Source organism: Pantoea sp. F_5 (genome assembly GCF_008631595.1).
GTDB classification, from domain to species: Bacteria; Pseudomonadota; Gammaproteobacteria; order Enterobacterales; family Enterobacteriaceae; genus Pantoea; species Pantoea gossypiicola.
Genome location: NZ_VWUO01000018.1, coordinates 1 through 53,386, shown reverse-complemented (window position 1 = coordinate 53,386; position 53,386 = coordinate 1). Strand labels below are relative to the sequence as shown.

The window sequence follows — 53,386 nt, the reverse complement described above, 5'->3', positions numbered from 1 at the left end:
CGGGCCGCTGGATGATCGATCAGCTGTGCGCCCAGCCGCGCGTTTAATCGTGGCGGGCGATATCCGCAAACGGCGCGTCCAGCAGGCGTGAAAGATCCTGAGGTGCCAGTTCAATATCCAGGCCCCGTTTGCCGCCAGAGATAAACATGGCGTCAAATGCGCTGGCAGAGTCATCAATTACCGTGGGCAGCCGTTTTTTCTGCCCCAGCGGACTGATACCGCCCACCAGATAGCCGGTAACACGCTGTGCCAGCTGCGGATCGGCCATATCCGCTTTCTTCGCGCCCAGCGCTTTTGCCACCTTTTTCAGATCGAGCTGTGTCGATACTGGCGTAATCGCTACCGCCAGCTGTTTCGCCTCACCATTCAGCGCCACCAGCAGCGTTTTATAGACCTGGCGTGCATCAAGATTAAGCTTGCGAACCGCTTCGTCACCAAAATGGGTTTCGTTACTGTCATGCTCATAAGGATGCAGCGTAAAGCTGACCTTTTGTTTTTCCAGCAATTTTACGGCGGGCGTCATACAGATTCCTTACTAAGAAAAATCTTATTGCGCAGAATTATGGAAAAAGGTGGCGAAATTTTGTTCTTTGCGTAAAATTGGGCGCGCCAGCAATCTGATTGCTGAGCGATAACCAAAATCATAAACAAATTCCTCTTTGACGGGCCGATAAACTTATCGGCTCTCTTTTTTTCAGGGCTTCTTCAGCATCTCAGGCAGATTATCTTCGCCGTAAAGATGCAAAGCGCCCACCGCGACCACATAGTTGCCCGCCGCTAACCCCTGCAGCTTGTCACACCACTGCGCATTACGCTGACCGATCAATGTATCATTCAGCGCCTGACTAAAGGTGGCGGGCAGGGTGATTTCCGGCTGGCGTGGCGGCGTATCAAGCCACCAGCTCACCATCATCTGCAGCAGTCGCGCATTTGTGTGCCAGTGCAGCAGCGTATCCTGTAACAGCGCCATGCCATCATCCGGCAGCGCGGTGAGTAAGGCGATCTGTGCATCTGCGCCTTCCAGTTCAATCACGGGTTTGTTCAGGTCTTTCGCTGCCTGCAACAGCTGATAATCGATGCCGTAGTCTGGTCGTAATCCCAGCCTCTGTGCCTGTTGTGCCTGTAACATCAGCGCCACCTGCCAGGCGGGCAGATTATCCAGCAGGCTAAGCGTGAGACTCATCTCCTGACACAGTGCGGTGAGCGTTTGCATCGCGCTGCCCTTCAGCCGTACTGAGAGCGGAGGACGATCGCCGTAATGGTCAAAGGGTGAGCCACCCTGCGTAATATCCGCCTCCACAATCAGCGCGTCCGCCTGCTGCAACTGACGCAGCAGACGGCCTGGCAACGGCTGCATGTCGCGTGTTCCCATGTGGATGCTGCCCACCAGATGCAGCTGGCGATTGCCAAGCCGGATATCTATCGCAGGCCAGCGGTAACTGGCGGGAAAAAGCTGGCTGATAAAGCCGCGCAGTGAGCGCCAGATGTTGCCTGTCATTCCCGATCCTTTGCGATTCAAAACCCCATGTTAGCGACTTCAGAGAGCGAAAAACAGCGCTGAGAGGACGATTACTGGCGCGGCGGTCGGTAACGCAGCAGGCGGTTCGCATTGCTGACCACGGTAATGGAGGAGAGCGCCATCGCCGCACCTGCCACAATCGGGCTGAGCAGGGTGCCGGTCAGCGGATAAAGCACGCCCGCGGCTACCGGAATACCGATACTGTTATAGATAAATGCGCCAAACAGGTTCTGCCGGATATTGCGCAGCGTCGCGGAAGAGAGCGCTAACGCGTCTGCCACGCTGTTGAGGTCGGCGCGCATCAGCGTGATTCCCGCAGTTTCTACCGCCACATCGCTGCCGCCACCCATGGCAATGCCCACATCCGCCTGCGCCAGCGCGGGTGCGTCATTGATGCCATCACCGACCATCGCGACGCGACGCCCCTGCTGCTGTAACTGTTCAATGGCTGCTGCTTTGCCTTCAGGCAATACGCCTGCAATCACTTCATCAATGCCGGTTTCGGCGGCGATGGCGCGTGCGGTATTTTCATGGTCGCCGGTCAGCATAATCAGGCGATAACCCTGCTGATGCAGCCGGTCAAGGGCGTCGATACTTTCTGGTCTCAGCCGATCGCGCAGCGCGATAAGCCCGGTGAGCTGACCCTGTTCTGCCAGTAGCACCGGCGTGGCCCCCTGTTGCGTCAGGCGCATAATCTCTGCTTCTGCCGCCCGGTAGTCGACGCCGTTATCCTGCAACAGCGCCGCGTTACCCAGCAGCAGCGCTCTGCCATCCAGACTACCGCTGACCCCTTTGCCGCGTATTGTACGAAATTGCGCTAACGACGCTGGCTGCGTCAGTTCCGCTTCGGCGACAATCGCTTTCGCCAGCGGATGACCCGAGGCGAACTCCAGCGCCGCCGCAGTCGCTAAAACCGATTCACGGCTGGCGTTACCCCAGACCAGCACCTCACTGATTTGCGGCTTTCCGGCCGTCAGGGTGCCGGTTTTATCAAACACCAGCGTGTCGATCTGGCTGGCGCGCTGCAGGGCATCGGCGTCGCGGACCAGTACGCCCAGCTCGGCGGCGCGGCCAACACCGGCAATAATCGACATCGGCGTCGCCAGGCCCAGCGCACAGGGGCAGGCGATAATCAGTACGGTTGTCGCGATCACCAGCATGTAGGCAATCTGCGGCTGCGGCCCGAACAGATACCACACCGCGCCGCTGATCAGCGCAATCAACACCACTACCGGGACAAATACGGCGGAGATGCGATCGGCCAGGCGTCCCACATCGGGTTTGCTGCTTTGCGCCTGACGCACCAGCCGGATAATGCGCGACAGGGTGGTGTGATTGCCGGTCGCCCGGGCGATAAATTCTACCGCGCCATCCTTCACCAGGGTGCCGGCGAAGATCGCCGCACCCGGACTTTTGCTTTGCGGCACCGCTTCGCCGGTGAGCATCGCTTCATCAAACCAGGCTTCACCCGTGGCGATTTCGCCATCGACCGGCACCCGATCGCCGGTGACCAGCCGCAGCGTCATACCGGGCTGGACGTCGCTGACCGCGATCAGCCGGTCGCCATGGGGGTTGACCAGCTTCGCCTGAGCTGGCGTCAGATCAAGCAGTCGTTCCAGTGCCTTAGACGATCGCTGACGCGCCCGCTGTTCCAGGGCATGCCCCAGATTGATCAGGCCCAGGATCATCACGCTGGCTTCGAAATAGAGATGGCGCGCCTGCGGCGGGAAAAAGTCGGGCCACAGCACCACGCTAAAGGAGTAAATCCAGGCTGTGCCGGTGCCGAGTGCCACCAGCGTATCCATGGTGGCGCTGCCATTACGTAAACTGCGCCAGGCGCTGCGATAAAAGTGACTGCCGGTCACGACCATGATCAGCAGGGTCACGACGCCCAGCGTCAGCCAGATGCCGTGGTTATGGTCGGTGAGCATCATGTTATCGCCCGCCATGCCCCAGATCATCAGCGGCACGCCAAAGGCTAACGCGACAGCCGCCTGCCAGCTGAAACGCCGCATCGCACTGCGGGCGCTGTCTTGCTGCTTTTCGCGACGCTCCTGCTCGTCATCCACCACCTGCGCGCCATAACCCGCGGCATCAACGGCAGCCACCAGCTGCTGCGGGTCAGCATCGCCCAGCACCAGCGCACTGCGCTCGCCGAGATTGACCCGCGCCTGGCTGACGCCTGCGACCTGCTGCAGCGCTTTTTCCACCCGACTTACACAGCTGGCGCAGGTCATGCCTTCAATCAGCAGCATATGGGCAGGTAATGTTTTTTCTGCCGGATGAGAAGGGGTCTCCGTTGTCAGCGCCTCCGGCGGCGGCTCCGATGCTGTCAACGGTTCAGACTTTGGGAACGCGTCCGCCGTTTTCAGCGTCGCGTGATAGCCCGCCTGCTCAACAGTGGCGATCAGTGCAGCCGCATCCGCGTGACCTGAGACCTGCGCCTCCTGTTGGGACACCTCGGCCTGGTCAACATCGTCGCGCTGTTCCAGTGCCTCTTTGACGCGTTTGACACAGTGGCCGCAGGACAAGCCGTCCAGTGCCAGAGAAATGGTGTGTGACATTATCAACTCCTCGTGTAATCCCATTTGACCGATTGGCCAGTTTCGATTCATGCTTAAGCATAAACCTTCCATCAAGGGGAAGGTCAACCCCTTATCATGCTGATGGAAAAGGATTTTCTTAATCAGTGTCCACATAGTGTCCACACTTCGTCCTGAAGCCCCGCACTGCGGGGCTTTGATCTACATCACTCATGCATCTTATATGACCTAACTTCTTTGTCTCTCCATGTAAAATCAGTCAGTTTTCTCTTAATGATGGAGCGTTGCAATGGGACTGAGGTATCGTAAACGTATAAAAATTGCACCTGGATTAAGTTTAAATATTAGTAAGAGTGGCATTAGCACCTCAATTGGGGGGCGCGGAGCTACAATAAATGTGAGTAAAAAAGGGGTCCGCACCACCGTGGGTATCCCCGGAACAGGACTTTCATATTCTAAACTTCATTCAACACCGAAGATTAGCTACGAAAACGAGCCAGAAATTATATCTAGCTTTTCAAAGGAAGTTTGTGGAAATGATAGTTTAAATATTTGTACATCGTGTATTTGTCTTTACCCTAGTTCTGTTAAGCAATGTCCTTCATGCGGAAATTTTTCAACCACTACTTCTTATAGAAAACACAGGCGATGGGCCAATTTCACATTGTTTTTTGTATCTTTAATTTTTTGCTTTGTGTCATTTCCATTGGCTATTATTCTACTGATAATTTTTCTCGCTGGATTAATTCAATCTAAACTTGATTATCGCGCTGCTATAAAAAATGGGGGGTATTTCTTCTCAAGAAAATCCTTAAAGGTAATGAGTAAAAATGGTAGGGTTTGGAAAGATACTTTAGATGATAAAAATGTTAAGGCTGAAGATGGTTTTGAGATAAAAAAGGCTAACAATCAGATCGATAATTTCTCTGATAGCCTTTCAACTGTGTGGGCGGAACAAGACATTACAATTGAATTTAGCTACAGAAAACCTAATGGAGAAACAATAAGAAGGGAGTCAGACTTAGTGGAGGTTTTGGTAAATGACAGCATGGAGCCTTATTTGAAGTGTTTTTGCCATCTCGCTAAAGGCTACAGGTTATTTAAATATAAAAGAATAACCTCAAAAATATTAGTGGGCGGAGTTAAGTACCACAAAGATGATTTTTTGGAAAAGGTGCTGAATCTCTCTAGGGATGATTTCCTCTTTTAATATTAAGCCCCGTAAATGGGGCTTTTATTTTTTAAATTGCCAACTCAATCTGATTATCCCCGTAATGATTTTTGGGGAAACTTTTCGTCGGGATCGGGATGCTGAAATCGGGCTTTGACTCGGTAATGATGGCATCGACTTCTGTCAGCGTGCGGAAGGTGATCCCGCAGTAAAGGTTGTTGCACTGGTGGTAGGCGCGCTGGATGCAGACCTTTTTATCAAGATATTCACTGTTGCGCGTTCGCGCTGACGCGCCGCATTTTGGACAACGATACATGGCATAATCCCCCCTTCCGGTTCCCGGGGATTATAGCGTTATGCCGCGCTGTTGCTCAATTATTCCTCTGTGGCTGTGACCGTCCAGTCTGTCAGCCTGACCTCGAATTCCAGCGCTGTATAAAATCCCTGGCGCGTCACGGTGTGTGTGGCCTTTGTAATCGTCCAGTCACCCTCATCAATATCTGTCTTAAAACCGTACATGATGGCATGCAGCTCCGGGTAAAGTTCTGCGCGGCCCCGCGCCAGCTCCATGCTGAATTCTGCTGCCCCGCGCTTCAGTGACTGCCATTTGGCGACCGCTGCACGCTTTGCGGCCAGCTCTGTTTTAAAAGTCTGGCGCATCACATACACATTGCCTTCGGCACCGTTCAGATAATGGCCCTCACGACTGCTGGACTTCGGCGCGGTGTTTTTATGCTGGCCCCGTACGCGAGTTTTTCGTTTTTTACCGAAATTGAGATCCAGCCAGTACGCCTCAACGCCGGTATAGGCGTCACGGTCGGCAACGCGGAAGCTGTGGCTGTCGCCGCTGGCGCGGGTAATCATGACGGAAGGAAGAACGCGCCCGCTTACCGTTCTGCCGGTACCGGGCGTGAAAAACAGTAGCATGCCGTTTTTTATCGTGGTGGCGGCCCCGAGCATTTCGGCCATACGGGTTAAAAAGCTGATGTCTGATTCCTGAGTCTGATCGGCGTGGTCAATTTCCAGATTTGCCAGCTCGGTGCTGATGGCCGGTGTCAGGTTGTACCGGCCAGCAATGGCGGACACGACATAGCTTACCGTGCAGTTATGCCAGCTGTACTCGCGCTTGACGTTGAAGTCATCGCGAAAGTCTGCGCTTCTGGCCGTGATGGTGAATCGGTCAGGCGGGCCGCTGTGAGCGACTTCATCCACAACAAACCTACCTTTTTCGACCAGCCCGCCATTCTGCCAGCCTATGGCGACCCGGATCTCTGTTCCCCTGCGCGGCAGCTGGAGCAGGCCATCTGTATCATCCAGCTCAATCTCTACCGTATCTGCCGTAAAGCCTCTGTTCTCAGTGACGGTCAGGCTCAGCAGGCGATCATTTACCTGTGTGACCGTCTTCCCGCCCACCTGGATATCAAATGCCGGTCGCGGACTGTAGGAGGCGAGCACATCACCCACCTCATCGGCGAGCGTACCCGCTGCACCCAGAATGTCGCTCACTGTGTTCTCTCCGCTGTATCGGTCCTTTGTCTGGTTCACATGCTCAACGCGCGCGCGGGCAGCATCAATGCCCGGTCAGTGTCAGCGGGGGGCGACACTTCGCAGTGCGTGAACCCGTTTCAAGGGCAGGGCAGCATGATGGCAGTACACATGACGGAGAACCCACAGTGGCAAAATTTCACCACGGCACCCGGGTGACGGAAACGACCGATCTCGGCGATGCCATTAACGATATTGACTCATCGGTCATCGGCGTAATCTGCACGGCGGATGATGCGGACGACGAAACCTTTCCGCTTGATACACCCGTATTGCTGACCCGCGTAGCATCGGTGCTGGGTAAAGCAGGCACAACCGGCACGCTGCTGACCACGCTGACTGCTATCAGCAACCAGTGCAGCCCGAAAGTGGTTGTTGTACGCGTCGCGGATGCGGATAACGCAACGCCGGATTCCAGCAATGAAGATGCACCAACGCAGGATAAGCTGGTCATCGGTGGCCAGACAAAGGACGGGCGTTATACCGGCATGTATGCGCTGCTAACCGCAGTGCAGAAGGTGGGTGTCTCACCGCGCATTCTGGCCGTACCCGGGCTGGATACAGAGAGCGTCGCTACGGAGCTACAGGTGTTTGCCGAAAAGCTGAAGGCGTTTGCGTACGTGTCGGCTTATGGCTGCAAGAGCGTCAGCGAAGCCAAAAAGTATGCCGCCAACCTGACCGGGCGTGAGCTGATGGTTATCTGGCCTGACTTTGAAGCCTACGACAGTGCCACAGGTAAAACCGGCGTTATACCGGCTCCGGCCGTGGCTGTGGGGCTGCGTGCCAAAATCGATGACGAAACCGGCTGGCATAAGTCCATTTCCAATGTGGCGATCAGTGGCGTAACCGGCATGACGCATGACGTCTATTTTTCGCTGGAGGACACCGACAGCGACACGGACGATCTTAACCAGGCCTGCGTCACGACCATTATCAAACGGGACGGCTATCGACTGTGGGGCAACCGCACGCGGGACGAGGACACCTATATCTTTGAGGTGTACACGCGCACGGCGCAGATGCTCCGCGTCATGGTTGCTGAAGCACATGCAAAATATGTCGATGGCCCCCTGACACCTTCATTTGCGAAAGCCGTGGTTGATGGCGTTAACCAGAAGCTCAGCTCACTGACCACGGCTGACAGGCTTCTGGGTGGGACAGCCTGGTATGACACCACAGAGAACTCAAAAGATACGTTGCGACAGGGAAAGATCACCGTCAAATATAATTACACCCCCGTGCCGCCCGCTGAAGATATTGAGTTTATTCAGGACTTCACCGACACCTGGTTTGATGTGTTCGACACGGCAGCCACATCGTCGGGCAGCTGAGGGAGATTAGAAAATGGCATTACCCGGAAAACTGAAGCAGTTCAATATTTTTGTGGATGGAAAATCCATGATTGGCGTGGCCTCAGAAGTCACGCTGCCAAAGCTGACACATAAGCTCGTGGCCTATCGCGGCGGCGGCATGCTGGCCCCGGTTAATGTGGATCTGGGCTTTGATGATAGCGCCCTGGATATGGACATCACCATGGGCGGGCTTACCGTCGCGCTGCTCAGCCGCATGTATGAGGATACAGCCGATGCGATGCAGCTGCGCTTTACAGGTGCGTACCAGGATGAAACCACGGCGGGCTACACCACCTGTGAGATCCAGACGCGCGGCCGGTTCACTGAGATGGATCTGGGTAACGCGAAAGTGGGCGAGGACACAAGCCACAAATACACGCTTAAAAATACCTACGTCAAAATCACCGTGGGCACAACCGTCGTACTCGAGGTGGACGCCCTCAATATGGTGCTTGTCGTGGGTGGCGTCGATAAAGCGGCCGCGCTGCGTAAGGCACTCGGTATCTGATTTTAATCCCCCGGCCGGGTAACGGCATTGCCCGGCCAGCATCTGAGGTATCACCTATGACAAAGCAGTCAGAAAACACCGTCACGCTCACCCGTCCGATTAAGCGTGACAAAGAATCCATCGATAAGGTCTGTATTACCGAAGCCATGGCGCACCCCGGTTCGCTGCGCGGTCTTAAGCTCTATGAAGTCATGCAGAGTGACGTTGACAGCATGTTTAAGCTGCTGCCGCGCGTCACTGAACCCATGCTGACAGAGACTGAACTGATGACCATGGACACGCGTGACTTTACCGCGCTGGTTACTGCGGCCGTCACTTTTTTGGCACCACTGCCGGACGCATAACCGGCGACGTTACAGAACTCTCCTTTAACTGCATTGAGGACGTGATGGCGGATATCGCCGCCGTTTTTCACTGGCCGCGTTCCGAACTGTGGGCAACGCCCGTACCTGAGTTGCTGGACTGGCGGGAACGCGCCGTCGAGCGATTCAGGGCAATGTATGCAACAAAATCTCAGCATTAAGGTGGCGCTCGCCGCCATCGACAAAATGACCCAGCCCCTGACCGCTGCCCGCAAGGCCAGTCAGGGGCTGGCTGGCGCCGTAAAATCCACGCAGGACCAGATTAAAACCCTCGAACGGACAGCGAAAAAATTCGAAGGGGCACGCGCCTCTGTCGCAAAAGTAACGCAGTCTCTGGCGGATGCAAAAGCCAGGGCTGAAGCGATGCGAAAGGAGTTTGGCGAGGGTGCAGAGCGAACCGAAGAGCAGAAGGCCGCCCTTGAAGGACTGAGAAGCGAAATCGCACGCTACAGCAGCCAGCTTAAGAAAGAAACGATAAATCTTGATAAAACGCGGGAGGCTATGGAAAAGCTGGGCATTGTCACTAAAGGCAATGTGAGTGCTCAGATGGTCCGCACGACAAGAGAACTAAACCAGCAATTATCCATTGAGGAAGCGCAGCTTAAGCGGGTGACCGCAGCACAGGCAAGCTATGACAGGGCCAAATCAGTACAAAAACGTCTGACCTCCGCGGGCCTGAAGGCCAGCGCCGCAGGTGGCGGGCTGCTGTGGGGCACCATGCGTAGTCTGCGTCCGGGTATGGAGTTCGATAAAGCCTATTCGCAGACGCTGGCTGACGCCCAGCTGGATCGAAACAGTGAGCAGGGGCAGGCGCTGCGGGCGCAGGCCAAGATGCTTGCCAGGACAACGCACTTCAGCGCGGTGCAGGCTGCACAGGGGCAGGATCAGCTGATCTCCGGCGGCATGACGCCGCAGAATGCACAAAAGGCGATGCCCGGCATGATTAACCTGGCGCTGGCTGCGCATACGGAGCTGGGCGCGGCGGCAGATGTCGGATCTAACATGCTGGATCATTTCCAGCTTCAGGCGTCACAGATGGATCACGTCAGTGACGTTCTGGTCGGGACGTTCACCCATTCCAAAACCAGCCTGGAATCCCTAAATGAGACAATGGAATATGTAGGCACGGTTGCCAACAATGCCGGGATTGGGCTGGAGACTACGGCCGCTGCCGCCGCAATGCTGGCAAAAAACGGTCTGACTGGCTCCATTGCTGGCACAGGGCTAAAAGAGGCGCTTTCTGGTCTGTATTCGCCATCAAAGACGGGAAAAGAGGCTTTAGAGTCATTACGTATAAAAACAATATCAGCGACCGGCGCTGTTCGCCCACTCGCTGACGTGCTGAAAGAGCTGTGGAACCGGACGCGAAAGTTTGATCAGGGTTCTCAATTCGACATCTTTAAAGGTCTGTTTGGTGAACAGGGCATGCAGGCCGGGCAGGTTCTGGCAAGGGCTGCTGCCGAAGGCAACCTACAGGCATTTAATGACTATCTGCTGAAGCTGAAAGGGGTTGCCTCTCAGACGTCACGCACGATGACCGACAATTTCGACGGTGATATGCAGATGCTGCATTCTGCGTGGGATGGCCTCTGGACCGAAATGGAAGAGCGAGCTGATTCCCCGCTTCGCGGTATTGTGCAGAAGCTGACACGGGTTATTCAGAACATGACGCAGTGGGCGCAGGCACATCCTCAGCTGACAGGAGCCATCATTGATACTGCGCTGGCGCTTGGTGCTTTACTGCTGGTCGGTGGAACAGTGATAACCCTGTTTGCTGTAATGCTCGGGCCGCTGGCGGCCCTGCGGCTTTCAATGTCTTTGTTAGCAGGTAGTGAAGGGGTAGGTCTGCTGAGCGGTGCAATGTCCACCCTGGCAGAAGTGGCTGGCGTTGTTTTTGGTCCGATCATTGCGCTTATTACGGGCCTCACATGGCCGATATGGGCGGTAGTCGCGGCGCTGGCAGCCTTGGCAGCGGCGGCCGTTATTATTATCCGTAATTGGGAGCCGATTAAGACATTTTTCAGTGAGCTTTTCGCAGGCATGCTGGAAAAAATGCAGCCAGTTATCGATAGCCTGAAAACGGAGTGGCGTGATATTGGCGCGCTTTTTTCCTGGCTATGGGGAAAGGTTACGAGCTTTCTTTCGCCGGTTCACAAGTCCCAGCAAAGCCTAGAAAGGTGTGCAAACGCGGGTCATAAGTTTGGTCAGGTGCTGGGTGCTGCCATCAATAAAGTACTCACTCCCATTAAATGGCTAAATAAAGAATTCGACAGACTGCTGCATAAGGCGGGAATCGTTACTGCTGAACCCAAGGCACCCCAAGTGGCTGTCTGGGACCCGGTGGCAAAGAAAATGGTTATGCATCCCTGGGACTGGAGTCCGCCTGGTTCCTCTGACGGTGCGCAGCTTAAACTTCCGAACCCAACGGGTGCTTCAGGCAACGAGCCATCCTTTGGCAACGTGAAATGGACGCCGCCCGGGAAGAGCAAAACAGGCGGGAGCGGAACGCCGGTAAACAACAGCATCAATCGTCTGGGCGATATTGTGTTTAAAAAACTTCCTTCCTGGGTGCCGCTCAGCAATGGTTTTGTCCAGCCTAAACTGCTGGCCGGCACTGGCGTTTCCGGCAGCGCACTGTCTGCATCACATGCCCAGACCGCACCGGCCATCGGTACTAACGTCTCCGGCGACGTCAACCTACACATTCATATCCCGGGAGCTGAGCATATGGATCGCCAGCAGCTGGTCGCAGAGATTGGCCGCCAGTTAACGGAAGCGCTGAAAAAACTCAACCGCCAGAAACTCGCCAGCCTGAAAGACAGGGAGTAAAAACCATGATGATGATCCTGGGCATGTATGTCTTTGCCCTGAAAACTGCACCTTACCAGCAGCTCGAACGGGAGAACTCATTCAGGCACGTTAAGGCTGAGCGGGTGGGAGCTGCCCCCCGCTATCAGTACACAGGGCCAGATGAAGAACCGATCACGCTTAGTGGCACGCTCTATCCTGAAGTCAGCGGCGGCGATATCTCACTGGCTGCACTGCGTGCCATGGCATACACAGGTAAAGCCTGGCCGCTCATTGAGGGAACCGGCACCGTTTACGGAATGTTTGTTATTACGGGGCTGAAGCAGACGCGCGCAGAGTTTTTCAGTGATGGTAAGGCTCGCAAGATTGACTTCACGCTGACGCTAAAAAAGGTCAGTGACGATTTGCTGGAGAACCTAAGCGACTACGCTGATCAGGCTGAGAGCTATCTGTCAGATGCGTTCAGCAAGATATTTTAGGGAGTGATAACAAATAATGAAAGTAAAGCCACACCTGCAGAGGGTATGGCTTTTTGTTTATGGCTGTTCCGGCCAGACAATCGCGGTGTATCCCGCCTCATCGCTGACGCTGCTGAGATCCAGCTTACGCAGCGCTTTGGCGTATTTCGTCCACTCGATAAGGCTGGCTTTGTCGTCATCATCGAGAATGCCTGCGCTTTCTTCTCTTTCCCATACGAGCATGGTGGCGTTCGCTGCGGTGAGAAGGTTCTGGCGTTGTGATTCAGCCTTAGCCTGCCAGTCGATTACCGGGTCGGTCAGAACAGGCTTACCAGTGCCGTCCGGGGTAATGACCTTACCGTTTGCCTGACCATTGAGCAGAGTCTGGTATTGCTCATCCAAGACAGCGACGGCATCGTCAGGCCAGCCGTCAGGAGAGGACTTATAATCATCTTCCAGCTCAGAGTGATAAAAGCCGTTATTTTTCGCACTGTAATAGATTGTCATGTTAATACCCCATAGCTATCCATCGATAGCCTATATTCGTCCCTGAAGTTTTAGATGTGAACTGGATATTATTCGCAGGTTCCAGATAAAGAGTGCTGCCGTTATTAATACCAGTCCCAATCGTTCCCACAATTGCGAGACAAGCGTTAGGGAACGAAATGTTAAAGGTTTTTACTTCGGTAGCGACTGAGCTATTCGCACCTCCGCCAGTCTGAAAAATCAAACCAGTCGCCTTATCCTTCCACCAACCCGCGCCGAGACTTGCCTCCGCTGTTGTAACTGCTCCAGTGGTGCCATTCACGCTGGTTACGGGGTACGGCGGCGGATTGTTAGGACTGTAAACTCGCCGCCCATTCTCGTAAATCTCTCCGTTACCACTGATAGACACTTCACCGCTCTGTTTCGTATTGTCACTGTTTACAATGCGAAAATTGAACCCGCCCGATCCCGAACCTTTATTGTTGATAAACGCGGATTCACCCTGGCTATTAGTTTCATTCCACTCAATCCAGGTGCCTTGCTGATTCAGAGGAGCGCCGCGCCCGTTGGCGAACAAAAACGGGGTGGTAACGCCTTTGCCACCAACAGTGCCACCCTCTGCCGGAAAAGCGTTACAGTCAGCGGCCGTGGGCGGAAAAAGTTCGCAGAAGATTTTTCCGAGTTTCGTTGCGTCAATCTGCCCGATGAAATGCACACCGTCCCAGCCCAAATAGACCTTATTGTCTTTCATGCCGGTGCCGCCGCCCTGCTGTACGGCAACCCAGTTACCGACCTTATCAAGCGCAAGGGCTTCCCGGGCTTTGGCGGAGTCGGTCAGATCGGCGAGGTTTTCAGATGCTTTAAGACGTGTATCAGCATTATCATTTGCGGCTTTAACGGCTTTTGGTGTGGCCGCCCGGGTTTCATCGTCGCTGTCAGTGGCGCTGCTCAGTTGTACAAAGCCTTTGTCCTTCAGCGTTCCGTCTGGATGGTTGCGGCTCTTTTCATGTTCTTTAAGCCTGCTGTTAACAAAATCTTCTGTCGCAATAACGAGGCTGTCATCAACGGTAATATTGACTGCGCTTGCATTCGATATCGCCATCATCATGCGTACTATCTGGCTGCTGCTGGCACCTTCAGATGCGGCCGGTTTGTATGTCACCGGCATCTGACTCACGGCGATGAGCACACCATCAGAAGTAAAAATGCCTGCCTCACGGATCCAGAATCCGCCCTTATCCGCTGGGATAATGGCCTCTGCGGCCACAACCTGTCCTGCGGCATCGGTTTCTTTAATTGAGTTAATTTCAATGCGCGCAACCTCATTCACCAGCGCGGTCTGACTGCTCGATGGTGTAACCTCCGAGCCATTACCATCACCTACTGCAAAATACTTCAGGCTGATGGCCTTGCCGCCTGCAATGGCGTCTGCAATCAGGGTTTTGCCCTTTTCAGTCATCAGTGAGGCGAATTTCTTTGCCACTTTTTATTCTCCTGCTTCGATGGTTATCACACTGCCGCCAATAAGTGCAGCGGCGCACCATGTCGTTACCGTGGCTTCTTCAATGAAGACCATGTCGGTGATATGGCGGCTGAGAGGTTTTGACAGATAGACCATGCGCTTAATGCCGCTGATGGTTTTGTCATCCAGCCCGGTATCAGGAATGCTGATATTGAGGCGGAACGTGCCGGGTATGCCGTCTTCCTGCCACCACTCAATAATTTCAGCACTGGCGCCGTATTGCGTGACCGCCCGTTTTACGGCGGCGACCGTGCCTTTATGCTGATGCAGATAAAAAGCGTTTTTGATGGCCGCCCGTTTCTGGGCTTCCGTCCAGTCACTGTCCCAGCGGTCAACAGAAAACGCCCAGGCCAGATAGGGCAGCAGGGCAACCGGGCATCTGTCCGGGTTCCACAGGTCACGAAGCGGGACTGGCGCGTCGTAAAAGAGTGACATGATAAGCGCCAGATTTTTCTCCCAGCGCGTTGCGTTCGGCGGCAGCAGCTGCCGGATCTCCTGCTCAGTCACTGCTCTGACCTCCGTTCTCAGCGATCACGTTTATCTGATAACGTGTGCAGCTGGCCGCCTGGGTCTTGCTTACCTCAATATCTGAGCTGGGCGCATTAAGAATAATATTCTCCACGCCGTCACATTTGAGTGCACCGATCAAAATGTTGTAGCGGATGCTTTCACCTATACGGCGGCGGGCAGTGATGTAGTCCGTCAGCTGCTTTTCAACGGTCTTTTTTATCACCTCTGACTGCGGCATTTCGGAGAGAACCAGCACGGCGTCAACCTGATAGGGAATGATTTCAGCACTCTGCACCGTCACTCTGTCAGCCACCGGGCGTCTGTCTTCCGGCGACAGAGCACCACTGACCGCCTTCAGCAGATCATCACCTGCGGTGCCGTCGCCCTCTGTTGACAGAATGGTTACTGTGACGCAGGCGGGCGAGGGACTGTCTGCCTTTGCATCGGATACCCGACCGTCTGCCGATCGTGCGAAATACTCATAGGCTTCTGTGGGACCGGCCACACTCAGCGCTTCCATCGCCTGCTGCGTGCGCAGGCGGAGCGCCGTATCTGTTTCCATTACGGCCGGTATGGGTGGTGTAACGGTGTTATCAGCGGGTGTGACGGTCAGGCGCTGGACATTGAAGTCAGCCGCCAGGTTATCCAGATCGCTGCCGGTAGCGAGTGCCAGCATATTTGCCTGTGCGGCCTCGTTGATGCGCTGGCGTAGCAGGTTTTCCAGATAGATCGAAAACTCCAGCAGCTTTTCGCCCGGATCAGACGACAGCGCCAGGGTTCGTGTGACAGCTTCCTGTTCCTCTTCCGGGAAATAGCTAATCAGCTGCTGCCTGCGGGTTTTCAGCGTGGCTTCATAGTCGAGTGACTCTACGACCACCGGGGCGGGCAATTGCGAGAGATCGATAGCGCCGCTCATCATGCCCCTCCTGTCGTCAGGGGGGAGGTCAGCGTGATTGTTGCCTGATTATCCCTGCGTGTGGCCGTCAGGGTCAGCACGATCCGCCCCTGTGTCGTCCCAGCTGTTACTGATTTCAGCGTGATGCGAGGTTCCCAGCGGGAGATCGCTGAGTAAGCCGCCGAAATGACCTTCAGGCGAAGCGTGGGGGTTAGTGTGCCGTCAACGAGTGAGGGCAGATCGCTGCCATAGTCCCGCAGCATCAGCCGGGTGCCTTTGGGGGTTGTCAGAATATCTGTAACTGACTGCTGAATATGTGCCAGATCGCTGACGCTGCCGCCCTGCTGGCGATTGAGGCCGGTATAGTGTGCCGTTGTCATTTCGTTCCTTCCGTCCAGCTGCCGCCATGCTCCACGCCGCCGTGCTCATGGTCATAGGGTTTAACGCCGTTGATCGTCATCGCCCCGGTAAAGTCACCGTTAAGTTCGCCGCCCTGCGTGATACTGAGCGTGCCAGCCGTCAGATTCTGCGTACAGATAACATTGGGTGTGTCAAGGGTGATGCTGTCATCAGCCCTGACTTCGGCTGTCTTGCAGTGAATTTCGACAGGGCCGCCATCTTTTACACTCAGCGCTTTTATTCCGCTCAGGCTCAGGGTGCTGCTTTTCGGGTCATAGCTGAATGCAGCACCATCGGGCCAGGTTATAACACCGCTTTTAATGCCCACTGTCGGTGCGGGGTGATCGTTGCTGTACAGCGAGCCGATAATCATAGCCGTGGTCATCTCACCGCACGGGGCCAGAATAATGACCTGCTCACCTACTGAGGGGGGATGCCAGATAACCGCATCACCCGCCCGGCTGGTTGCCCAGCGCACCCAGTCTGTTACGTTGTCGCCCGTGCTCACACGCGCGGTGCGGGCGTCTTCGTCCAGTGCCGTGACAGTACCGGTGCGGATCAGATTGCACAGCAGGCGGAACAGTTCGGCAGTGGTTGGCATAGTGGCTCCTTTAAATCAGAGCGGTAATCGTGCCTTACGCGCGTGAGAACAGTGGAGGGGTTTGCGGTGTAAGCGGAAGCTGAGACGCTTCAGCGGGCGGGATTGAGGTGGGCATCAATGGTATCGGCGATCCACTGCAAATCCTCTTCAGCCAGACCCAGCAGCTCACGAACGGGATATTTCGCTCTAAAGTGCTCACTGAGATCATCAACGAGGCCAAACTGGTGAATGCGGGCTATTGCTGCGGCTTTACCGTCAAATCCGACTTCTGCCGCGTCTGTGGTTGAGCGTGCATGCAGAAAACGGTATGCCCGGATGCGCTGGAACATCAGCCCCTGCCGCAGATTGCGCCTGATGGCTGTTTTGTTGAGGTCGATATGAAGGAATTCTTCAATGTCTGCGCGCTTAAATGTCCTGAATCCGCCCGCCTGCGCATCATAACCCGTAATGACCGGTTCACCGTTCGCACCCTTGCCGTGCCGCCAGTTGCTGATTTCCCGGACCTGATGACCGCGCGCCCAGATAAAACGCATGTGCCCGATATAGGTTTTAATCTCGCGCGTTTTGCGCGGCGCAAAACGGGAGCCATCCGGGTTAAGCTGGCGGCGGATGCGCCCGGCCTGACGTTCCCGCAGACCTTTAGATAAAGTACGTGTCAGTTTGCGGCGACTGACCGGGGTCAGATGACCCACAACGGCGGACAACAGGCTATCCAGCTCAAGAAACAGCTGCGCGTCACTCATTATCCGCCCTGGCACTCAGGGTGTTCAGGGTGCCCTTGAAATCAACGTCCCATCCGGTCGCGTCCAGCCCCATCATTTCGGCATAGTCAGGTTCGTCTCGTGCCGTAATTACGGGGCGGCCCTGTGCGTCCCGGCTGACCAGCCTGACCTCATCAACTGGCAGACCGAAAAGAACATCGGCGCAGTTATTGCTGAGGATATCGGCTGAGAAGGAGACTTCACGGGCGCGCTTGTCAGGGTTAAAAATCAGGTCGGGCTGATGCACCTTTGCCCAGGCGAGGATGGCAAGACTCAGCTGATCAAAGTCCCCCGGGTAGTCCAGCACAATGATCTCGAGATGATAGCGGTACTCGAAGGATGCTGATTCCTGGCCGGTCGCCACAAGCGCGCCTTTACGGACACCCATCCAGAGATTATCCGGGTTATCCCTGAGCCACGGCACCGCCTGATTGAGTTGCTGTCGCAGCACATCAGCTTTCAGCATTGACATAATGATGCCTCAGAAAAAACGGCCGCAGGTGCGGCCGGTGATTTGTTACTGCTGGCTCTGGCTGTCAGCAGATGTCTGACCATCATCAATACCGTGCTTGTATTGCAGATGATCGGCGTAAGTCTGCACGTCAGCGCGGAACGCTTCTTTATCATCGCTGATCACTTTATCGGTGAGCGCTTTAGCCACGACACCTGATTTGTCAGTAAACGCCGCCGCGATAACGTCAAAATTACTGCCGCAGGTCTGACGAACACTGGCTTCATCGCTCAGTGTCAGATGATCCACAAACTCTGTTACTGCGGTGCTGACCTCTTCCGCTGAGGGTGCGACATAAGCCTGTTCAGCAATACTGCTGATGATGGTATCGCTGCGAAGTGTATCGAGCGCGGTGCGCTGAATGGTGCTTGCCTTGATCATGACTGATTCCTCTTTGACGGTATAAAAATGGCGTCTGAGCCAGCTGAAAATCCACATGGTCATCCCCTGTGGCTATTTCAGGCACTGCTGCCTGATGTAGTCCTGTAATCCGGTTATCTGCTGTCGGGCTGTTTCGATGCGCTGCCGGAGGGTGAAATAATCCCGCCGAGCGGCGTCAGTAAGTCGGGCGCGGGCTGCATCAGCCATGCGGGCGGCGCCGGAGGATTTACCCGCTGGCACGGCGGGGCAGTCTGCGTGGAGCTGCAACCGCTGACGGCCAGCGTCAACATCGCGCTGCAAATCATTAATCTGGTGTTGCGCACTTGCGAGCGCCTCCGTGTGGGTTTTGTCGAGGGCGGCCAGCTGCTGCTGGCGCTGGTTAATATCGGTGATGGTGGCGGCCTGCTGTTTCGCCAGCTGCTGAGACTGCTGTGCGGTGATGCGCCAGGCTACGGCTTTACTGTGGTAGTGATCAGCAGCCCAGCCCAGACCGGTTATGGCAACAACGACCGCAAGCGTCAGGCCGGTTTTAATAACCATCAGCTTTTACCCATCAGAGTTGCTGCGTACTCAATAAGATAGAGCTTTGGCGCTATCCAGATTTTCAGCCAGCTTAAATCGAGCAGTGTGGATACCACCCACATGAACCAAATAACCAGCACAGCGCCCGCTGGCATAATGGTCATCGACAACTCTCCTCTTTTATCCCAGACCAGCGTAGGGATGTAGCGAGGCTTTCCTCTGTTCCATGAGCAATCATCATCGCCCAGCACGCCATCCCCAATACGGCGAAACTGTTTACGCATCAGGAGAACAACTGGCGGGATAGTGGCGACAGCAATCAGCGTTATCACAAGGCTGTGCACAAAATTCCAGACCAGCAGCTGATGTACCACGTCAGGGATTTGTGCCTGGCTGAATGACACTGCCGCATCGATGCCATCACTGGCTTTTTGCAGCAGGTCAAGCAGGATTTTTTGGGCCTGAGCGTTCATGGATCCCCCTTTTTATGAATTAGCCAGATCGAGCGCGCGAACGAATACGCCATATTCGTAGGGCTGACTGCCGTTCTCGTGTCTGATGATGGCCTGCAACAGCGGGAACAGTTTTCGGCTGTCGGTCAGGTCGACTGGCTTATCAGCATCCGTACCCGTTGCCTGCGCCACGCTGCTGATATAGGCCTGTGTGTCGTTTTCGTTCGGCGGTGCCCAGCGCTGGATAATTTCGGTGATGGTTTTCAGTTCATATTTTCGCTGGTAGTTGCGCAGAATGACGATCATCGCGCGAATGCCATATTCAGGTTTGATGAACTGACAGAACGACTTATCTGTGCGCTGCGCCAGCGGAATCAGCCCCTGCCAGTCATCGCCCCAGCGAATATTGCCGGGGTTGTTATTACGGATTCCCCGAGTTTTATCACTGCCCTGCATTTTGATTCCCTCTCAGTAAATGGCCGACATTACCCCGAGCGCGGCAGACTGCCACGCAGAGCAGGAGGTTTATCAGTACCTCGCTCCAGTCGGTATAAAAGTATTCGCCGGTCAGCACCCGGATAGTGACTGAGGCGGCGGAGACCGTCAGCAGCCAGGCCAGCCAGCCCATCAGGCGATTATGCTGTGATTTGCCGCGCCGGAATGTCAGCAATCGCATAGCCGTTATGGCGCAGATGACAGCGTTAGCATTCAGCATCAGCCACTCATAGTGCTGCGCGACCCATCCGATCGGATCGCTGAGGAAAATAATGAAACCATTCGCCATCAGCCACCTCCCCGAAAGCGTGACAGGAGCGACGGACCATCTTTGCTGCTGAGCGCCATCAGAATGCGAACCACTGCCGCCGAAGCCACCAGAGCACCGATGGGCATATCGACGGCGGTATTATGTGGCGTCACAGCCTCAATCAGGCTTGCGGTGAAGGGGGCGGCCACCAATCCGATGGCGAACGACAGCGCTCCGAGAAAAAGCCGCCACCATATGCAGAAGTCACTGGCTGACGCCACGAAGATTGCCGCGCCAGCAAACGCTCCGATTACGGTCGGTCCGTCAAGCGGGCCGAACAGACTAACGAGGGTGACACCGGTTACAGCTGCCGTAGCTACACCGGTGCCAGTTAAAGGCTCTGTCACTGTGTGCTCCTTAAAGCCAGCTGCTGCGATAGCGCTGCCGCGTATTCCAGCGCGCTGTTTTTGTCAGTCCCATAGCTGTACGGTCTCCCTTGTGTTGCTTTTCCTGATTTCCGGCAGGTAAACCGCCGTACCTGCTGGCAACAGCGGCCCCAGCTCACATAAGCCCGGGTTGGCTTCATAAACCTGCCCGGTCACGCCAGCGCATTTTCCATATGCGCGCCAGCATATAAGGTCTACCGTGTCGCCCTGTTGAGCTATTACGTTCATCTACACAATCTCTGCCAAACCGCGCGGCAGGCCCATGATGTCGCGGAGCGCCCACTGACTGTCCCGCCAGACCCCGTCTATCTGCGTGGTAAGTGCTTCGGCGTGTTTCTCGCCATCCCGCGTGGTATCAATATCCCGATACCCCTCCAGGAGCAGCGCTTTGGCGGTAAACCACACGGCACGCTTGTAGCGCAGGATAAGCACGGATTCACCGCCGATTCTGTCCGCTGGCATGCCAGCCAGATCGTCGTAACCTGCGGCCTGCTGCACGGCGCGCCACTCTGCCAGTTCACTGTTGACCCGGGCCATGCCTTCACGGCAGGCATGCAGCAATCTGTTATCCGTAACCTGACCGTCGAGCCGTACAGCCAGGCGCATTTCTGCGGCGTCCATGTCCGGCCAGAAATCGCTGTTAGCGATTTTCATGTCGCTGGTCGGATTGACTGAAACCAGGCTCATGCTTTATCTCCCAAAAGGTCGGGCGGTGGACGGCGGGGAAACAGTGGATCTCAGACCGCTGCTACACCGCCGTGCCGCCCGGTGCGCGGGGGCACGTTCGTTTAACAGGCTGACTTACTCAGCCTGTTTATTGTTCTCACCTTCAGCTGCGGGCGGTGCCGGTGGCGCATTGTCCGGCGAGCTGTCAGCCTGGGCAGAAGCCTGCTCGCTTCGGGCGATGGCCCGGCGCAGGGTATCGATCTCTTTCTTAACCCCCGCACCGTCATTCAGCGTCATAGCCTGAAGGAGGTATTCCAGTGCTTTTTGCTGCATATCGGCGTCACCGTGGCGAAGGGTCAACCCCAGCAACTTGAACAGCTTGGCGCGGACGGCATCGGGCATATCCTCTTCCGCCATAACCTCATCAAGCCGCAGCAGCATGGATGCGGGCAGCGGGCGCGCTGCGGTATCAAGCTTGACCGCCGACAGCGCCGGGTTGCAGATCTCTTCCACAAAGAACGCGGCCGGCGTGCGGTTCCAGTCATCCGGCAGCGGCAGCTTGTGACGCACAATGTACTCAATCAGCGGCATGGCTTCTTCTGCACAACCAGCGTCAATCATCCAGGTGGCGCACATCACGACAACCTTGTCGGGGCGGCCACTGTCAGCCGCCAGCGTGCCGTCAATCCAGCCCTGGTAATCCGGCAGCAATTCGCGCTTAAGCTCCGCTTTACGCTTGTTGCTCTGGATACCCTTCAGGCGTTTCTCATCCTGATATAACCGGTGCAGGATCCGTTCTTCGTCAGAAAGCGCTGGCAACTGTGGCGACCTTCCAGACGCCTTGATTGCTGCGTGCATCTGGCGATGAAGAAAAGCGGGTGTCGGCATGATCTTTTCCTCTTACTGCTGACTTGTGTTTTCGCCCGCCCAGGTGATGCCTTCCACCAGGCAGCCGAAGCCGTAATCTTCAATCACGTAAGCGTCATTACTTGAGCTGTACGTCGCGATACGGTTGTACTCCGGCTCTTCACGGATGGCCTTGCGGTGCGCCGAAATCTGCCAGTAAATCGACAGGTTAGCGAATGACGTAATCAGCATGGCGCCAGCCGGGAAGTACGGTGCGATATAGGTCGGCATATTGCCGATGCGCTGTTGCGCAATCAGCAGCTGGCCTGCGAGCGCTTCACTGTTAGGGTTGGTCTGACTGAGCGCATTCACGATCGGGAATTCGCGCTCGTTCATCAGGTCGCGGCCGGTAATGACAACCAGATCGGGATGGTCGATATACCAGGGATCGAGCAGCTGGCGCGCCGCATCGCGGGCCATCGAGTCCAGATTGCCGTAATCACCCTTTTTAACGATGGTGTTATTGTCGTCTCGGCTGGTAATGGTTTTCCCGGTCAGAACGCGCTCAGGTGCGCGTTCACGATACTTCTGTAGCCAGCCGATATTGACGTCCTGCAACAGCGGATTGCTGGCAAAATCAGACTTCTTAGCCCGTGATGTGCCGTTGAAACCGATCATCAGGCGGTCCAGCGCGGTGCGCTGAACAATCTGATTGCTCAGGCGCACCTGAAAATCAGGAAATTTCGCCCAGGCATCCAGCTTGCTATAGGCAATATAGGTGTCGGTGTTGGTCTGCTCGCAGCGGTATCGATCCTCGTCCAGCGTATCGACAGCGCGAGGCTCGCGACGGTCAGTATTGGACGTGTTAGTGCTTGCCAGTGGGCCGCTGACGCCCAGGCCAATTTTTTCGCCTTCCTGCTCATCAACGCCGATAATGTTAATACGCTTGAGCATTTCGCTGGAGTTCTGGATCTTGTCTTCGAGGCGCTGTTCAACGCTCGGATCCACGCTGAATTCAATCCCGCGCTGCACGTCCTGGAGCGTGGCGCCATTAAGCTGCGCCTGCTTTGCCAGGTAAGCGTTAAACTTGACGCGGGTGTCGTTCTTCATTGCTGCCATGTTGTTTTTCTCCGTTCGCCCGATCAGTAATCCACTTCGGTTTCTGTTTTCTCTTTACCCGTGGCAGGCGGTCGCTGCGCGTACTGCTGCGGCTCACTCTCCAGCTGCGCTCTGAGGGCGTTATGATCCTGCTCCAGCTGGCTGAATCGCTGTTCCAGCGCGGTTAATGCATCCTTTTTCACGGTATTGCCAAAGCTGTTAAGCAATTCAGCCTGGCTTTGTGCGATCAGCTCAACGGCGTTCTGTAGCTCAGTGGTGTTCTGCTCCTGCTTTTTGGCATTACCAAACAGCAGGGAGCTGATACGGGTGAAAAATTGCGTGCCGCCCTCTGGCTGCTCTGGTTCTTCTTCAGCAAACGCCAGCGTAATTTCTTCTGCCGCCGTAAACAGCGCACCGGGTACCGAGTGACGGGCCGCCAGCGGGCTGGCTGTCGGATTCTGGGCGCAGAACTGAAGATAGGAGGTGCCCAGACTGGCCGGGTTATCGGTTACTGCCATGCCCATCAGGTAGGGCGTACCGGTATCGGCAAAATCCGGGGCGATTTCCACGCTGGAATAGACCTTCTGGGCCTTGCGGTTCAGCGCAACCAGTTCATCGGTAGGATTAAGCTGTGCATAAAGCCCAAGTTTGCCTTTAAGCGGGCCATCCGGGATCGCTTCCGCTTTTAACGCGACGACATCGCCATATGCGCCAAAGGGCGCAGTGTCCGCGCTGACCATGGGTGCGTAGCCTCTGATGTGCTCGCAGTTAATGCGCGCACCGTACACTTCCGGGTTGTATGACGCTGCTGCACCCTCAATCCATTCACGCTGAATAACGCGGCCGTCAGTGGTTGCGCCCTCTACAGCGATCCGCTGCCAGTCGGTTACTTTTTTCTTTGCAGCCATTTTTATGCTCCGGTTCGATTCGGTTCTGGTGCCTATGTTGAGCACCCCACGGACGGGCGGCAACGTGTTCGCCGTGTCAGCGCAAGGCGACACGCCCCGCCGATACTGCATCGCGCGCGGGCGCGATACGCTCTGCGCCATGGAAAACACCGATCTGAAATCACAGGCAAAAAATCTCTACTGGATGGGGCGTGATATGCGTGCCATCTCGCAAAGCCTGGGCATCAACATCAACACGCTCTACAGCTGGCGCCGCCGTGATAAATGGGACGAGATCAGCTTGGCCGGGCGTGCGCATGATCGCGCCCTGGTGCGCTGGCTGGAGCTGAACAACAAGCCCGCTGATGAACTGACCGCCCGTGATTTTAAGGTGATGGACTTTTACAGCCGCCAGATAGCGCGCTTTGAACGTGCGCTTCAGCGGCAGGACGATGGCGAGCGGAAGAAGAAAAAGGGGCCGAAAAACTTTCTCAGTCCCGAACAGATTGACGCCCTGCGACAGAATGCACTCGATACGTTTTATGACTATCAGCTGGGATGGCTGAAACAGCGCGAGCTGGGTCAGCGCATCCGCATGATTCTGAAGTCAAGACAGGTCGGCGCGTCCTGGTACTTTGCGCGTGAAGCCTTACTTGATGCGCTTGATTCCGGCCGCAACCAGATTTTCCTGTCGGCCAGCCGCAATCAGGCACTGAACTTTAAACGGTTTATTCAGCGCTGGGTGAAAGAGGTCTGCGACGTCGAGCTGACGGGCGGAAATGAAATGGTGCTGGCGAACGGGGCAACGCTGTATTTCCTCGGCACGTCTGCCGCAACAGCACAGTCGTACACGGGAAACCTCTATTTTGATGAATTTTTCTGGGTCAATAATTTCCTGAAACTGCGCAAGGTCGCGGCAGGTATGGCGACGCACGACAAGGCCGGCCTGACCCTGACTTACTTTTCCACGCCATCCAGTGAAGAGCATGAAGCCTATAAGTTCTGGACGGGCGATCTGTACAACAGCCATCGCCCGCGCGACAAACGTGTCGATATTCCGCTGACGCACGACGCACTTCAGCACGGCCTGTTATGCGATGACGGTGCCTGGCGACAGATCCTGACGATTAAGGATGCTATTGAGAAAGGACTCGATCAGGTCACGCTCAGCACCATAGAAAATGAAACTCCGCCTGATGATTTCCTGAATCTATATATGTGCCAGTTCGTAGCACGCGGTCAGCGGGCCTTTGACTACAACAGCCTTATTCGCTGCGGTATTGACGGGGTTGATGAGTGGGGCGACTGGCGCCCGGATGCACCCAGCCCCATGGGCGATCGTGAGGTCTGGCTGGGATATGACCCGAACGGCAGCAGTGGCAACGGCGACAGCGCCGGACTGGTTGCCGTGGTTCCGCCGTCCGTGCCGGGCGGCAAGTTCCGCGTTATCGAAATTATGCAGATTCAGGGGCTGCCGTTCGAAGCGCAGGCGGAAGTTATCCGGCAGTTTACCCTGCGCTATAACGTGACGCACATCGGCATAGATGGCACAGGCGTCGGCGAGTCAGTGGGTAACCTTGTCAAAAACTTTTTCCCGGCCGCTGTCGTGCATAACTACAGCGTGAGCCTCAAGCGTGCGCTGGTCATGAAGGCGCAGATGCTGATTCGTGGCGGACGCTTTGAATATGACGCAGGGCTTCTCGATCTGGTCAGCGCCTTTATGACTATTCGCCGGGTAGTCACGCCGGGCGGGGTAATGACTTACGAATCCGATCGCGCGCGCGGCAGTAACCATGGCGATCTTGCCTGGGCGACGATGCACGCGCTGATTAACGAGCCAATTGGCGCAGAAATGGCCGCAGAAGGCGGCGTCTGGGAGTTTTAATTATGTCAGATACCACAGCAGGCAATGCCGCCTGGCTTGATATGGGTAAGGTTGCACAGGCCGCTATGTCGGCTGGTACGCCATCCGCTGCCGTGGAGCAGGGGAGCGCGCCGGTTGAGACGTTCAGCGCGATTACGCTGGATTCACCCGTCCCGCTTCACGGCTGGGGCGATTTTCTGGACTGCATGGAATGTGCTAAAAACGGGCGGTACTACGAAACTCCCATCAGCTTTTATGAGCTGGCCCGTTTGTTTGGCGTGGCACCCTATCACCAGTCTGCCCTCTATTTTAAACGTAACGTTATCGCGGAGTGCTGGAAGCCGCACCCCTGGCTGACACGGCATGATGTTAACGCTGTGGTTCTGGATTACCTGGTCTTTGGTAACGCCTACCTTGCGGTTGAAAAAAATCGTCTGGGCACGCCGGTAAGGCTTCGCCATATCCCGGCTAAATACACACGTCGTGGCGTTGACCTGGAAACCTACTGGTTTGTGCAGAATGATGTGCAGGATTTTTCTTATGCACCGGGTAGTGTCTGTCACATCCTCAACCCGGAAATCCATCAGGAAATTTACGGTCTGCCTGAATATCTGGCGGTCATGATGTCGGTTTATCTGAACAGCGACGCAACAATGTTCCGCCGTAACTATTTCATCAACGGCAGCCACGCCGGGAAACTCATCTACGTTTCTGACGCGCTGGCGAACCCGCGCCAGATTGATGATCTGAAAAAATCCCTGGCGGGCGTCAACGGGCAGAAAGCCTTCAAAAATATCCTGGTGTATGCGGCAGGCGGGAAGAAGGACGGGATCCAGATTATGCCGTTCAGCGAGATCACGGCAAAAGACGATTTCAGCAGCATAAAAAATATTACCCGAAACGACATGCTGGCTGCGCATCGCGTCCCGCCGCAGCTGATGGGTATCATCCCTAACGAGGCTTCTGGGTTTGGTGACGTTGAGAAGGCAGCAAAAGTATTCGCCATAAATGAGCTTTATCCGATTATGTCGAGCCTTAAGCACCTTAACGACTGGATCGGCGCGCCCGTGTTCGACTTTAACCCCTATGCACTGGCAGAGGTATCGCAGGGTGGATAAGGCAATCATATTTGGCAGCGGGCCATCACTTACAGCGAAGGATGCAAACATCGCTGCGTCATCGGGCTGGCCGCTGATTACAGTGAATTCCAGCTGGCAGATGGTACCCGACTGTGACGTCATCTATGCGGGCGATCTGGAGTGGTGGGAACAGAATCACGCGCTGATCACGTCAGATGCAGAGCGCTGGACGTGTCACCCGCTGGCTGCGCAGCGTTACCGGCTGAAACTTCACGTCGCCCGAGGTTCCTATAACTCAGGCATGCGCGCAATACAGTTTGCCGTCAGCCAGGGTGCCCGGCGCATCCTGCTTCTGGGTTTTGACTGCTGCACCCGTTCCGGGACGCACTGGCATGGTGATCACCCTGCCGGGCTGAGAAATCCCGTACCGGATACGCCCGCACGCTGGCTGCGTCACTTTGAATCGATCGCCTTCCTGCGTGACGCTGCCGACATCATCAACTGCTCACGTGCAACCCAGCTTACGCAGTTCCGCCGCATGGCGCTGAATGATGCGCTGGCGCTTCCTTCCGGGGATTGGCTATGACCATACCGCTTTTAATCAATGGCATGCAGGGGCTGGGTGACAACATCTACCAGCGTGCTTTCATCCGTCACCTGCCGGGCTGCTGGCTGGCGACGGCCTGGCCTGAAATCTATGAGGGCCTGGACGTGCATTTCGTGCGCTCCGGGACTCGACTTCGCACCCAGCGAAAAAACGAGATGCTATCGCGCGTGCGGTATGAAGCGCCGCCTGTCGATGCCAGAACTTTACGCATTGGTTATGGCGCATCCGCGCTGGCGCAGGGTTCCATCATTGACGCAATGCGAAAGCAGTTTGGGGTATCAAATCCCGTCTTTGATCTGCCTGACTTTGGCGCACTGCCGGTACGGGCATCACGGCCGGTCGCGCTTATCAGGCCGGTAACGGCCCGCCGGGAATGGCTGAATCAGGCCCGTAACCCCGATCCCGCATACATCGCTCAGGCTGCGCGCATACTCCGTCGCCACTTTTACGTGGTCAGTGTTGCTGACCTTGCTGACGGCGAGGAATGGCTGGTTGGTGAGCCACTCGAAGCCGATCTGTATCTGCACAGTGGTGAACTCAGTGTTACGCAGCTGCTGGCGCTGACCGATAAAGCCGCCGTTGTCGTCGGCGGCGTGGGCTGGATTGTGCCTGCGGCTGTCAGTTACGGTACGCCGCTTTATGTGGTGCAGGGCGGGTGTGGCGGTCATAACGCGCCGCACATTATTACCGATCCCCGAATGAACCTGCGCCGCGTCGGATGGGCGAGGCCGGATAATTACTGCATGTGCGGGCAGATGGCGCACGCATGCAGCAAGCGCATTACGCAATTCGATGAAAAATTTACGAGGTGGCTACATGAAAATGTTCTCTGATCACGTCCGCAATGGTCTGGTGTTCCTGCCTGAGATTGGCGTAGGCCGGTTTCCGGTACCGAAACAGCGCCCGTACGATGCCGGATACTTTGCCCGCTATCAGCGTATGGCAAAAACACCGATGGGTCGTGCCCTGACGCAGGCCCGGATCGCACTGGTTGCGCGGCATTACGCGGGCACCCTGTTGGACGTGGGCGTCGGGTCGGGTCAGTTTGTATTGGAGCGAAATCATACTCTGGGTTATGACGTTAATCCGGCAGGGATTGAATGGCTTAAATCTCACGGCCGCTGGGCTGACCTGTACGGTGACTGCTATCTGGCGTTGAGCTTCTGGGATGCGCTGGAACACATTGACGATCCCGAGGCCGCCGTTGCCCGCGCGAAAAAATGGGTCTTTGTTTCCATTCCGATATTCCGTGATGCCGATCATTTGCTGCGGTCGCGGCACTTCAGGAAGGATGAACACATCTGGTACTTCACCCACGCGGGGCTGCTTCGCTGGTTCGATGAGCAGGGCTTTGACTGCCGGGAATGGAACGAGGCTGAAACGTCTTTGGGGCGTGATGGCATCCATTCCTATGCGTTCGAGCGTCGCCACTCCCCTGCATAACACCTGACATAATCATGCACCTGCTGACCGGCCCATAGCGGCCGGTTTTTTTATGCCCTTCATCCTCTGAATCTTTATCAGATCCCATCTCGCCACAATTCCGATACCTGCCAGCGATAACAACGCACTGTAACGCGTTCTAAGGCCATTAGGCTCTTACAGGGTGCTGCGCCATTCCTGCGAAGAAATACGCCGTACAAGGCACAGCCAGCCTGACAGGACGATCGGGCAGGGTGGTCTCACCATGCCCCGTAGCGGGCGCGTGTCCCCCACCACACCCGCACGCGGTTTATGCATGAAATTGTGCAACTTTCAGATGCACCAATGTCCCGCCAGCACTGACGGGACGGGGTATCAATCATAAAAAATTTACTTTCAGAATTGCGCAGAATTGTGCAGTGCATTATCAGGGCAAAAAAAAGAGCCACTGTGAGTGGCTCTTGAAGAGTTAAAATCTTTTACTCAATAATGCTTATGTCTATAAGCCATAAGGGATACGACGTTTGTTTCTGTATCTTCAGCACTCGCCTCAAAGCTGACTGGATGTCCAATAAGTTTTTCGAATGCAGAAGGCAAAATGTTGAGACTGTGAGCAAGGCATTTTTTGTCCATACCAATGTCATTCATCAAGAAATTCAGTGCGTTGTTAAAGAACTCTGGTTTTTCTTGGGGAATCAGAAAATCTTCTTTTTCATCAATAGCTTCCCCCTTACGTTTGAGACCAAAAAAAGCCGTCTTATATTGGGTATCAGTCAAGAGAGCAAGCTGATGTGCCCTGTAGATTATCGCCGCTTTACTCACTTTCCAGGCAAGTTTGAACTCGCTTAAACCCTGCCAGTTGATACGCCCTCCAACAGGACGTGGGAAATATTTTGCCATTGAAGCCCTCGGGAGCAATAGAGCTGAGGCAAAGCGATTAGCTTGAGATTCCGTGACCCTATCTCCCGTCATCACACCACTATGCAGGATCAGATGACCAACTTCGTGGGCAATATCAAACCGCTGCCGACATGGAGACTTTTTAGCCGTGTTTCTGACTATGAATGGTCTTTCAAGAGGAACGGACAGAGCATCCACCTCATCTGAAACAGAGTCGAAAGAGGTGACAAAGGCACCAAGTTTTTCAGCGAGGCGAGTCATATTATCGATTGGCCCAAGACCTAAGCTCCAATCAGCACGGCATTTTTCTGCAACCTCTTCAATGTCCTCTTGTGTCTGGGCTGTAAAAGCTGGAAAGCGAACCGGGGGCAGATCCAAGTGCATCTCAAATAGGTCTACCAGGCGTCCATAAAGCTCTGCCTTAGCCAGGGTGGAAAGCTTAGTTGAAACGCGCGTACTGCTAAGCTTACGGAAATGCACAATTTCTTCATTAACTCTGGGTAGAACCTGAATGCGGAAAAAATCAGGCTCTACCTCCAGAACGGCGGCTAATTCTCTCGTAAGCTCGGGAGTAGGGACAGCCGTGCCGGATTCCAGCCGCTGTATATACTGACGGGTCTTTCCGACCCGATCAGCAACTTGCTCCAACGACCGCTCGTTGTACAGGCGAGCCAATCGCAAATTAGAACCGTTAAACACTATTCACCTACTAATCATCTTTAGAGTTTTCTTTCTTTTCAGGCTGTGGAGCCTTAATAGGATCGAGTTCAATTGAAACTGAAGATGGTGGAGTATCATCCGTAGAATGAAGCACAGGAGGAGTACGGCCATCACCATATGTCCACTTTGACACAATTTCATCAAGCGCATTAGTACCAATGAAATGAACGCGAGCACCTTCACCTTCAAACTCAGGTTTTTCAACTATAAAACGGTGCAGAGTAGGGGTTGTGAGTTGTGGCTCAAAGAGTTGATCCACTTCATTTCTGCGAAAGAAACCGGGTTTTTTAGGATTCTCGGGATCGTCAGCAAAAAAACGTACAGGAATATTCTCAATATTGAACGTCACATCCATGCCTGGATGGGTGAGCTGCAACCAGTGGTGCTGTCCGCTCAGGCATAAGGCGATCAACATCTGCCGTTGCCTGCCAAATGTGCAAGTTCCACGAGTATAATTGTCGTCATGCGCCGTAGATAATTGTTCATAGGTACGGTCAAGCACCTGCAAAAGCTCTTCAGCAATGAGTGAAAGACGATCTTCGTTTAGCTGTGGGTAAAAGTCCCATGGGGAACGGTAATTAGCCATTTAGACAATCCTTAAGTTGCAAAAAGTTGTTTTTGTCAACCTGCATATTGGTGCGTATTTTTAATTTTGTCAACTGACTTAAAGGACTGATCTCACAATTTTTCAAAATTCCCTTCTGACAGAATTTTTATTATATTTCTATTTGTTATCATCAAAAAATCCACTCGTTTAGCATTGCATCATCAGCACATCTATAGCACCCATTCCCTATTGATGGATTGGTTTTGCTCAGTTCTGAGCCACAACAGCACCAGCGGCGCACGGGCCTGATCACCAGCTCATCACCGTTCCGTAAAATCGCCTCGCGATTATCATCCAGCCGTATACGCGCCCCCCTGCTCAGGGCCGCAGTGAGATCAGGCATGTAGGTCATGCCCTGTGCAGCGCAGAGGGCTATCACCGCAGCGGTTAATTCATCTGAAATCTGAAGCACTGGCGGCGGTGCCGGCGGTAAATTGTGCGATTTTTTCTCATTTCGGCAGCTGTTGCGCATAACCCTGAGTGCCGCATGGCGTTCCTGGCGTGTTAATGACGCTGGGACGCGCAATTTTTCGGCGGGTAACTCTGTCGATAACTCACGGGTTCTGCTGATTTTTTGGTCGCACGTAGAGTTATTGACAGAACTCCAAGGGGCGTCAGGGACGCCCTGAAGGTCAAAAGATCCAGAAGCGGAGGCGGTTTTAACCTCCTGTTTTTTGCGGATAGTCCACGTTTTCAGCCGCGTGCATTGCCGTGAATCCTCACCGATGTGCGGTGACCAGACACCCGTGATTTTGCGCGTTGTCTCGCCGTAGGCATTTGGCTCTTCACTGTCCTCATAGGCAACGCGAACTGCATAGCACTCGCGCGGAATGAGCACGCCGCCTTGTTTCTGTATGTAGGTGGCAAAACAGCCCGCATCAGCTGCGGCCGCTACTGCGTCCATTAAAGGATCCGGCAGCAGCGATGCGCCGCGCCGGTAGGTACCGGCCTTAATCATGATGCTGGTTAACTGGTTACTCAGTTTGCGGAGTTCACGATAGACCGTAACGGGCGGCTGGCCGACCGGCTGAAACTGGCGCAGGCGATGTTGGGATGCCCAGGCCATAGCAAGGCGGGCCGTTTCCCGGAGCGGGCGGCCTGTCTCTTTGTCTGTTTCGCCGTCGAGCGCATAACCATCAATATTTTTACTGATGTACTTCGCAACGTATGCGGTCGCGCTGCCTTTCCGGGGATCCATCTTTTTGGCCTTAAAACGGGCTGCTGTATTTTTCCCCAGCTCCGCGCGATCTTCGCGCGTGAAGTAATCGCGGAGAATCTCTAATGCAGGCTTAACTTCGTCAGGCGGGAGGAAGATCAGCACATGCCAGTGCGGTGTGCTGTCGTGATGCGGCTCAGCAACGCGAAAACCGTATGGCCTTAAATCATGGCGTTTCAGTTTGGCCGTAGCCCGGCCCCAGACCTTACAAAGATATTTTTGCGCATCAGAAGGGGTGGCGCCGTTCCACTTAGGGTTGGCGTGGCCGCTATGGTTATTGCTGTGATACCGGGAGGGGCAGGTAATTGTCAGAAACAGCCCTGTATCACCGCGCGACATGGCTATCTGTTCGACGCCCATCATGCGGGCCATCAATTCATGTCGGCGGATCGCGGGGTTGCTGACGCTTGCCAGTGCCATTGCTTCCAGCGACGCGACATTGCCGTCTTCATCTTCAAGCTCATGCGCGGCGATGAACTGCCGGTTTTTCCGGCGCTGTTCCTGCCATGCAGACAGTGCATCCTGGCTGACGTAAGGATTGCGGCGTCTGTGAATCTGACTAATTGCCCGCAACTGGCATTCCCGCCAGTCGTTACGTAGCCGCCAGACCTGCCGCCCCCACCAATCCGCGCTCATCATTCTGCCCAGCGCAGACAGGCACAGCAGTTTATCAAAGCGTTTATTCAGGGAGCGCCAGAAGGGCGGACGGATACGTAGGGTGCTTACCTCGCGACCAACATGGCGATAAAGCCATAACAGGTCTTCATCGCTCAAATCTTCCAGTTCTGCTTTCAGCGCCCGGCACTCAGTGAAAAACATTTCGCTGATTTGTGATGCCAGCGAACTACCCCAGGTAAGAACCTGGCGTCGCGTCTGTTCAGGCAGATGCGGCCAGCGCCGGAACCAGTACGCGCCCAACTCTGAAGGGGTGGCGCGGGCAGTATGTTTTTCCCGGACGGCATCCAGCCGCATGATGGCCTTCAGAATGGTATTACTGAGATATGCATCACGCTGTTCAGGCGGGCGATTGCGCTGGAGCCAGTCGATCTTATTTAGCAGAGGCTGACGAAGGAAAACGGGAAGTGTATTGATCCGTGACAGAATACCGTCAGCAGATTGTGACCACTGCTGGCGCTCATCCAGCCAGGCGTCACGCTCTTTAAGTGCGACGCACCGTGCTATTGCGCGTGCGGCTGACTGCTGGCGTGCATCAAATTCTTCAGCCGTGATCTGCGGCGTTTCTTCGCGTGGATTCAATGCAGGCCGGGCTGCATTCCATGGGTAAAAACCGGGCGGCTGAGGTGCCGCACCGGTAAAGGGTGGTGGTGGTGAGGGGGAGATGCGTCCGTGAGAATGGTTACTCATTCACATACGCCAGCGTAATGACTAAGGCAGGTCCCCGGCTCAGAACTTTCTGCTAAAAGATCAAACTGTCGGCCGCCACGCGTCGTTAGCGCCCAATCCCGGTAGGTTTCAATGCCGTGTGTATGCAACGTAACAAAATCATTGCGGCGCTCTGATTTGACGGGATCCTGTGTAGACGGGAAAAACGTTGAATTACCCCGGCGCGAGCAGGCGGCAACAATTTTCTCCCATTCGGCGACGCGTCTGATTTCCTCCGGCCACCGCTGAAAAATCTCTGCGAGTTCGGATTTGCGCGCATGGATGCATGGCATACAGCCCACCCGCGAACATCCCTGCTCATATAGTGGGTTAGGTTTGATGCCAAAATGACGAGCCAGCCTGAACACGTCCTCATGCTGCCAATGCAGGATCGGGCGATAAATTGCGAGGCGCGGGCCAATATCAAAACCCTCCTCCCACTCTGCCAGCAGCGCCCGTTCCGGAGACTCCTGCGCGCGAACTCCCTGCCATGAAACAACCTTTTTTCCGTCCCCAATCAGAGGATCGACAATCTGCACCTTAATAGGCTCATGTTTCAGCTCAAACGTGCAAAAACGCACCTTGGTTGATGGGAACCGGCCTTTCCACATGCACAGATCCAGAAACGGCACGCCCGTCGGGTGGAGTACGGACAGCGCCCGTTCGATAGTTTGTCCCGCTTCAGCGTCAGTCATTCCACAGTCGGTGACCAGTGTCTGCGCCCACACTCGCGCAATAAAATCGCGTTTTTTGATAATGCGTTCTGAAAAATCTGCACGGACACGTCTGATAGGACCGAGCCTGTTTTCCAGATAGTCCAGATACTCCATTGTCTGCGGGTGTTCGTGTCCGGTATCCGCAAAAACTCGCACTGTCTCCACGCCATTCAGCAATGCAAACAACCATTGCGCGAGCGAATCCTTGCCGCCTGAAACAGAAACTATATTTACGGCGTTTTTTTGATAAATGCGCTCATCTGTCACTGACCAGCCCAAGGGATGATGCTTGATTGCGAAAGTTGTCATGGTGCCCATCCTGTTTTCATTTTCCGAATTTCAACCGGATAAACCGGAATAGCTTTCAGCTCACCATCATCAAGCGAGGCAAGTTGCTGAGATATGAGGCGACATTCAAACTCACTGAGCTGGCGGATATAACCCTGACCAGTTCTGGCGTCAGTGAATACAAAAGCAGCGGCGGTAATCTCGACTGATTTACTCATGTCCGGCCCCCGGCAATTCCGGCCAGGGTGTCTGCCATCCATAACCAAACGGCATGCAGTCTTTGCAGGCATCAGTGCCGGTACAGGCGCAACTGGTATCCTCAAACACGCCACTTTCTTCCATCGCCGCATATGTGGTATCGCCACAGCACGGGCCACAGTCAGGACACATGCCACCGCCAGCGCATCCGCAGCCTTCACAAACTTTGAGTGTGCCGATCAATTCATCCGCTTTACCGCGTGACTTAGCACTCACCGATCGCTGAACGTTGATTTCATGCAGGCGGAACGGGGCATAAACTTTGCGGGTTTCGGCTGTGTCGCTGCCGGAGAAAGTCGCCAGGGCACCGTGCTTTCTGTTGAGTTCCAGCAGCGTTTTTACCAGGTTCTGATGCTGGACAAGGCCAAATGCAGATGCGTAGTAGCTCGTAAAATTGGCTGTGGCGCTGGCAGGAAGATAGGGGGGATCACAGTAAATGGCGGTATCGGGTGCGGCATACGTCAGCAGCGTGGTACGAAAATCAGCGCAGAGGAAAATGGCTTTTGTGTCCCGCGCTTTCTCAGCAAACAGGCGAATTTCTTTTGCGGGAAAATAAACGCGCTTGTAGTGGCCGAACGGCACATTCAGTTCGCCTTTCTGATTGTAGCGGATCATCCCGTTGTAGCCGTGACGATTCAGGTACAGAAATCGAGCTGCCTGTGCCCATCCTGGCGCTTTACACTGGTTAAACATCTCACGCATTGAATAAAACTTTTCAGCATTATTGCTATCTCTGAACAGCGCTTTGTAGGCTGTCTCAAGGAAACCCTCGGTGTCAGCAACAATCGTCTGATAGAAGTTAATCAGGTGCGGATTGATATCGGCCAGCACGTAACGGCGATAATCTGTGTTCATAAAAACGGATGCACCGCCGATGAAAGGTTCAATCAGGCAGTCTGCTTTTGACAGATACGGTAGCAGCTGCGCCATGACACGAGATTTCCCGCCCGGCCATTTGAGTGGGGAACGGTTCATTTGCTGTCCTCCGATTGATGTACACAGACACCACGCAGAAAAATCTCACCATCATTTACCGCTTTGATAGCCTGAAAAGCGGCTTTACAGGCGGTCTGATCATCAAACTCTACAGTTGCAACTGATGGGTGCCCGCCAATAAGCCAAAAAATCAGAATCCATTTCATCGCTTTACACTCTCGTTGTTGTAGGTTTCATGGGTCATCAATCGCCAGTGCTGGCCGCCGTTTTTACTGAGCAGGCACCAGCGACGTCCCACACGGATCACGAGGTAACCGTAAGGTTTGATGCGGGAAAAATTACGTGCGCCGCGTTCGTACTGACGCAGCATGCTTACCGCGCGGGCGTAAATGGGTGTGATTGCGCATATGCCGCTCATCGTGACTGCCATCAGGCACGCTCCATCATGGTGTTGTTGTGTACCGTCCCCATTGCGGCCAGACCCCGCCAGACGAACGTCACGAGCCGGGCCTGATGTAATGCATCATTCAGCGCCTGATGGGGTGCGCCTTCAAAAGGCACTGCGCGCGCGGAGTCGGCACCAATGAGGGGGAGAGTTTCGAGCAGGGTGCGGACGTCACGCACCTGGTGGTATTTCCATGAAGGAGCAATGCCTGCACGCGCCATGGCACTGTAGAGAATGGGAAAGTCGTAATCGGTGCCCTTTGACCAGACAATGCAGTCACCGAAGCTGCCTTTTCGCAGCACAAACAGATTCAGGTCAGCCAGCGCACGCTCTACCGTTACGGCCTCTTCACAGATCAGCTCGGCGCGTACATCCGCTGACTGACGCAGCCACCATTTCACCGTGCTGGCACCAAGGGTGCCGCCGCTTTGCTCGCTACTTTCAATGTCAACGCGGCAGTAAAGCTTATCGGTAACGTCACCCGTTTCCGGGTTAAATGCCACAGCTCCGATGGCTGCAATCGCGGCTGTTGGACGTACGTCGAGTGCTTCAATATCAATCATGATGTGATTTCGCTGGCTGGTCATGTTGCTGTCCTCTGCTGTTTTCAGGGCGAGCGAAGCCTGGCGGGTTGACGCCATGGTTTTGCTCAGGGTTTAAATCAGGTGTTAATGACTGGTGTCAGGGTTTACCCGTCCGATGTCGCCTGGCCTGTAACGGGCCGGTACTTCCCGTGCAAGGTAGCGGATAGCCTCCATGCCGCGCGCGATAGTGCGGCGCTGCGGTGGTGTCAGATCCTGCCAGGCGATGAAGATGTCTTTGCCCTCAAGTTTGCGCATGGTCTGGTCCGTACATTCTTCAGCGACAGCGTTCCCCATGACGAAAACCGCTTTGCGCTGTGGGGCGGTCAGCTTCTCGTAACGCTCTGCTGTCTCGTTACGACAGGCTGCCGCATCCAGCTGATTGTGGATTCTGTCCAGCCAGCGCTGATGGGTTGCGAGCTGCAAGGGTGTTTTGTTTTCTTCGATACCGTTCATCGTTATTACCTGTAATGACTGATGTATCCGAAGCGACATTGCTCAATGGCGCTTCGGTTAAACCCGTTGATGTAAATCAAGTTGCCGGACGTTTGCCCCCGCCCGGCATGGGGTTTGGTGGTAACTTTTTCGCGCCCGCGCATTCTTGCAGGATTGACGGGTGCGAATCTCCACCTACCAATAAAGGAACGCTTATGAAGTTCATGATCGAAACCCTTAACCATACCTCCCGCTGGGTACTGAAGAGCTACGAAGACGAACCACTTATCTCTGGTAATGAATTTTCCAACTTCAGTTACGCCATTAAGGATCTTCAGGCTTTCGCACTGGATACTGAAAAATCTCCAATTATCTGTAAGGGTCAGGTTTTATCAGGTGCTGCTATTAATTCATCCGTGAGGTATCCGGTTGAATTCGAACTAAGCAAGATGGCTACGGGCTGGCTTTGGCACCTGTATCATGACAACGAAGAAATCTATTCCAGCTCCAGCCTGATCAACCCAAATCGTCGTTATGCGACGGCAAATTCGGCCTTAAGAAGTGCAATGCGTTTTCGTGCTGAAATGGCATTTGCACCCGCTTATGAGTCAGGGGGCATACTGGTTAATGCCACACATTTTTCTAAATCCTTCGCATTAGCTCGCGCCATTGCCGATCCTCACCCGTCTGCTAAAAGTTTATTTCGTTAAACCAGTGGGCTGAATGTGATTGCTCCTTCGGGGCAATCACTAAAATCGACCTCAACAAAGAAACGTGTATAAGGGGCGTTATATTGAGCTGCCAATACATCCCGCATGACTTTTGAAAGGACTTTGAAAGCGACATCTGCTTTAAAGTGTCCGCCATGAAACAACATATTTGTCCAGGGAGTACCATCCCCGGTAGCTCTTCCATAGTCAGTGAGGCATGAAAACTCGTTCAGCGGGAATAGCGCTTTAGCGCGTGCAGTCTTAATGTAAATAATGGAGGCTGATTTTTTGCACGGCTCTGGAAACTCGCCCTCCGGCCACTGTTCAGCCGGTACTTTTGATTTTGATAATGCGCTGGTCTGTTTGTTAATTAAGGTGTTCATTGCTGTAACCTTTATTAATATTCAATATCAGAAATAAATAACATCACGCTGACCACTTATAGGGCGAGGAATAATTCCCTTTCTGCAATCAGCAATCATCTGGCTGATTTCTTTATCAGCAACTGTGTCGCCGGAATACTTCGCGGCAAACTGCAATGCCATAAAAGCCATGCCCAGGCTGAGCGTGTCATTTGTGCCGCTGTGCTCAGCGTCAAAGTGATATTGCTGGAGAATGTCATTTATCAGGACTGCGTAGGCTTTCTTCATTTTCCTGACCTCATATCAATATGGCTGGTGATTACTTAATTACGCCGCAGAACAGCGCCAGTGCGTAAACCATGCAGCCCGCTGCCAGCAGGGACATCATGACCAGAACGAACAGGCAGAGCATAAACAGTGATTCAAGCATTGGGCCACTTCAGCATAAGTATGTGATTAACCCGGCGCAGTAGAATAAAACGCAAAGAAAAAAACATTCCAGATCTCCCATAATTAGCGCTCCGCTCAGGCATAAAGAGCCAAGATAAAAGTAAACAGAAGTGTCGCTCATTTATCGACTTTCCAGTTGTTTGATTGATCTTTGCAATCTAAGTACAGCTGGTCGATAAATCGCATGGCTTCAGCCTCTGCAAACTCACACCCGAAATAGACACCCTCTTTTGAAATGCCGTACTGGTTGCGCGGGCGTACCGGCGTTCGTGGCGATTTAGCAATGGTGAAGCCGCGATAGAGGGTGATGAATTTATTTGCGCGTATCAGCTGATGCATGTTTATGCCCTGACGTCTGAAGGCTGCTGCCCGCGCGTTTTGGCACGGCGGAAGGTTGCCCGGTCGCGCATCAGGCGATCAATGTAGTAATGCTCATCAGCAGTGACCAGGGCGCGGCAGTTGCGCATGGCGTTCAGGTATTCCTGAAGCATGATAAAGCGACGTGGGCGCTTAGAGCCGGGCATCCCTTCGCGGTGAACTGGAACCTGATTACGATCCATCAGGTGACAAACCGATTTGCGAGAGCGGCCGGTGATGTAGGCAAATTCTTCAGCGTTAACGAAGATCTGATTTGCCAGCTCATCGCGGGGCATGTCGCGGATTTTAGCGGCCTGTTTCGCTGTCATTTTGCAAAGGCGGATAGCTCTTGCATCGTCAAGCGGATGGTGCCGGGAGTTCCTAGAGTCAATTTCACTTAGTTTCGTCATTTGTGCTAAATTCCCTGAGTTAGCCCCCGCTGGGGTTAAATGGGTTCAGGAGGTAAAGTTACGTCTCCTGATGCGTCTGTAACCATAAAATACGAGAACTCCCATACCATGTCAAACCTGCATAGCGAAAAGTTAAAGTTAATTCGAGATTCGGAGCGGCTAAAATCAAAAGAAGTAGCTGATTTAACAGGAATAAATTACAGCACTTATAACGGTTATGAATTAGGTAAGGCTAAGATATCTCTTGAGTCTGCAATCAAGCTGTTTAGCCATCCGCGATTCCATAAGTATCAAGACTGGTTTCTTTACGACCGCGTGGATCCAGCGAAGGGGCAGATTGCTCCGGCTCTCGCGCGCAATATGCCCGACGAAATCACGTCTGGCCGTTAAGGGATGAGAATTGGTTAGATGTGTTTTACCCATGGGCTGACGATCTATGGGAACAGGCAATTTTGTACATCGGAGGGCTTTCTTATGTCAGTTAAGAAACTCGAAGATGGACGCTATGAAGTGGATGTAAGACCACGGGGCCGCGATGGAAAGCGTATCCGTAGAAAATTTGACCGCAAAGCAGATGCGCATTCGTACGAACGCGGCATCGTTGCCAGATACCAGACGCATGAATTTCTCAACAAACCCGCAGATAAACGACGCATGAGCCAGTTCATAGAGCAGTGGTGGATGCTTCTGGGGCGAAACCTTCCCTATGCAAACCGGCGCTTAAGCGCAGTCCTGGGCATCTGTAGGGATATGCTCGATCCAATGATGTATCAGATTGATACTCGCGCGCTTGTTGAATATCGCTCATTACGTCTGGCTGCTGGCATTAAGGCTTCAACCATCAACCATGATTTATTCGCGCTGAGCGGCATATTTAAATCAATGGCTGATCTCGACGAGTTCCATTCTGAAAACCCCGTCCCACAACTACCTCCGCTAAGAGAAGTCCGCTCTGAAATGTCCTACCTGTCACAGGATGAGATCGACAAGCTGCTTTCATCCCTGAAAGGTGATTACTACAGAATCGCGGTGCTTTGTCTGGCAACAGGTGCAAGATGGGGTGAGGCATTCGGCCTTAAAGCTGAAAACATCGTTTATAACCGCGTTATGTTTTCCCATACCAAAAATGGCGAAAAGCGGGTTGTTCCTATTTCACCGGAAGTTGCTGAAATTGTTTTAAGCAAAAAATCGGGGCGGCTGTTTATCGTCAGCTATAGCCGGTTTCGAAAAATGCTTAAAGAGGCAAAGCCTAATTTGCCTGATGGTCAGGCGGCACACGCATTGCGCCATACTTTTGCCACGCACTTTATGATGAAGGGAGGGAATATAATCGCCTTACAGCGCATTCTGGGTCATTCCGATATTTCGCAGACGATGACTTATGCGCACTTTTCACCTGACTACCTTATGGACGCTGTCGCCTATAATCCATTGGCAACAATGTCCACAATGTGTCCACACTCGCGGGGAAAATCGGGGGGTGCGGGGGCTTAAAACGGTTGTAAAATGTTGATATTCCGTAGTCACTTAGGTGGCTACGGGGTATAAAATCCCACCATCAAGGGGAAGGTCAAGGGGACGAAAATGAACATCAGTGATGTGGCGAAAAAGACCGGGCTGACCAGCAAGGCGATTCGTTTCTACGAAGAGAAAGGGGTGGTGACACCGCCGTTGCGCAGTGAAAATGGTTACCGCCATTATGACGGTCACCATCTGGATGAACTGAACCTGTTACGTCAGGCGCGGCAGGTGGGCTTCACGCTGGATGAGTGCCGCGAACTGGTGGCACTGTTTAATAATCCGTCGCGACACAGTGCCGATGTAAAAGCGCGCACTCTGCAGAAAGCCGATGAAATTGCGGCGCACATTGAAGAGCTGCATGCCATGCGCGCTCGTCTGCTGGCGCTGGCGGCTGCCTGTCCGGGTGATGAGAGCGCAGAGTGCCCGATTATCAATAATCTGGCCGGGTGCTGCGGTCAGCGTGGCTGAATTCGCAGCGTAATCCCCTCAATGCCGACCACGACGACCGGCGTGCCGGCAGGCAGATCCTCATCCGCCTCGACCCGCCAGCTGCTGTCCCCGATGCGCACGTGTCCGGTGCGGTTATGCAGCGCGGTATCCAGCGTCAGCTGCAACCCGATCATCTGGCTGCCGCGCTGGTTCAGCGCATTGGGCGTCTGACGCGTTTCACGATGTCGCATCCAGCAATACCAGAGAAAGACGCAGACCAGCGTCAGCACGGCAAAGAGTGACCCCTGTGTCGTCCAGCTCACCGGCACCAGCCACTCAAAGAGGCCGACAATAACTGCTGCCAGCCCGCTCCATAGCAGATAACCGCTGGTGCCCAGCATCTCAGCCGCCAGCAGTAATCCACCCAGCGTCAGCCAGAACCAGTGCGGATGCGCGATGATTTCCATCAGCATCAGCGTTTCGACTCGGTACGCGATTCCTTCAGCAATTCGCCGATGCCCGCAATCGACCCCAGCAGACTGCTCGCTTCCAGCGGCATCATTACGACTTTGCTGTTAGTGCCTTCACCGATTTTTTGCAGCGCATCGGTGTACTTTTGCGCCACGAAGTAGTTGATAGCCTGAATATCACCCGCAGCAATCGCTTCCGAGACCATTTTAGTGGCGTTAGCTTCCGCTTCAGCCTGACGTTCACGGGCTTCTGCCTGCAGGAACGCAGAGGTACGTTCACCCTCCGCTTTGAGGATCTGCGACTGCTTCTCCCCTTCAGCGCGCAGGATAGCCGCCTGTCGTACCCCTTCAGCCGTCAGAATATCGGCGCGCTTGGTTCGCTCTGCTTTCATCTGGGCATTCATCGCGCCAACCAGCTCCTGTGGCGGACGCACATCGCGAATCTCGATGCGGGTGATCTTAACGCCCCACGGATTGGTCGCTTCATCCACGATATGCAGCAGGCGGGTGTTGATGCTGTCGCGCTGTGACAGCATTTCGTCCAGCTCCATGCTGCCCAGCACGGTACGCATATTGGTCATCGTGAGGTTCAGAATCGCCTGCTCAAGATTGCTGACTTCATAGGCGGCACGCGCCGGATCCACGACCTGAATAAAGCAGACCGCGTCGATGGTGACGTTGGCGTTGTCTTTGGAGATGATCTCCTGCGAGGGAATATCCAGTACCTGTTCCATCATGTTGATCTTGCGACCAATGCGATCCATGAATGGCACCACCAGGCTTAACCCTGGCTGTAGCGTGCGGGTATAACGGCCGAAGCGCTCAACCGTCCATTGAAAACCTTGTGGCACGATCTTGACGGTCGCCCAGACCGCCACCAGCGCCAGAATAATCAGGGCAGGAATGACAGTTATCATACAACCTCCGCATTGTCAGATTAACGGGCCGAGTCGCTTCGGCCCGTGGGTGTGCTGTTAGTACAGCAGGGAATAGAGCTGGCGACGATAACGCGCAGCCAGTGCATCACCGGTTCCCAGCGCCGCCAGAATCTCCTGCAGCATCTTACGCGCCTGGCCATCAGCGGCATTAAGATCGGATTTCAGGAAGCTGAACAGCAGTTCCAGTGCTTCTTCATTTCGACCCACCTGATGCAGCTGTAACGAGAGTTTAGCAGCCAGTCCGGCGTTAGTCGGGTCCGCTTCCAGCTCGGATTGCAGCTGTTGAATTTCCGGCGTATCCGCAGCCTGTTTCAGCAGATCGATCTGCGCCATCAGGCTCTGATAACGGGTATCCTGATCCTGCAGGGGCACGACTTTCAGTACCGCTTCCGCTTCATCGCTGCGGTTAAGGGTAATCAGCACGTCTGCCAGCAGGAAACCGATCTCACTGGACTGGTTGCTCAGCTGCCACGCATCTTTTAACAGCGGCAGCGCCTCCAGCGGTTTATCTTCCTGCATCAGCGCCATCGCCTGCTGCGCTTTCAGCTCTTCTTCACGCGGCAGGACTTTTTCCAGCAGGGCGCGAATCGCCTCTTCCGGCTGCGGTCCCTGGAAGCCATCAACCGGCTGACCATCCTGAAACAGGTAGACGGTTGGAATGGAACGCAGACCAAACTGCGACGCCACCCTTTGCTCTTTGTCGCAATCGAGTTTTGCGAGAATAAACTGACCTGCGTACTCCTGCGCCAGACGCTCTAGCACAGGTGTCAGCTCCTGACAGTGCTGGCTGCGCTCAGACCAGAAGTAGAACAGCACCGGCAGCTGCATCGACTGCTCAAGGGTCTGCTGCAGGTTAGATTCGTTGATGTCGATGATAGAAGCGTGTGGTGACATGGAGAAGTCTCTTTGCAAAAAGTGTTCTAAGAATATGGGGCCAACCGGCCCGGCTTCAAGCGCTATTGCGCATGGCTGATTAATGGCTGCGCAAAATGCGATCCAGCATCCAGCCTGGCAGTAACCGTTTCAGCAGGCTCATGACGTGTGCGACCAGCGTCACCGGATAGCGCAAACGTGGATGTTTACTCTCGAGTGCGTGACGAAGTTTAGGCAGAATGGCTTCCGCTGGCAGAGTAAAGCGTGCCGCGATACCCGGGTTACGCACCGGGTTATGCTGTTCACCCTGCGTCACATTGTCGGTAAAGCGGGTCTCAATCGGGCCGGGTTCAATCAGGCTGACCCGGATGCCGCTATTACGTACTTCGAGACGCAGCGCATCGCTCCAGGCTTCCAGCGCATATTTACTGGCGGCATAGGCACCCCGGCCAGGCGTGGAGATCAGGCCCAGCACCGAGCTGGTATTAACAATGCGTCCATCGCCGCTGGCCTGCAGCGCCGGTAACAGCCTGAGCGTCAGCTGATGGACGCCGAAAAAGTTGCTGGAAAACTGCTGCTCCAGCTGCTGACGTGAGAGTGTGTGCAGCGGGCCATACAGACCAAAACCGGCATTGTTAAACAGTGCAGCCAGACGGTTATCGCAGAGCGCGAGCACCGCATCCGCTGCCCGATCGACACTCTGCGGATCGTCGAGATCGAGCTGGATGCCCGTATAACCCAGCGTGTTCATGCGGGCGACATCGTCGGCTTTTCGGCAGGCGGCGATTACACGATAACCCCGCGCCAGCAGATCGTGCGCGGCGACCAGGCCAATACCGCTGGAACAACCTGTAATCAGAATGGTTTTTTGCATTTCTTTACCCTTTTTGCGCATCCAGGCGCGCTACGGCTGCTTAACTAAGGGAGCCAGTTCTTTTGCCATTAATCCGGCGATAAACGGCTGAGCATCAGGACTGGGATGAATGCCATCCTGTTGCATCCACTCGGGTTTCAGATAGACCTGCTCCATGAAAAAGGGCACCAGAGGAATATCATGCTGCTGTGCCAGGCCAGGATAGATGCCGCTGAACGCCTCGGTGTAGCGGCGGCCATAGTTGGCGGGCAGGCGGATCTGCATCAGCAGCGGCTTTGCATTGGCGGCTTTGATATCGTCGATCACTTTACTCAGATTCTGCGCGATAGCGTCAGGCGGAAAACCGCGCAGACCATCGTTACCGCCCAGTTCGATTAACACCCATTGCGGCTGATGCTGTTTTAATAGCGCAGGCAGACGCGCCAGTCCCTGTGCGGCAGTATCGCCGCTGATGCTGGCGTTGACCACTTTCGGTTTCTGCTGCCACTGCTTATCGAGCAGGCTGGGCCAGGCGGCGGTGGCAGACATCCGATAACCTGCACTCAGGCTGTCGCCCAGCACCATCAGGGTATCTGCAGCAGCAAGACGCGACACCATCAGAAGAATCAATAACAGGAAGGGATAATGCCAGCGGAAAACATTGTTGAAGTTCATCATCTTACTAAGTCCGTCGGTCAGGGAGAGCATCAGTTAACCATCCTTACCGGAGTTGAGTTGGTTGTCAAACCAGCCGAGACCATTGCGCTGATTGGCGAGTCCGGCTCCGGCAAGTCAACCCTGCTGGGAATCCTGGCCGGGCTGGACGATGGCAGCAGCGGCGAAGTTCATCTGCTGGGGCAGCCGCTGCACCAGATGAACGAAGAGCAGCGTGCGGCCCTGCGTGCCCGGCAGGTCGGCTTTGTGTTTCAGTCATTCATGCTGGTGCCGACCCTGAATGCGCTGGAGAATGTCCAGCTGCCATCACTCCTGCGCGGCGACAGCGACCGCCAGAGCCGCGAACAGGCACGGGAACTTTTGTCGCTGCTCGGGCTGGGTGAACGTCTGCATCATCTGCCCGCTCAGCTGTCAGGCGGCGAACAGCAGCGTGTCGCGCTGGCCCGCGCCTTCAGTGGTCGTCCGGGTCTGCTGTTTGCCGATGAGCCAACCGGCAACCTTGACCGCAAAACCGGTGATCGCATCGCCGATTTGCTCTTTTCCCTTAATCGCGACTTCGCCACCACGCTGATTCTGGTGACGCATGACGAGCAACTGGCGGCGCGCTGCGATCGTCGTCTGCGGCTGCGCGACGGAAAATTGTGGGAGGAGCAATGATCTGGCGCTGGTTCTGGCGCGAGTGGCGTTCGCCCTCGCTGCTGATTGTCTGGCTGGCCCTGACGCTGGCGGTGGCCTGCGTGCTGGCGCTGGGATCAATCAGCGATCGCATGGAAAAAGGGCTGAATCAGCAGAGCCGTGATTTTATGGCCGGTGACCGCACGTTGCGCAGCACTGATGCTGCGCCCGAAGCCTGGCTGGAAAAGGCGCGGGAAACCGGCCTGACGGTCAGCCGTCAGCTCACCTTCATGACCATGACCTTTGCGGATCAGTCACCGCAGCTCGCCTCCGTCAAAGCGGTAGATGACCGCTACCCGATGTTTGGCACGCTGCAGACGCAGCCGCCGGGGCTGAGACCGCAGGCAGGCACCGCGCTGGCGGCACCGCGCCTGATGGCGCTGCTGAACCTGAATGTGGGCGATACGCTGGAAGTCGGCGATACCCAGCTGCGCATCAGCGGGGAGGTCATTCAGGAGCCGGATGGCGGCTTTAACCCCTTTGAGATGGCACCACGTCTGCTGATCAATCTGGCGGATGCTGGCAAAACCGGTGCGATTCAGCCGGGCAGCCGTATTACCTGGCGCTATAAATTCTCCGGTAATTCTGAGCAACTGGCCCGCTATGACCGCTGGATTGAACCGCAACTGAAAGCGGACCAGCGCTGGATCAGCGTGGAGAACTCGGAAGATGCGCTGGGCCGTTCGATGCAGCGCGCGCAGCAGTTCCTGCTGCTCTCGGCCTTACTGACGCTGATGCTGGCAATTGCGGCCGTGGCGGTCGCCATGAGTCATTATTGCCGCAGCCGCTACGATCTGGTTGCGGTGCTGAAAACCCTGGGCGCGACGCAGGGCGCGTTGCAGCGTTTGATCATCGGTCAGTGGCTGGCGGTGTTGCTGCTGGCGGCGATTGCCGGAGGCGTTGTGGGGCAGGGCGTGGAAGCGATCCTGATGGCGATGCTGAAACCCGTATTGCCCGCCAGCTTACCGGCGGCCAGCGTCTGGCCGTGGATCTGGGCAGTGGGATCGCTGTTTGTGATTTCGCTGCTGGTGGGGCTGCGTCCCTATCGTCTGCTGCTGGCAACCCAGCCGCTGCGCGTACTGCGGCGCGATGCAGTGGCAAATCTCTGGCCACTGAAATTTTATATTCCGGTAATGATCGCGGTGGTCGTCACGCTGTTAGCGCTGCTGGTCGGTGGCAGTAAAATGCTCTGGGCGCTGCTGGCGGGTGTGGTGGTGCTGGCAGCATTACTGGCGTTACTCGGCTGGGGAACCCTGTTGCTGCTGCGTCGGCTGGTGGTGCGTAATCTGGCGCTGCGACTGGCGATCAACCGGCTACTGCGCCAGCCCGGTATGACGCTGAGCCAGCTCGCGGCCTTTTCCCTGTCGTTTATGCTGCTGGCGCTGCTGCTGGTGATGCGTGGCGATCTGCTGGATCGCTGGCAGCAGCAGTTACCGGCAGACAGCCCGAACTTCTTCCTGCTCAACATGACGGCGGATCAGGTGCCGCAGGTGCGCGATTTCCTGCAAGCGCACCAGATTAAGCCCGAAACTTTCTATCCGATTGCGCGGGTGCGGCTTAGCGAACTCAACGGTAAACCGGCCGATCCGAAACTGGATAATGCCCTTAACCGCGAGCTTAACCTGACAGAGCTGGCGGACCGCCCGGATCACAACCCGCTGGTAGCTGGCAGCTGGCCGCCGAAGGCCGGTGAAGTGTCGATGGAGGTGGAACTGGCGGAGCGTCTGGGGCTGAAGCTCGGCGATACCCTGACGTTCGACGGCGATACGCAGACGTTCAGCGCCCGTATTACCAGCCTGCGTAAAGTGGACTGGGAAAGTCTGAAGCCGAACTTCTTCTTTATCTTCCCGCCGGGCGCGCTCGACAGCCAGCCCCAGACCTGGCTCACCAGCTTCCGCATGGAGGCCAATCCTGCTCTGCTGGCGCAGCTGAACCGCGCCTTTCCCACGCTGAGTCTGCTGGATATCGGCAGCATTATGCGGCAGATCGGTCAGGTACTGACGCAGGTCAGCCAGGCGCTGGAGATCATGGTGGTGCTGGTCACGGCCTGCGGTGTGTTGCTGCTGCTGGCGCAGATTCAGGTCGGGATGCGCCAGCGCCGGCAGGAGTTGGTGGTCTATCGCACGCTGGGTGCCGGTAAACGCCTGCTGCGCACCACGCTGTGGTGCGAGTTTGCGCTGCTCGGCGTGGTTTCAGGTGTGGCGGCGGCCATAGGCGCGGAGGCGGCGCTGTGGGGATTACAGACGAAGATTTTCGACTTCCCCTGGCAGCCGGACTGGACATTGTGGCTGGCGTTGCCGTTGTGTGGCGCGCTGCTGCTGTCGCTGTGCGGCGGCTGGCTGGGGATCCGGTTACTGAAAGGAAAGGCGCTGTTCAGGAAGTTTGATGCGGCGTAAAGCAGGGCTGAAATAAGGCGGCACCAGGCCGCCTTTGACCTTCATTCAGACCGCACCCGTAATCCGCAAGCGGGTTACGGGAAACTACAGCTTTTCAACGGCCCAGGCGATGCCGCTGGCGTACTCTTCCGGTAGCTGAGGGACCAGCGCATTCAGCGTCGCTTTCAGCCGCTCTGCATCGCTGTCGGTCAGATTGAGGTGACCCACCTTACGACCCGGACGCACCTCTTTGTCATACCAGTGCAGATGCACCAGCGGCTGTTGCAGCCAGCTGAGATTCACGGCAGTGCCGATCAGATTGACCATCACCGACGGCGCAAACACCACCGGCTGCGGCAATGCCAGCCCAAGAATGGCGCGCAGATGCAGCTCAAACTGGCTGATCGACGCACCGTTCTGCGTCCAGTGACCACTGTTGTGCACACGCGGTGCTAATTCATTGATCAGCAACCCGGCAGGCGTCACGAAACACTCCATCGCCATCACGCCCACGTAATTCAACACCTGCATGATCGCGCTCAGCATCGTTTCGGCCTGCTGCTGCTGTGCCGGATCCGCCTGCGGCAGTGCCACGCTGGTGCGCAGAATGCCGTCCTGATGCAGGTTATGCGTCAGCGGATAGAACACGACGTTGCCATCGTGACCGCGCGCGCCGACCAGTGACACTTCCCCGGAAAAGTTGATGCCCTGCTCAACGATACATTCGCCATAGCACGCATCCGGCAGCTGGTGCGTTTCATCAGCACGCAGACGCCACTGACCCCGTCCGTCATACCCCCCCGTGCGGCTTTTCACAATTGCCAGCTCGCCCAGTGAATCAAACACCGCTGGCCATTCGCTCTTGTCCGCCAGCCACTGCCACGGCGCGGTGGCCAGTCCCAGCTGATCCAGCAGCTGTTTCTGCGTCAGGCGATCGGCCAGACGTGGGAAAATATCACGATTAACAAAAGCCGGATGGCTCGCCAGTTCCCGCGTCAGCGCCGTTTCCGGCCAGCGCTCGATTTCGGCGGTGATCACGCTGTCGGCGATAGGAAGCGCGGCAGGGTCGGCGTCCAGACCCACCGGATAGACCGCAATACCCAGCGGTTCACCCGCCTGACGCAGCATACGACCTAACTGGCCGTTGCCCAGTATGCAGACCGGCTTCATGCATCCACCCGCGGATCGGGATGGTTCAGCACCTCATCGGTCTGACTCTGACGCCAGGTATTCAGACGTGACGCCAGCGCGCTGTCATGCAGCGCCAGAATCTGCGCGGCCAGCAGGGCGGCATTAGCTGCACCCGCTTTACCAATTGCCAGCGTACCGACCGGAATACCGCGCGGCATCTGCACAATCGAATAGAGGCTATCGACACCGCTCAGTGCCGCACTCTGCACCGGCACACCCAGCACCGGCACCAGGGTTTTTGCTGCCAGCATTCCCGGCAGATGCGCCGCGCCACCTGCGCCAGCAATAATCACCTGATAACCGTTGTCCGCTGCCGTTTCGGCGAAGCTGAACAGTTTATCCGGGGTGCGGTGCGCAGAGACCACTTCAACATGAAAAGGGACGTCCAGGCTGGTGAGGATTTCAGCGGCGAACTGCATGGTGGCCCAGTCACTTCTGGAACCCATAACAATGGCGATGCGGGCCGGGGCGTTGGATGACATGCGGTCAACTCCTGTGAATAAACAAACAGACCTGGCCGGGCGGACAGGTTTTGAAGGGCACCGAGAATAGCATGACAAAGACGCAAGGAAAACGGTTGCGTCGGCCGGATGTCGTGGATTTAACCGGCGATCAGAAGTCGAAATCGATAAGCTGAATGCCGCTGGCGTCGAGCTGAATCATCGAGCCACGGCTGTGCCAGGCACCCAGCACCGCGCGTTGCGCCGTTTCACCCTGCAGGCTCAGCGTATGGATTGCCGGGCGGTGGGTGTGGCCGTGGATCAACAACGGCACCTGCTGGCGCAGCATCGCGGCGGCCACAGCATCCTGATTCACATCCATAATGGTCTGAGATTTGTGCTGGTTAGCCTGTTTGCTGTCGGCGCGCATCCGGGCGGCAATGCGTTTACGTATCCATAGTGGCAGCGCCAGGAAGAGTCGCTGGATCCACGGATTGTGCACTTTGGCGCGAAAACGCAGATAACCGGCGTCATCGGTACAGAGCGTATCGCCGTGCATGATCAGCAGTCGATGGCCATACAGCGTCAGCACCTGTTCTTCGGGCAGCAGCGTCATCCCGCTGGCGCGCGCAAAGCGTCGGCCCACCAGGAAGTCGCGATTGCCGTGAATAAAGTAAACCGGAACCGGCAGGGCGCGCAGGGCGCTGGCAATCTGCTGATGCAGTGGATTGGGATCGTCGTCACCAATCCAGGCTTCAAACAGATCGCCGAGGATATAGAGCGCGTCGCAGTGGGGCGCTTCGCGCTGTAAAAAATGCAGAAAACCGGCGGTAATCGCCGGTTCTTCCTGACACAGATGGAGATCTGCGATAAACAGCGTGCGGGACATTACTCGCTGACGGTCACTTTCTGGATAACGACGTCATCTTTTGGCACATCCTGGTGCATGCCGCTGCGGCCGGTAGAAACGGCTTTGATCTTCTCGACCACGTCCATGCCTTCAACCACTTCTGCGAATACACAGTAGCCCCAGCCCTGAACGCTTTCGTCACGGAAGTTCAGGAAGTCGTTGTCAGCCACGTTGATGAAAAACTGCGCGGTAGCAGAGTGAGGCGCAGAGGTACGTGCCATTGCCAGCGTACCTTTGGTGTTCTTCAGACCGTTATTCGCTTCGTTCTGGATTTCATCTTTGGTTGCTTTCTGCTTCATGCCCGGCTCGAAGCCGCCGCCCTGAATCATAAAGCCGTTGATGACGCGGTGGAAAATGGTGTTGTCGTAAAAACCTTCACGGCAGTAATCCAGGAAGTTCTGTACGGTTGCCGGCGCTTTATCATCGAAAGTTTTGATTACGATATCGCCATGGTTCGTCTGGAAAGTTACCATTTTTGTTGTCCTGTAAAGGTTGTGATCAGTTGCCGGGATCGCGCTGTTAACTGGCGTACCCCTTTTAGTCGACCGTTCTTATATCATAATTTCCAATGACGCGTCAGCAGCACGGCGCAGTTGGCTTGCTTTGCGTCGCGCGAGCGATAAAAATACGGCACAATGTCTGGATACTTAAAAAAGCCAACCACACGCGAAAACGGAACCGTTCAATGCTTAAGATTTATAACACCCTGAGTCGACAGAAAGAGGAATTCAAACCCATTCATGCCGGTAAAATCGGGATGTATGTTTGCGGCATCACGGTGTATGACCTCTGTCACATTGGTCATGGGCGGACGTTCGTGGCGTTTGACGTGGTGGCGCGCTATCTGCGTTACCTCGGTTATCAGCTTAACTATGTACGTAACATCACCGATATTGATGACAAAATCATCAAACGCGCCAATGAAAACGGCGAGAGCATCGAAACGCTGACCAACCGTATGATTGGCGAGATGCACAACGACTTCGCTGCGCTGGGCATTCTGCCACCTGACGAGGAACCGCGCGCCACCCGCCACATCGCAGAAATCATCGAGCTGGTGGAAACGCTGATCGCTCGCGGTCATGCCTATGTGGCAGACAACGGTGACGTAATGTTTGATGTGCTGAGCGACACCGATTATGGCGCGCTGTCGCGTCAGGATCTGGAGCAGCTGCAGGCGGGCGCACGCGTTGAAGTCGCCGACGTGAAGCGCAATCCCATGGACTTCGTGCTGTGGAAGATGTCCAAAGCGGATGAGCCCGCCTGGTCATCACCGTGGGGCAACGGCCGTCCTGGCTGGCACATCGAGTGCTCGGCGATGAACTGCAAACAGCTGGGCACCCATTTCGATATCCACGGCGGTGGTTCAGACCTGATGTTCCCGCACCATGAAAACGAAATCGCCCAGTCGAGCTGCGCTCATGACGGTCCGTACGTTAACTACTGGATGCACTCCGGCATGGTGATGGTAGACCGCGAAAAGATGTCGAAATCGCTCGGCAACTTCTTCACCGTGCGAGACGTGCTGCAACATTATGATGCGGAGACCGTGCGTTACTTCCTGATGTCCGGTCACTATCGCAGCCAGCTTAACTACGGCGAAGATAATCTGAATCAGGCGCGTGCGGCGCTGGAACGTCTCTATACCGCGCTGCGTCACACCGACAGCAGCGTGCCAGCGCACGGCGGCGAAGCGTTTGAAGCGCGTTTCCGCAGTGCGATGGATGATGATTTCAACACCCCGGAAGCCTATTCAGTGCTGTTCGATATGGCGCGTGAAGTGAACCGCCTGAAAAGTGAGGACGGCGCGTCAGCACATGGTCTGGCGTCGAAGCTGCGCGAGATGGCTAACGTGCTGGGCATCCTGCAGCAGGATCCTGAGCTGTTTCTGCAAAGCGGCGCGCAGGTGAATGACGAAGAGGTTGCCGAGATCGAACATTGGGTGAAGGCCCGTGCCGATGCGCGGGCAGCCAAAGCCTGGGCGGAAGCGGACATCGCGCGTGACAAGCTTAACGCGCTGGGGGTCATCGTCGAGGATGGACCACAGGGCTCCAGCTGGCGTCGAAAATAAACCGGAGAGGGCGAGCAATCGCCCTTTTTTATTGCCAACTTAAAACCACGTCCTATGGACGTGGTTATCGCCTCGGTTCTGGCTCTGCCTGTAAAGACCTGCCCATGTCAAACTCCTCATCTGTTGTCCCCACAACTGATAAGGAAATTCAACATGAGCAGGTTTCAAAAAGCTTCCCACGTGCTGTGGCATTGTCAATACCATATAGTCTGGACGCCAAAGTGT

Annotated in this window: 68 protein-coding genes (1 of these 68 cut by a window edge); 21 read left to right on the top strand and 47 right to left on the bottom strand. The window is 55.2% G+C overall.

What is annotated here, in order from left to right:
• A protein-coding gene (locus tag F3I44_RS19605; protein ID WP_150015560.1) for a LysR family transcriptional regulator crosses the window boundary here: on the top strand, positions 1–47 show its 3' portion. It extends 823 nt beyond the left edge of the window; only the last 47 of its 870 coding nucleotides appear in the window; the start codon falls outside the window, past its left edge; it ends in the stop codon at positions 45–47.
• Here the strand turns inward: F3I44_RS19605 and ybaK are convergent.
• From ybaK to copA, 3 genes are all read right to left on the bottom strand, one after another.
• Complete coding sequence (ybaK, locus tag F3I44_RS19600; RefSeq protein ID WP_033731793.1) at positions 44–523, bottom strand: Cys-tRNA(Pro)/Cys-tRNA(Cys) deacylase YbaK; 480 nt, start codon at positions 521–523, stop codon at positions 44–46. The genes F3I44_RS19605 and ybaK overlap by 4 nt on opposite strands.
• A 171-nt stretch (positions 524–694) precedes the next feature.
• Positions 695–1,498, bottom strand: coding sequence for a TraB/GumN family protein (locus F3I44_RS19595; protein WP_150019561.1), 804 nt, complete (start codon positions 1,496–1,498; stop codon positions 695–697).
• 71 nt (positions 1,499–1,569) lie between these two features.
• Positions 1,570–4,083 (bottom strand): copper-exporting P-type ATPase CopA, encoded by a 2,514-nt coding sequence (copA, locus tag F3I44_RS19590; RefSeq protein ID WP_150019560.1) that lies wholly within the window; start codon positions 4,081–4,083, stop codon positions 1,570–1,572.
• 268 nt (positions 4,084–4,351) lie between these two features.
• Here copA and F3I44_RS19585 point away from each other — a divergent pair, with 268 nt between their 5' ends.
• On the top strand, positions 4,352–5,272 hold the full coding sequence (locus F3I44_RS19585; protein ID WP_150019559.1) for a DUF4236 domain-containing protein: 921 nt from the start codon (positions 4,352–4,354) through the stop codon (positions 5,270–5,272).
• Between the two features lie 31 nt (positions 5,273–5,303).
• Here F3I44_RS19585 and F3I44_RS19580 read toward each other — a convergent pair whose 3' ends face one another.
• Both F3I44_RS19580 and F3I44_RS19575 read right to left on the bottom strand, forming a co-directional pair.
• A complete protein-coding gene (locus tag F3I44_RS19580) occupies positions 5,304–5,549 on the bottom strand; it encodes an ogr/Delta-like zinc finger family protein (protein WP_150019558.1) in 246 nt (81 codons plus the stop codon).
• Between the two features lie 59 nt (positions 5,550–5,608).
• Positions 5,609–6,730: a phage late control D family protein gene (locus F3I44_RS19575; protein ID WP_370461296.1), complete on the bottom strand. Its 1,122-nt coding sequence runs from the start codon at positions 6,728–6,730 to the stop codon at positions 5,609–5,611.
• Between the two features lie 176 nt (positions 6,731–6,906).
• Here F3I44_RS19575 and F3I44_RS19570 point away from each other — a divergent pair, with 176 nt between their 5' ends.
• From F3I44_RS19570 to F3I44_RS19545, 6 genes are read left to right on the top strand one after another with little or no spacing between them, the layout of a single operon-like run.
• Positions 6,907–8,109 (top strand): phage tail sheath subtilisin-like domain-containing protein, encoded by a 1,203-nt coding sequence (locus F3I44_RS19570; protein ID WP_223811714.1) that lies wholly within the window; start codon positions 6,907–6,909, stop codon positions 8,107–8,109.
• A 13-nt stretch (positions 8,110–8,122) separates the two neighbouring features.
• Complete coding sequence (locus tag F3I44_RS19565) at positions 8,123–8,638, top strand: phage major tail tube protein (RefSeq protein WP_150019556.1); 516 nt, start codon at positions 8,123–8,125, stop codon at positions 8,636–8,638.
• Positions 8,639–8,694: 56 nt separating this feature from the next.
• Positions 8,695–8,982 (top strand): phage tail assembly protein, encoded by a 288-nt coding sequence (locus F3I44_RS19560; protein WP_150019555.1) that lies wholly within the window; start codon positions 8,695–8,697, stop codon positions 8,980–8,982.
• Between the two features lie 44 nt (positions 8,983–9,026).
• Positions 9,027–9,161 (top strand): GpE family phage tail protein, encoded by a 135-nt coding sequence (locus tag F3I44_RS19555; RefSeq protein ID WP_150019554.1) that lies wholly within the window; start codon positions 9,027–9,029, stop codon positions 9,159–9,161.
• A complete protein-coding gene (locus tag F3I44_RS19550; RefSeq protein ID WP_150019553.1) occupies positions 9,139–11,829 on the top strand; it encodes a phage tail tape measure protein in 2,691 nt (896 codons plus the stop codon). The genes F3I44_RS19555 and F3I44_RS19550 overlap by 23 nt, the downstream gene beginning before the upstream one ends.
• A gap of 5 nt (positions 11,830–11,834) precedes the next feature.
• A complete protein-coding gene (locus F3I44_RS19545; protein WP_150019552.1) occupies positions 11,835–12,287 on the top strand; it encodes a phage tail protein in 453 nt (150 codons plus the stop codon).
• 57 nt (positions 12,288–12,344) lie between these two features.
• On the opposite strand, the gene F3I44_RS19540 is transcribed toward F3I44_RS19545, so the two are convergent.
• The 10 genes from F3I44_RS19540 to F3I44_RS24140 all read right to left on the bottom strand — a co-directional run bounded on the left by F3I44_RS19540 (position 12,345) and on the right by F3I44_RS24140 (position 18,637).
• Complete coding sequence (locus F3I44_RS19540) at positions 12,345–12,773, bottom strand: tail fiber assembly protein (RefSeq protein ID WP_150019551.1); 429 nt, start codon at positions 12,771–12,773, stop codon at positions 12,345–12,347.
• A gap of 1 nt (position 12,774) precedes the next feature.
• Positions 12,775–14,235, bottom strand: coding sequence for a phage tail protein (locus F3I44_RS19535; protein WP_150019550.1), 1,461 nt, complete (start codon positions 14,233–14,235; stop codon positions 12,775–12,777).
• Between the two features lie 3 nt (positions 14,236–14,238).
• Positions 14,239–14,781, bottom strand: a complete 543-nt coding sequence (locus F3I44_RS19530) for a phage tail protein I (RefSeq protein ID WP_150019549.1) — start codon at positions 14,779–14,781, stop codon at positions 14,239–14,241.
• Positions 14,774–15,700, bottom strand: coding sequence for a baseplate J/gp47 family protein (locus F3I44_RS19525; protein ID WP_150019570.1), 927 nt, complete (start codon positions 15,698–15,700; stop codon positions 14,774–14,776). The genes F3I44_RS19530 and F3I44_RS19525 overlap by 8 nt, the downstream gene beginning before the upstream one ends.
• The gene (locus F3I44_RS19520) at positions 15,700–16,059 is read right to left on the bottom strand and encodes a GPW/gp25 family protein (RefSeq protein ID WP_150019548.1); all 360 of its coding nucleotides are present in this window, start codon (positions 16,057–16,059) and stop codon (positions 15,700–15,702) included. The genes F3I44_RS19525 and F3I44_RS19520 overlap by 1 nt, the downstream gene beginning before the upstream one ends.
• A complete protein-coding gene (locus F3I44_RS19515) occupies positions 16,056–16,679 on the bottom strand; it encodes a phage baseplate assembly protein V (RefSeq protein WP_150019547.1) in 624 nt (207 codons plus the stop codon). The genes F3I44_RS19520 and F3I44_RS19515 overlap by 4 nt, the downstream gene beginning before the upstream one ends.
• A gap of 89 nt (positions 16,680–16,768) precedes the next feature.
• Positions 16,769–17,422 (bottom strand): phage virion morphogenesis protein, encoded by a 654-nt coding sequence (locus F3I44_RS19510; protein WP_150019546.1) that lies wholly within the window; start codon positions 17,420–17,422, stop codon positions 16,769–16,771.
• Entirely contained in the window at positions 17,415–17,912 is a 498-nt protein-coding gene (locus F3I44_RS19505) for a phage tail protein (protein WP_150019545.1), read from the bottom strand. Before F3I44_RS19505 ends, F3I44_RS19510 begins: the two co-directional genes overlap by 8 nt.
• A gap of 45 nt (positions 17,913–17,957) precedes the next feature.
• Positions 17,958–18,332, bottom strand: a complete 375-nt coding sequence (locus F3I44_RS19500) for a hypothetical protein (RefSeq protein WP_150015589.1) — start codon at positions 18,330–18,332, stop codon at positions 17,958–17,960.
• Between the two features lie 113 nt (positions 18,333–18,445).
• Complete coding sequence (locus tag F3I44_RS24140) at positions 18,446–18,637, bottom strand: Rz1 family lipoprotein (protein ID WP_370461295.1); 192 nt, start codon at positions 18,635–18,637, stop codon at positions 18,446–18,448.
• A 34-nt stretch (positions 18,638–18,671) separates the two neighbouring features.
• Here F3I44_RS24140 and F3I44_RS19490 point away from each other — a divergent pair, with 34 nt between their 5' ends.
• Complete coding sequence (locus F3I44_RS19490; RefSeq protein WP_150019543.1) at positions 18,672–18,914, top strand: hypothetical protein; 243 nt, start codon at positions 18,672–18,674, stop codon at positions 18,912–18,914.
• On the opposite strand, the gene F3I44_RS19485 is transcribed toward F3I44_RS19490, so the two are convergent.
• The 9 genes from F3I44_RS19485 to F3I44_RS19445 all read right to left on the bottom strand — a co-directional run bounded on the left by F3I44_RS19485 (position 18,872) and on the right by F3I44_RS19445 (position 24,015).
• Positions 18,872–19,327 (bottom strand): hypothetical protein, encoded by a 456-nt coding sequence (locus tag F3I44_RS19485; RefSeq protein ID WP_150019542.1) that lies wholly within the window; start codon positions 19,325–19,327, stop codon positions 18,872–18,874. The two genes, F3I44_RS19490 and F3I44_RS19485, sit on opposite strands and share 43 nt — an antisense overlap.
• 12 nt (positions 19,328–19,339) lie before the next feature.
• Entirely contained in the window at positions 19,340–19,762 is a 423-nt protein-coding gene (locus F3I44_RS19480) for a structural protein (protein WP_150019541.1), read from the bottom strand.
• Positions 19,749–20,090, bottom strand: coding sequence for a phage holin family protein (locus tag F3I44_RS19475; protein ID WP_223811713.1), 342 nt, complete (start codon positions 20,088–20,090; stop codon positions 19,749–19,751). Before F3I44_RS19475 ends, F3I44_RS19480 begins: the two co-directional genes overlap by 14 nt.
• Positions 20,090–20,458: a putative holin gene (locus F3I44_RS19470; RefSeq protein ID WP_150015592.1), complete on the bottom strand. Its 369-nt coding sequence runs from the start codon at positions 20,456–20,458 to the stop codon at positions 20,090–20,092. The genes F3I44_RS19475 and F3I44_RS19470 overlap by 1 nt, the downstream gene beginning before the upstream one ends.
• Before the next feature lie 63 nt (positions 20,459–20,521).
• Positions 20,522–20,725, bottom strand: coding sequence for a tail protein X (locus tag F3I44_RS19465; protein ID WP_150015593.1), 204 nt, complete (start codon positions 20,723–20,725; stop codon positions 20,522–20,524).
• Positions 20,726–21,184, bottom strand: coding sequence for a head completion/stabilization protein (locus F3I44_RS19460; protein ID WP_150019540.1), 459 nt, complete (start codon positions 21,182–21,184; stop codon positions 20,726–20,728).
• Positions 21,185–21,298: 114 nt separating this feature from the next.
• Positions 21,299–22,051 (bottom strand): phage terminase small subunit, encoded by a 753-nt coding sequence (gene gpM / locus F3I44_RS19455; protein WP_150015595.1) that lies wholly within the window; start codon positions 22,049–22,051, stop codon positions 21,299–21,301.
• Positions 22,052–22,063: 12 nt separating this feature from the next.
• Complete coding sequence (locus tag F3I44_RS19450; RefSeq protein WP_150019568.1) at positions 22,064–23,119, bottom strand: phage major capsid protein, P2 family; 1,056 nt, start codon at positions 23,117–23,119, stop codon at positions 22,064–22,066.
• 32 nt (positions 23,120–23,151) lie between these two features.
• Positions 23,152–24,015: a GPO family capsid scaffolding protein gene (locus F3I44_RS19445; protein ID WP_150019539.1), complete on the bottom strand. Its 864-nt coding sequence runs from the start codon at positions 24,013–24,015 to the stop codon at positions 23,152–23,154.
• A 139-nt stretch (positions 24,016–24,154) separates the two neighbouring features.
• Between F3I44_RS19445 and F3I44_RS19440 the strand changes: the two genes are divergently transcribed.
• From F3I44_RS19440 to F3I44_RS19420, 5 genes are read left to right on the top strand one after another with little or no spacing between them, the layout of a single operon-like run.
• Entirely contained in the window at positions 24,155–25,879 is a 1,725-nt protein-coding gene (locus F3I44_RS19440) for a terminase large subunit domain-containing protein (RefSeq protein ID WP_150019567.1), read from the top strand.
• 41 nt (positions 25,880–25,920) lie between these two features.
• Complete coding sequence (locus F3I44_RS19435; RefSeq protein WP_370461294.1) at positions 25,921–26,976, top strand: phage portal protein; 1,056 nt, start codon at positions 25,921–25,923, stop codon at positions 26,974–26,976.
• Positions 26,969–27,523: a hypothetical protein gene (locus F3I44_RS19430; RefSeq protein ID WP_223811711.1), complete on the top strand. Its 555-nt coding sequence runs from the start codon at positions 26,969–26,971 to the stop codon at positions 27,521–27,523. Before F3I44_RS19435 ends, F3I44_RS19430 begins: the two co-directional genes overlap by 8 nt.
• Positions 27,520–28,377 carry a hypothetical protein gene (locus F3I44_RS19425; RefSeq protein WP_150019537.1) on the top strand — a complete coding sequence of 286 codons (858 nt, stop codon included), beginning with the start codon at positions 27,520–27,522 and terminating at the stop codon, positions 28,375–28,377. Before F3I44_RS19430 ends, F3I44_RS19425 begins: the two co-directional genes overlap by 4 nt.
• Positions 28,361–28,987: a methyltransferase domain-containing protein gene (locus F3I44_RS19420; protein ID WP_150019536.1), complete on the top strand. Its 627-nt coding sequence runs from the start codon at positions 28,361–28,363 to the stop codon at positions 28,985–28,987. The genes F3I44_RS19425 and F3I44_RS19420 overlap by 17 nt, the downstream gene beginning before the upstream one ends.
• 462 nt (positions 28,988–29,449) lie before the next feature.
• Here F3I44_RS19420 and F3I44_RS19415 read toward each other — a convergent pair whose 3' ends face one another.
• The 10 genes from F3I44_RS19415 to F3I44_RS19375 form a co-directional block, all read right to left on the bottom strand.
• The gene (locus tag F3I44_RS19415; RefSeq protein ID WP_150019535.1) at positions 29,450–30,565 is read right to left on the bottom strand and encodes an ImmA/IrrE family metallo-endopeptidase; all 1,116 of its coding nucleotides are present in this window, start codon (positions 30,563–30,565) and stop codon (positions 29,450–29,452) included.
• 10 nt (positions 30,566–30,575) lie between these two features.
• Complete coding sequence (locus F3I44_RS19410; RefSeq protein ID WP_150019534.1) at positions 30,576–31,172, bottom strand: hypothetical protein; 597 nt, start codon at positions 31,170–31,172, stop codon at positions 30,576–30,578.
• Between the two features lie 151 nt (positions 31,173–31,323).
• Positions 31,324–33,381 (bottom strand): replication endonuclease, encoded by a 2,058-nt coding sequence (locus F3I44_RS19405; protein WP_223811710.1) that lies wholly within the window; start codon positions 33,379–33,381, stop codon positions 31,324–31,326.
• 389 nt (positions 33,382–33,770) lie between these two features.
• Entirely contained in the window at positions 33,771–34,817 is a 1,047-nt protein-coding gene (locus F3I44_RS19400; protein WP_190286033.1) for a phosphoadenosine phosphosulfate reductase family protein, read from the bottom strand.
• Positions 34,814–35,014 carry a hypothetical protein gene (locus F3I44_RS19395; protein ID WP_150019532.1) on the bottom strand — a complete coding sequence of 67 codons (201 nt, stop codon included), beginning with the start codon at positions 35,012–35,014 and terminating at the stop codon, positions 34,814–34,816. Before F3I44_RS19395 ends, F3I44_RS19400 begins: the two co-directional genes overlap by 4 nt.
• Positions 35,007–36,029, bottom strand: coding sequence for a Dam family site-specific DNA-(adenine-N6)-methyltransferase (locus F3I44_RS19390; protein ID WP_150019531.1), 1,023 nt, complete (start codon positions 36,027–36,029; stop codon positions 35,007–35,009). Before F3I44_RS19390 ends, F3I44_RS19395 begins: the two co-directional genes overlap by 8 nt.
• Entirely contained in the window at positions 36,026–36,196 is a 171-nt protein-coding gene (locus F3I44_RS23785; protein ID WP_190286032.1) for a hypothetical protein, read from the bottom strand. The genes F3I44_RS19390 and F3I44_RS23785 overlap by 4 nt, the downstream gene beginning before the upstream one ends.
• Positions 36,193–36,420, bottom strand: coding sequence for a hypothetical protein (locus tag F3I44_RS19385; RefSeq protein ID WP_150019530.1), 228 nt, complete (start codon positions 36,418–36,420; stop codon positions 36,193–36,195). The genes F3I44_RS23785 and F3I44_RS19385 overlap by 4 nt, the downstream gene beginning before the upstream one ends.
• Entirely contained in the window at positions 36,420–37,076 is a 657-nt protein-coding gene (locus tag F3I44_RS19380) for a 3'-5' exonuclease (RefSeq protein WP_150019529.1), read from the bottom strand. Before F3I44_RS19380 ends, F3I44_RS19385 begins: the two co-directional genes overlap by 1 nt.
• A 27-nt stretch (positions 37,077–37,103) precedes the next feature.
• A complete protein-coding gene (locus F3I44_RS19375; protein WP_150015609.1) occupies positions 37,104–37,472 on the bottom strand; it encodes a hypothetical protein in 369 nt (122 codons plus the stop codon).
• A 194-nt stretch (positions 37,473–37,666) separates the two neighbouring features.
• On the opposite strand from F3I44_RS19375, the gene F3I44_RS19370 reads away from it, so the two are divergent.
• The gene (locus tag F3I44_RS19370; RefSeq protein WP_150019528.1) at positions 37,667–38,161 is read left to right on the top strand and encodes a hypothetical protein; all 495 of its coding nucleotides are present in this window, start codon (positions 37,667–37,669) and stop codon (positions 38,159–38,161) included.
• Here F3I44_RS19370 and F3I44_RS19365 read toward each other — a convergent pair.
• From F3I44_RS19365 to F3I44_RS19350, 4 genes are all read right to left on the bottom strand, one after another.
• Positions 38,158–38,544 carry a hypothetical protein gene (locus tag F3I44_RS19365; protein WP_150019527.1) on the bottom strand — a complete coding sequence of 129 codons (387 nt, stop codon included), beginning with the start codon at positions 38,542–38,544 and terminating at the stop codon, positions 38,158–38,160. The two genes, F3I44_RS19370 and F3I44_RS19365, sit on opposite strands and share 4 nt — an antisense overlap.
• Before the next feature lie 27 nt (positions 38,545–38,571).
• Entirely contained in the window at positions 38,572–38,811 is a 240-nt protein-coding gene (locus F3I44_RS19360; protein WP_150019526.1) for a hypothetical protein, read from the bottom strand.
• A gap of 279 nt (positions 38,812–39,090) precedes the next feature.
• The gene (locus F3I44_RS19355; RefSeq protein WP_150019525.1) at positions 39,091–39,312 is read right to left on the bottom strand and encodes a DUF4761 domain-containing protein; all 222 of its coding nucleotides are present in this window, start codon (positions 39,310–39,312) and stop codon (positions 39,091–39,093) included.
• 2 nt (positions 39,313–39,314) lie between these two features.
• Entirely contained in the window at positions 39,315–39,740 is a 426-nt protein-coding gene (locus tag F3I44_RS19350; RefSeq protein ID WP_223813010.1) for a hypothetical protein, read from the bottom strand.
• Between the two features lie 108 nt (positions 39,741–39,848).
• On the opposite strand from F3I44_RS19350, the gene F3I44_RS19345 reads away from it, so the two are divergent.
• From F3I44_RS19345 to cueR, 3 genes are all read left to right on the top strand, one after another.
• Positions 39,849–40,130 carry a helix-turn-helix transcriptional regulator gene (locus F3I44_RS19345; protein ID WP_150019524.1) on the top strand — a complete coding sequence of 94 codons (282 nt, stop codon included), beginning with the start codon at positions 39,849–39,851 and terminating at the stop codon, positions 40,128–40,130.
• Positions 40,131–40,214: 84 nt separating this feature from the next.
• Positions 40,215–41,234 (top strand): tyrosine-type recombinase/integrase, encoded by a 1,020-nt coding sequence (locus F3I44_RS19340; RefSeq protein WP_150015615.1) that lies wholly within the window; start codon positions 40,215–40,217, stop codon positions 41,232–41,234.
• Between the two features lie 90 nt (positions 41,235–41,324).
• A complete protein-coding gene (cueR, locus tag F3I44_RS19335; RefSeq protein ID WP_150015616.1) occupies positions 41,325–41,729 on the top strand; it encodes a Cu(I)-responsive transcriptional regulator in 405 nt (134 codons plus the stop codon).
• On the opposite strand, the gene F3I44_RS19330 is transcribed toward cueR, so the two are convergent.
• The 5 genes from F3I44_RS19330 to tesA form a co-directional block, all read right to left on the bottom strand.
• A complete protein-coding gene (locus F3I44_RS19330) occupies positions 41,717–42,163 on the bottom strand; it encodes an NfeD family protein (RefSeq protein ID WP_150015617.1) in 447 nt (148 codons plus the stop codon). The two genes, cueR and F3I44_RS19330, sit on opposite strands and share 13 nt — an antisense overlap.
• Positions 42,163–43,077, bottom strand: a complete 915-nt coding sequence (locus F3I44_RS19325; protein WP_150015618.1) for an SPFH domain-containing protein — start codon at positions 43,075–43,077, stop codon at positions 42,163–42,165. The genes F3I44_RS19330 and F3I44_RS19325 overlap by 1 nt, the downstream gene beginning before the upstream one ends.
• A gap of 57 nt (positions 43,078–43,134) precedes the next feature.
• The gene (locus F3I44_RS19320; RefSeq protein ID WP_150015619.1) at positions 43,135–43,992 is read right to left on the bottom strand and encodes a co-chaperone YbbN; all 858 of its coding nucleotides are present in this window, start codon (positions 43,990–43,992) and stop codon (positions 43,135–43,137) included.
• A gap of 79 nt (positions 43,993–44,071) precedes the next feature.
• On the bottom strand, positions 44,072–44,845 hold the full coding sequence (locus tag F3I44_RS19315) for an SDR family oxidoreductase (protein WP_150015620.1): 774 nt from the start codon (positions 44,843–44,845) through the stop codon (positions 44,072–44,074).
• Between the two features lie 30 nt (positions 44,846–44,875).
• The gene (gene tesA / locus F3I44_RS19310) at positions 44,876–45,502 is read right to left on the bottom strand and encodes a multifunctional acyl-CoA thioesterase I/protease I/lysophospholipase L1 (RefSeq protein ID WP_150019523.1); all 627 of its coding nucleotides are present in this window, start codon (positions 45,500–45,502) and stop codon (positions 44,876–44,878) included.
• Between tesA and ybbA the strand changes: the two genes are divergently transcribed.
• On the top strand, positions 45,470–46,156 hold the full coding sequence (ybbA, locus tag F3I44_RS19305; protein WP_150015622.1) for a putative ABC transporter ATP-binding protein YbbA: 687 nt from the start codon (positions 45,470–45,472) through the stop codon (positions 46,154–46,156). The genes tesA and ybbA overlap by 33 nt on opposite strands.
• On the top strand, positions 46,153–48,570 hold the full coding sequence (gene ybbP, locus F3I44_RS19300; protein WP_150015623.1) for a putative ABC transporter permease subunit YbbP: 2,418 nt from the start codon (positions 46,153–46,155) through the stop codon (positions 48,568–48,570). The genes ybbA and ybbP overlap by 4 nt, the downstream gene beginning before the upstream one ends.
• 84 nt (positions 48,571–48,654) lie before the next feature.
• Here the strand turns inward: ybbP and purK are convergent, their stop codons facing one another.
• From purK to ppiB, 4 genes are all read right to left on the bottom strand, one after another.
• Positions 48,655–49,719: a 5-(carboxyamino)imidazole ribonucleotide synthase gene (purK, locus tag F3I44_RS19295; RefSeq protein WP_150015624.1), complete on the bottom strand. Its 1,065-nt coding sequence runs from the start codon at positions 49,717–49,719 to the stop codon at positions 48,655–48,657.
• Positions 49,716–50,222 carry a 5-(carboxyamino)imidazole ribonucleotide mutase gene (gene purE / locus F3I44_RS19290; protein ID WP_150015625.1) on the bottom strand — a complete coding sequence of 169 codons (507 nt, stop codon included), beginning with the start codon at positions 50,220–50,222 and terminating at the stop codon, positions 49,716–49,718. Before purE ends, purK begins: the two co-directional genes overlap by 4 nt.
• 130 nt (positions 50,223–50,352) lie before the next feature.
• Positions 50,353–51,069, bottom strand: a complete 717-nt coding sequence (gene lpxH, locus F3I44_RS19285) for a UDP-2,3-diacylglucosamine diphosphatase (RefSeq protein ID WP_150015626.1) — start codon at positions 51,067–51,069, stop codon at positions 50,353–50,355.
• A complete protein-coding gene (ppiB, locus tag F3I44_RS19280) occupies positions 51,069–51,563 on the bottom strand; it encodes a peptidylprolyl isomerase B (RefSeq protein ID WP_013357047.1) in 495 nt (164 codons plus the stop codon). The genes lpxH and ppiB overlap by 1 nt, the downstream gene beginning before the upstream one ends.
• A 212-nt stretch (positions 51,564–51,775) precedes the next feature.
• Here ppiB and cysS point away from each other — a divergent pair, with 212 nt between their 5' ends.
• A complete protein-coding gene (gene cysS / locus F3I44_RS19275) occupies positions 51,776–53,161 on the top strand; it encodes a cysteine--tRNA ligase (protein ID WP_110331480.1) in 1,386 nt (461 codons plus the stop codon).
• Positions 53,162–53,386: the final 225 nt, after the last annotated feature.

Bases quoted from the DNA above. Each gene is read 5' to 3' on its own strand.
- ybaK (WP_033731793.1), bottom strand. From the start codon at position 523: ATGACGCCCGCCGTAAAATTGCTGGAAAAACAAAAGGTCAGCTTTACG.
- F3I44_RS19595 (WP_150019561.1), bottom strand. From the start codon at position 1,498: ATGACAGGCAACATCTGGCGCTCACTGCGCGGCTTTATCAGCCAGCTT.
- copA (WP_150019560.1), bottom strand. From the start codon at position 4,083: ATGTCACACACCATTTCTCTGGCACTGGACGGCTTGTCCTGCGGCCAC.
- F3I44_RS19585 (WP_150019559.1), top strand. From the start codon at position 4,352: ATGGGACTGAGGTATCGTAAACGTATAAAAATTGCACCTGGATTAAGT.
- F3I44_RS19580 (WP_150019558.1), bottom strand. From the start codon at position 5,549: ATGTATCGTTGTCCAAAATGCGGCGCGTCAGCGCGAACGCGCAACAGT.
- F3I44_RS19565 (WP_150019556.1), top strand. From the start codon at position 8,123: ATGGCATTACCCGGAAAACTGAAGCAGTTCAATATTTTTGTGGATGGA.
- F3I44_RS19560 (WP_150019555.1), top strand. From the start codon at position 8,695: ATGACAAAGCAGTCAGAAAACACCGTCACGCTCACCCGTCCGATTAAG.
- F3I44_RS19555 (WP_150019554.1), top strand. From the start codon at position 9,027: ATGGCGGATATCGCCGCCGTTTTTCACTGGCCGCGTTCCGAACTGTGG.
- F3I44_RS19550 (WP_150019553.1), top strand. From the start codon at position 9,139: ATGCAACAAAATCTCAGCATTAAGGTGGCGCTCGCCGCCATCGACAAA.
- F3I44_RS19545 (WP_150019552.1), top strand. From the start codon at position 11,835: ATGATGATGATCCTGGGCATGTATGTCTTTGCCCTGAAAACTGCACCT.
- F3I44_RS19540 (WP_150019551.1), bottom strand. From the start codon at position 12,773: ATGACAATCTATTACAGTGCGAAAAATAACGGCTTTTATCACTCTGAG.
- F3I44_RS19525 (WP_150019570.1), bottom strand. From the start codon at position 15,700: ATGAGCGGCGCTATCGATCTCTCGCAATTGCCCGCCCCGGTGGTCGTA.
- F3I44_RS19520 (WP_150019548.1), bottom strand. From the start codon at position 16,059: ATGACAACGGCACACTATACCGGCCTCAATCGCCAGCAGGGCGGCAGC.
- F3I44_RS19515 (WP_150019547.1), bottom strand. From the start codon at position 16,679: ATGCCAACCACTGCCGAACTGTTCCGCCTGCTGTGCAATCTGATCCGC.
- F3I44_RS19510 (WP_150019546.1), bottom strand. From the start codon at position 17,422: ATGAGTGACGCGCAGCTGTTTCTTGAGCTGGATAGCCTGTTGTCCGCC.
- F3I44_RS19505 (WP_150019545.1), bottom strand. From the start codon at position 17,912: ATGTCAATGCTGAAAGCTGATGTGCTGCGACAGCAACTCAATCAGGCG.
- F3I44_RS19500 (WP_150015589.1), bottom strand. From the start codon at position 18,332: ATGATCAAGGCAAGCACCATTCAGCGCACCGCGCTCGATACACTTCGC.
- F3I44_RS24140 (WP_370461295.1), bottom strand. From the start codon at position 18,637: ATGATTTGCAGCGCGATGTTGACGCTGGCCGTCAGCGGTTGCAGCTCC.
- F3I44_RS19485 (WP_150019542.1), bottom strand. From the start codon at position 19,327: ATGAACGCTCAGGCCCAAAAAATCCTGCTTGACCTGCTGCAAAAAGCC.
- F3I44_RS19480 (WP_150019541.1), bottom strand. From the start codon at position 19,762: ATGCAGGGCAGTGATAAAACTCGGGGAATCCGTAATAACAACCCCGGC.
- F3I44_RS19475 (WP_223811713.1), bottom strand. From the start codon at position 20,090: ATGGCGAATGGTTTCATTATTTTCCTCAGCGATCCGATCGGATGGGTC.
- F3I44_RS19465 (WP_150015593.1), bottom strand. From the start codon at position 20,725: ATGAACGTAATAGCTCAACAGGGCGACACGGTAGACCTTATATGCTGG.
- F3I44_RS19460 (WP_150019540.1), bottom strand. From the start codon at position 21,184: ATGAGCCTGGTTTCAGTCAATCCGACCAGCGACATGAAAATCGCTAAC.
- gpM (WP_150015595.1), bottom strand. From the start codon at position 22,051: ATGCCGACACCCGCTTTTCTTCATCGCCAGATGCACGCAGCAATCAAG.
- F3I44_RS19450 (WP_150019568.1), bottom strand. From the start codon at position 23,119: ATGAAGAACGACACCCGCGTCAAGTTTAACGCTTACCTGGCAAAGCAG.
- F3I44_RS19445 (WP_150019539.1), bottom strand. From the start codon at position 24,015: ATGGCTGCAAAGAAAAAAGTAACCGACTGGCAGCGGATCGCTGTAGAG.
- F3I44_RS19440 (WP_150019567.1), top strand. From the start codon at position 24,155: ATGGAAAACACCGATCTGAAATCACAGGCAAAAAATCTCTACTGGATG.
- F3I44_RS19435 (WP_370461294.1), top strand. From the start codon at position 25,921: ATGGGTAAGGTTGCACAGGCCGCTATGTCGGCTGGTACGCCATCCGCT.
- F3I44_RS19425 (WP_150019537.1), top strand. From the start codon at position 27,520: ATGACCATACCGCTTTTAATCAATGGCATGCAGGGGCTGGGTGACAAC.
- F3I44_RS19420 (WP_150019536.1), top strand. From the start codon at position 28,361: ATGAAAATGTTCTCTGATCACGTCCGCAATGGTCTGGTGTTCCTGCCT.
- F3I44_RS19410 (WP_150019534.1), bottom strand. From the start codon at position 31,172: ATGGCTAATTACCGTTCCCCATGGGACTTTTACCCACAGCTAAACGAA.
- F3I44_RS19405 (WP_223811710.1), bottom strand. From the start codon at position 33,381: ATGCGGCTGGATGCCGTCCGGGAAAAACATACTGCCCGCGCCACCCCT.
- F3I44_RS19400 (WP_190286033.1), bottom strand. From the start codon at position 34,817: ATGACAACTTTCGCAATCAAGCATCATCCCTTGGGCTGGTCAGTGACA.
- F3I44_RS19395 (WP_150019532.1), bottom strand. From the start codon at position 35,014: ATGAGTAAATCAGTCGAGATTACCGCCGCTGCTTTTGTATTCACTGAC.
- F3I44_RS19390 (WP_150019531.1), bottom strand. From the start codon at position 36,029: ATGAACCGTTCCCCACTCAAATGGCCGGGCGGGAAATCTCGTGTCATG.
- F3I44_RS23785 (WP_190286032.1), bottom strand. From the start codon at position 36,196: ATGAAATGGATTCTGATTTTTTGGCTTATTGGCGGGCACCCATCAGTT.
- F3I44_RS19385 (WP_150019530.1), bottom strand. From the start codon at position 36,420: ATGGCAGTCACGATGAGCGGCATATGCGCAATCACACCCATTTACGCC.
- F3I44_RS19380 (WP_150019529.1), bottom strand. From the start codon at position 37,076: ATGGCGTCAACCCGCCAGGCTTCGCTCGCCCTGAAAACAGCAGAGGAC.
- F3I44_RS19375 (WP_150015609.1), bottom strand. From the start codon at position 37,472: ATGAACGGTATCGAAGAAAACAAAACACCCTTGCAGCTCGCAACCCAT.
- F3I44_RS19370 (WP_150019528.1), top strand. From the start codon at position 37,667: ATGAAGTTCATGATCGAAACCCTTAACCATACCTCCCGCTGGGTACTG.
- F3I44_RS19365 (WP_150019527.1), bottom strand. From the start codon at position 38,544: ATGAACACCTTAATTAACAAACAGACCAGCGCATTATCAAAATCAAAA.
- F3I44_RS19360 (WP_150019526.1), bottom strand. From the start codon at position 38,811: ATGAAGAAAGCCTACGCAGTCCTGATAAATGACATTCTCCAGCAATAT.
- F3I44_RS19355 (WP_150019525.1), bottom strand. From the start codon at position 39,312: ATGCATCAGCTGATACGCGCAAATAAATTCATCACCCTCTATCGCGGC.
- F3I44_RS19350 (WP_223813010.1), bottom strand. From the start codon at position 39,740: ATGACGAAACTAAGTGAAATTGACTCTAGGAACTCCCGGCACCATCCG.
- F3I44_RS19345 (WP_150019524.1), top strand. From the start codon at position 39,849: ATGTCAAACCTGCATAGCGAAAAGTTAAAGTTAATTCGAGATTCGGAG.
- F3I44_RS19340 (WP_150015615.1), top strand. From the start codon at position 40,215: ATGTCAGTTAAGAAACTCGAAGATGGACGCTATGAAGTGGATGTAAGA.
- cueR (WP_150015616.1), top strand. From the start codon at position 41,325: ATGAACATCAGTGATGTGGCGAAAAAGACCGGGCTGACCAGCAAGGCG.
- F3I44_RS19330 (WP_150015617.1), bottom strand. From the start codon at position 42,163: ATGCTGATGGAAATCATCGCGCATCCGCACTGGTTCTGGCTGACGCTG.
- F3I44_RS19325 (WP_150015618.1), bottom strand. From the start codon at position 43,077: ATGATAACTGTCATTCCTGCCCTGATTATTCTGGCGCTGGTGGCGGTC.
- F3I44_RS19320 (WP_150015619.1), bottom strand. From the start codon at position 43,992: ATGTCACCACACGCTTCTATCATCGACATCAACGAATCTAACCTGCAG.
- F3I44_RS19315 (WP_150015620.1), bottom strand. From the start codon at position 44,845: ATGCAAAAAACCATTCTGATTACAGGTTGTTCCAGCGGTATTGGCCTG.
- ybbA (WP_150015622.1), top strand. From the start codon at position 45,470: ATGCCAGCGGAAAACATTGTTGAAGTTCATCATCTTACTAAGTCCGTC.
- tesA (WP_150019523.1), bottom strand. From the start codon at position 45,502: ATGATGAACTTCAACAATGTTTTCCGCTGGCATTATCCCTTCCTGTTA.
- ybbP (WP_150015623.1), top strand. From the start codon at position 46,153: ATGATCTGGCGCTGGTTCTGGCGCGAGTGGCGTTCGCCCTCGCTGCTG.
- purK (WP_150015624.1), bottom strand. From the start codon at position 49,719: ATGAAGCCGGTCTGCATACTGGGCAACGGCCAGTTAGGTCGTATGCTG.
- purE (WP_150015625.1), bottom strand. From the start codon at position 50,222: ATGTCATCCAACGCCCCGGCCCGCATCGCCATTGTTATGGGTTCCAGA.
- lpxH (WP_150015626.1), bottom strand. From the start codon at position 51,069: ATGTCCCGCACGCTGTTTATCGCAGATCTCCATCTGTGTCAGGAAGAA.
- ppiB (WP_013357047.1), bottom strand. From the start codon at position 51,563: ATGGTAACTTTCCAGACGAACCATGGCGATATCGTAATCAAAACTTTC.
- cysS (WP_110331480.1), top strand. From the start codon at position 51,776: ATGCTTAAGATTTATAACACCCTGAGTCGACAGAAAGAGGAATTCAAA.